At 63.4% G+C, this 49,696-nt stretch carries 51 protein-coding genes; 24 read left to right on the top strand and 27 right to left on the bottom strand.

Annotated elements, in window-relative coordinates; all coding sequences use genetic code 11:
* Positions 1 to 1,120 (top strand): hypothetical protein (locus BLX42_RS18965; protein ID WP_161872383.1); only part of this gene is annotated, 1,120 nt, incomplete at its 5' end.
* Positions 1,121 to 1,282: 162 nt separating this feature from the next.
* On the top strand, positions 1,283 to 1,753 hold the full coding sequence (locus BLX42_RS18960; protein ID WP_046788035.1) for a DUF4265 domain-containing protein: 471 nt from the start codon (positions 1,283 to 1,285) through the stop codon (positions 1,751 to 1,753).
* 4 nt (positions 1,754 to 1,757) lie between these two features.
* Here BLX42_RS18960 and BLX42_RS18955 read toward each other — a convergent pair whose 3' ends face one another.
* The 4 genes from BLX42_RS18955 to cysK form a co-directional block, all read right to left on the bottom strand.
* Positions 1,758 to 2,639 (bottom strand): DMT family transporter, encoded by an 882-nt coding sequence (locus tag BLX42_RS18955; RefSeq protein ID WP_161872382.1) that lies wholly within the window; start codon positions 2,637 to 2,639, stop codon positions 1,758 to 1,760.
* A 114-nt stretch (positions 2,640 to 2,753) separates the two neighbouring features.
* Positions 2,754 to 2,915, bottom strand: a complete 162-nt coding sequence (locus BLX42_RS26705) for a hypothetical protein (RefSeq protein ID WP_174142309.1) — start codon at positions 2,913 to 2,915, stop codon at positions 2,754 to 2,756.
* Between the two features lie 126 nt (positions 2,916 to 3,041).
* On the bottom strand, positions 3,042 to 3,977 hold the full coding sequence (locus tag BLX42_RS18950) for an aspartyl/asparaginyl beta-hydroxylase domain-containing protein (protein ID WP_161872381.1): 936 nt from the start codon (positions 3,975 to 3,977) through the stop codon (positions 3,042 to 3,044).
* A 157-nt stretch (positions 3,978 to 4,134) separates the two neighbouring features.
* Positions 4,135 to 5,109: a cysteine synthase A gene (gene cysK / locus BLX42_RS18945; protein ID WP_125924545.1), complete on the bottom strand. Its 975-nt coding sequence runs from the start codon at positions 5,107 to 5,109 to the stop codon at positions 4,135 to 4,137.
* 131 nt (positions 5,110 to 5,240) lie between these two features.
* On the opposite strand from cysK, the gene BLX42_RS18940 reads away from it, so the two are divergent.
* The 3 genes from BLX42_RS18940 (at position 5,241) to BLX42_RS18930 (ending at position 8,482) form a co-directional block, all read left to right on the top strand.
* Complete coding sequence (locus BLX42_RS18940) at positions 5,241 to 6,314, top strand: DUF748 domain-containing protein (RefSeq protein WP_161872380.1); 1,074 nt, start codon at positions 5,241 to 5,243, stop codon at positions 6,312 to 6,314.
* A 131-nt stretch (positions 6,315 to 6,445) separates the two neighbouring features.
* The gene (locus BLX42_RS18935) at positions 6,446 to 7,291 is read left to right on the top strand and encodes a MoxR family ATPase (protein ID WP_012315697.1); all 846 of its coding nucleotides are present in this window, start codon (positions 6,446 to 6,448) and stop codon (positions 7,289 to 7,291) included.
* 12 nt (positions 7,292 to 7,303) lie between these two features.
* Positions 7,304 to 8,482, top strand: a complete 1,179-nt coding sequence (locus tag BLX42_RS18930) for a VWA domain-containing protein (RefSeq protein WP_012315698.1) — start codon at positions 7,304 to 7,306, stop codon at positions 8,480 to 8,482.
* A 109-nt stretch (positions 8,483 to 8,591) separates the two neighbouring features.
* Here BLX42_RS18930 and BLX42_RS18925 read toward each other — a convergent pair whose 3' ends face one another.
* Genes BLX42_RS18925 through BLX42_RS18910 form a run of 4 tightly spaced genes read right to left on the bottom strand, consistent with a single transcriptional unit; the run spans position 8,592 to position 12,273 of the window.
* Positions 8,592 to 9,509, bottom strand: a complete 918-nt coding sequence (locus tag BLX42_RS18925; RefSeq protein ID WP_161872379.1) for a biotin-dependent carboxyltransferase family protein — start codon at positions 9,507 to 9,509, stop codon at positions 8,592 to 8,594.
* The gene (pxpB, locus tag BLX42_RS18920; protein ID WP_161872378.1) at positions 9,506 to 10,201 is read right to left on the bottom strand and encodes a 5-oxoprolinase subunit PxpB; all 696 of its coding nucleotides are present in this window, start codon (positions 10,199 to 10,201) and stop codon (positions 9,506 to 9,508) included. Before pxpB ends, BLX42_RS18925 begins: the two co-directional genes overlap by 4 nt.
* Positions 10,198 to 10,977, bottom strand: coding sequence for a 5-oxoprolinase subunit PxpA (locus BLX42_RS18915; protein ID WP_161872377.1), 780 nt, complete (start codon positions 10,975 to 10,977; stop codon positions 10,198 to 10,200). Before BLX42_RS18915 ends, pxpB begins: the two co-directional genes overlap by 4 nt.
* Before the next feature lie 9 nt (positions 10,978 to 10,986).
* Positions 10,987 to 12,273, bottom strand: coding sequence for an MFS transporter (locus BLX42_RS18910; RefSeq protein ID WP_046788028.1), 1,287 nt, complete (start codon positions 12,271 to 12,273; stop codon positions 10,987 to 10,989).
* Positions 12,274 to 12,402: 129 nt separating this feature from the next.
* On the opposite strand from BLX42_RS18910, the gene BLX42_RS18905 reads away from it, so the two are divergent.
* Positions 12,403 to 13,314, top strand: coding sequence for a LysR family transcriptional regulator (locus tag BLX42_RS18905; RefSeq protein WP_046788027.1), 912 nt, complete (start codon positions 12,403 to 12,405; stop codon positions 13,312 to 13,314).
* Between the two features lie 102 nt (positions 13,315 to 13,416).
* On the opposite strand, the gene BLX42_RS18900 is transcribed toward BLX42_RS18905, so the two are convergent.
* From BLX42_RS18900 to BLX42_RS18890, 3 genes are read right to left on the bottom strand one after another with little or no spacing between them, the layout of a single operon-like run.
* Positions 13,417 to 13,938 carry a DUF2937 family protein gene (locus tag BLX42_RS18900; protein ID WP_012315710.1) on the bottom strand — a complete coding sequence of 174 codons (522 nt, stop codon included), beginning with the start codon at positions 13,936 to 13,938 and terminating at the stop codon, positions 13,417 to 13,419.
* Positions 13,939 to 13,947: 9 nt separating this feature from the next.
* On the bottom strand, positions 13,948 to 14,721 hold the full coding sequence (locus tag BLX42_RS18895; RefSeq protein ID WP_012315711.1) for a class II glutamine amidotransferase: 774 nt from the start codon (positions 14,719 to 14,721) through the stop codon (positions 13,948 to 13,950).
* 14 nt (positions 14,722 to 14,735) lie between these two features.
* A complete protein-coding gene (locus BLX42_RS18890; protein ID WP_012315712.1) occupies positions 14,736 to 15,230 on the bottom strand; it encodes a hypothetical protein in 495 nt (164 codons plus the stop codon).
* Positions 15,231 to 15,312: 82 nt separating this feature from the next.
* Here BLX42_RS18890 and BLX42_RS18885 point away from each other — a divergent pair, with 82 nt between their 5' ends.
* Positions 15,313 to 17,355, top strand: a complete 2,043-nt coding sequence (locus BLX42_RS18885; RefSeq protein WP_161872376.1) for a S9 family peptidase — start codon at positions 15,313 to 15,315, stop codon at positions 17,353 to 17,355.
* Between the two features lie 113 nt (positions 17,356 to 17,468).
* On the top strand, positions 17,469 to 17,936 hold the full coding sequence (locus tag BLX42_RS18880) for a Crp/Fnr family transcriptional regulator (protein ID WP_115275498.1): 468 nt from the start codon (positions 17,469 to 17,471) through the stop codon (positions 17,934 to 17,936).
* On the opposite strand, the gene BLX42_RS18875 is transcribed toward BLX42_RS18880, so the two are convergent.
* Entirely contained in the window at positions 17,933 to 18,211 is a 279-nt protein-coding gene (locus BLX42_RS18875; RefSeq protein ID WP_125925087.1) for a hypothetical protein, read from the bottom strand. The genes BLX42_RS18880 and BLX42_RS18875 overlap by 4 nt on opposite strands.
* Before the next feature lie 131 nt (positions 18,212 to 18,342).
* Between BLX42_RS18875 and BLX42_RS18870 the strand changes: the two genes are divergently transcribed.
* The 3 genes from BLX42_RS18870 to BLX42_RS18860 all read left to right on the top strand — a co-directional run bounded on the left by BLX42_RS18870 (position 18,343) and on the right by BLX42_RS18860 (position 19,714).
* Positions 18,343 to 18,714 (top strand): YajD family HNH nuclease, encoded by a 372-nt coding sequence (locus BLX42_RS18870; protein ID WP_012315716.1) that lies wholly within the window; start codon positions 18,343 to 18,345, stop codon positions 18,712 to 18,714.
* A gap of 72 nt (positions 18,715 to 18,786) precedes the next feature.
* Positions 18,787 to 19,257 (top strand): RNA methyltransferase, encoded by a 471-nt coding sequence (locus tag BLX42_RS18865; protein ID WP_033699757.1) that lies wholly within the window; start codon positions 18,787 to 18,789, stop codon positions 19,255 to 19,257.
* Between the two features lie 115 nt (positions 19,258 to 19,372).
* A complete protein-coding gene (locus tag BLX42_RS18860; protein ID WP_046788018.1) occupies positions 19,373 to 19,714 on the top strand; it encodes a DUF2892 domain-containing protein in 342 nt (113 codons plus the stop codon).
* Positions 19,715 to 19,760: 46 nt separating this feature from the next.
* Here BLX42_RS18860 and BLX42_RS18855 read toward each other — a convergent pair whose 3' ends face one another.
* From BLX42_RS18855 to BLX42_RS18830, 6 genes are all read right to left on the bottom strand, one after another.
* Positions 19,761 to 20,969: a hypothetical protein gene (locus tag BLX42_RS18855; protein ID WP_161872375.1), complete on the bottom strand. Its 1,209-nt coding sequence runs from the start codon at positions 20,967 to 20,969 to the stop codon at positions 19,761 to 19,763.
* Between the two features lie 41 nt (positions 20,970 to 21,010).
* Entirely contained in the window at positions 21,011 to 21,460 is a 450-nt protein-coding gene (locus tag BLX42_RS18850) for a YcgN family cysteine cluster protein (protein ID WP_161872384.1), read from the bottom strand.
* 187 nt (positions 21,461 to 21,647) lie between these two features.
* Positions 21,648 to 22,580: a D-2-hydroxyacid dehydrogenase gene (locus BLX42_RS18845; protein WP_161872374.1), complete on the bottom strand. Its 933-nt coding sequence runs from the start codon at positions 22,578 to 22,580 to the stop codon at positions 21,648 to 21,650.
* A gap of 78 nt (positions 22,581 to 22,658) precedes the next feature.
* Complete coding sequence (locus tag BLX42_RS18840) at positions 22,659 to 22,952, bottom strand: YcgL domain-containing protein (protein WP_012315722.1); 294 nt, start codon at positions 22,950 to 22,952, stop codon at positions 22,659 to 22,661.
* Positions 22,949 to 24,082, bottom strand: a complete 1,134-nt coding sequence (gene rnd / locus BLX42_RS18835) for a ribonuclease D (RefSeq protein WP_115274087.1) — start codon at positions 24,080 to 24,082, stop codon at positions 22,949 to 22,951. Before rnd ends, BLX42_RS18840 begins: the two co-directional genes overlap by 4 nt.
* Positions 24,083 to 24,167: 85 nt before the next feature.
* On the bottom strand, positions 24,168 to 24,533 hold the full coding sequence (locus tag BLX42_RS18830) for a 5-carboxymethyl-2-hydroxymuconate Delta-isomerase (protein ID WP_161872373.1): 366 nt from the start codon (positions 24,531 to 24,533) through the stop codon (positions 24,168 to 24,170).
* 115 nt (positions 24,534 to 24,648) lie between these two features.
* Here BLX42_RS18830 and BLX42_RS18825 point away from each other — a divergent pair, with 115 nt between their 5' ends.
* Positions 24,649 to 24,885 carry a YdcH family protein gene (locus BLX42_RS18825; RefSeq protein ID WP_012315725.1) on the top strand — a complete coding sequence of 79 codons (237 nt, stop codon included), beginning with the start codon at positions 24,649 to 24,651 and terminating at the stop codon, positions 24,883 to 24,885.
* A 68-nt stretch (positions 24,886 to 24,953) separates the two neighbouring features.
* Here BLX42_RS18825 and BLX42_RS18820 read toward each other — a convergent pair whose 3' ends face one another.
* Positions 24,954 to 26,138: a PLP-dependent aspartate aminotransferase family protein gene (locus tag BLX42_RS18820; RefSeq protein ID WP_115274086.1), complete on the bottom strand. Its 1,185-nt coding sequence runs from the start codon at positions 26,136 to 26,138 to the stop codon at positions 24,954 to 24,956.
* A gap of 122 nt (positions 26,139 to 26,260) precedes the next feature.
* Between BLX42_RS18820 and BLX42_RS18815 the strand changes: the two genes are divergently transcribed.
* Positions 26,261 to 26,722, top strand: a complete 462-nt coding sequence (locus tag BLX42_RS18815) for an Lrp/AsnC family transcriptional regulator (protein WP_012315727.1) — start codon at positions 26,261 to 26,263, stop codon at positions 26,720 to 26,722.
* A 23-nt stretch (positions 26,723 to 26,745) separates the two neighbouring features.
* Here BLX42_RS18815 and BLX42_RS18810 read toward each other — a convergent pair whose 3' ends face one another.
* Complete coding sequence (locus BLX42_RS18810) at positions 26,746 to 29,073, bottom strand: FdhF/YdeP family oxidoreductase (RefSeq protein WP_161872372.1); 2,328 nt, start codon at positions 29,071 to 29,073, stop codon at positions 26,746 to 26,748.
* 320 nt (positions 29,074 to 29,393) lie between these two features.
* Here BLX42_RS18810 and moaA point away from each other — a divergent pair, with 320 nt between their 5' ends.
* Both moaA and BLX42_RS18800 read left to right on the top strand, forming a co-directional pair.
* Positions 29,394 to 30,398, top strand: coding sequence for a GTP 3',8-cyclase MoaA (gene moaA / locus BLX42_RS18805; RefSeq protein ID WP_161872371.1), 1,005 nt, complete (start codon positions 29,394 to 29,396; stop codon positions 30,396 to 30,398).
* A gap of 20 nt (positions 30,399 to 30,418) precedes the next feature.
* The gene (locus tag BLX42_RS18800) at positions 30,419 to 31,318 is read left to right on the top strand and encodes a bestrophin family protein (RefSeq protein WP_161872370.1); all 900 of its coding nucleotides are present in this window, start codon (positions 30,419 to 30,421) and stop codon (positions 31,316 to 31,318) included.
* 42 nt (positions 31,319 to 31,360) lie between these two features.
* Here the strand turns inward: BLX42_RS18800 and moaB are convergent, their stop codons facing one another.
* A complete protein-coding gene (moaB, locus tag BLX42_RS18795) occupies positions 31,361 to 31,900 on the bottom strand; it encodes a molybdenum cofactor biosynthesis protein B (protein ID WP_115274082.1) in 540 nt (179 codons plus the stop codon).
* Between the two features lie 139 nt (positions 31,901 to 32,039).
* Here moaB and BLX42_RS18790 point away from each other — a divergent pair, with 139 nt between their 5' ends.
* On the top strand, positions 32,040 to 32,927 hold the full coding sequence (locus BLX42_RS18790; protein WP_115274081.1) for a LysR family transcriptional regulator: 888 nt from the start codon (positions 32,040 to 32,042) through the stop codon (positions 32,925 to 32,927).
* Here the strand turns inward: BLX42_RS18790 and BLX42_RS18785 are convergent.
* Entirely contained in the window at positions 32,915 to 33,697 is a 783-nt protein-coding gene (locus tag BLX42_RS18785; RefSeq protein WP_046788008.1) for an AraC family transcriptional regulator, read from the bottom strand. The genes BLX42_RS18790 and BLX42_RS18785 overlap by 13 nt on opposite strands.
* A gap of 285 nt (positions 33,698 to 33,982) precedes the next feature.
* Here BLX42_RS18785 and BLX42_RS18780 point away from each other — a divergent pair, with 285 nt between their 5' ends.
* The 5 genes from BLX42_RS18780 (at position 33,983) to BLX42_RS18760 (ending at position 40,481) form a co-directional block, all read left to right on the top strand.
* On the top strand, positions 33,983 to 35,599 hold the full coding sequence (locus BLX42_RS18780) for an APC family permease (RefSeq protein ID WP_125925095.1): 1,617 nt from the start codon (positions 33,983 to 33,985) through the stop codon (positions 35,597 to 35,599).
* Positions 35,600 to 35,665: 66 nt separating this feature from the next.
* Entirely contained in the window at positions 35,666 to 36,592 is a 927-nt protein-coding gene (locus tag BLX42_RS18775; protein ID WP_046788006.1) for a 4-hydroxyproline epimerase, read from the top strand.
* 55 nt (positions 36,593 to 36,647) lie between these two features.
* On the top strand, positions 36,648 to 37,595 hold the full coding sequence (locus BLX42_RS18770; protein WP_119687627.1) for a dihydrodipicolinate synthase family protein: 948 nt from the start codon (positions 36,648 to 36,650) through the stop codon (positions 37,593 to 37,595).
* 54 nt (positions 37,596 to 37,649) lie between these two features.
* Entirely contained in the window at positions 37,650 to 39,227 is a 1,578-nt protein-coding gene (locus BLX42_RS18765) for an aldehyde dehydrogenase (NADP(+)) (RefSeq protein WP_161872369.1), read from the top strand.
* Positions 39,228 to 39,230: 3 nt separating this feature from the next.
* Positions 39,231 to 40,481 carry an FAD-binding oxidoreductase gene (locus BLX42_RS18760; protein ID WP_161872368.1) on the top strand — a complete coding sequence of 417 codons (1,251 nt, stop codon included), beginning with the start codon at positions 39,231 to 39,233 and terminating at the stop codon, positions 40,479 to 40,481.
* Positions 40,482 to 40,511: 30 nt separating this feature from the next.
* On the opposite strand, the gene xenA is transcribed toward BLX42_RS18760, so the two are convergent.
* Positions 40,512 to 41,603 carry a xenobiotic reductase XenA gene (xenA, locus tag BLX42_RS18755; RefSeq protein WP_046788002.1) on the bottom strand — a complete coding sequence of 364 codons (1,092 nt, stop codon included), beginning with the start codon at positions 41,601 to 41,603 and terminating at the stop codon, positions 40,512 to 40,514.
* Between the two features lie 49 nt (positions 41,604 to 41,652).
* Between xenA and BLX42_RS18750 the strand changes: the two genes are divergently transcribed.
* On the top strand, positions 41,653 to 41,988 hold the full coding sequence (locus BLX42_RS18750) for a helix-turn-helix transcriptional regulator (RefSeq protein WP_161872367.1): 336 nt from the start codon (positions 41,653 to 41,655) through the stop codon (positions 41,986 to 41,988).
* A gap of 82 nt (positions 41,989 to 42,070) precedes the next feature.
* Here the strand turns inward: BLX42_RS18750 and mqo are convergent, their stop codons facing one another.
* The 4 genes from mqo to BLX42_RS18730 form a co-directional block, all read right to left on the bottom strand.
* Complete coding sequence (mqo, locus tag BLX42_RS18745) at positions 42,071 to 43,708, bottom strand: malate dehydrogenase (quinone) (RefSeq protein ID WP_046788001.1); 1,638 nt, start codon at positions 43,706 to 43,708, stop codon at positions 42,071 to 42,073.
* A gap of 328 nt (positions 43,709 to 44,036) precedes the next feature.
* Positions 44,037 to 44,228, bottom strand: a complete 192-nt coding sequence (locus tag BLX42_RS18740) for a DUF4223 family protein (protein ID WP_008097338.1) — start codon at positions 44,226 to 44,228, stop codon at positions 44,037 to 44,039.
* Between the two features lie 219 nt (positions 44,229 to 44,447).
* Positions 44,448 to 45,176, bottom strand: coding sequence for an SDR family oxidoreductase (locus tag BLX42_RS18735; RefSeq protein ID WP_046788000.1), 729 nt, complete (start codon positions 45,174 to 45,176; stop codon positions 44,448 to 44,450).
* A gap of 166 nt (positions 45,177 to 45,342) precedes the next feature.
* Entirely contained in the window at positions 45,343 to 46,341 is a 999-nt protein-coding gene (locus BLX42_RS18730) for a LacI family DNA-binding transcriptional regulator (protein ID WP_046787999.1), read from the bottom strand.
* Between the two features lie 236 nt (positions 46,342 to 46,577).
* On the opposite strand from BLX42_RS18730, the gene BLX42_RS18725 reads away from it, so the two are divergent.
* Positions 46,578 to 48,161, top strand: coding sequence for an FGGY-family carbohydrate kinase (locus BLX42_RS18725; RefSeq protein WP_161872366.1), 1,584 nt, complete (start codon positions 46,578 to 46,580; stop codon positions 48,159 to 48,161).
* Between the two features lie 24 nt (positions 48,162 to 48,185).
* Positions 48,186 to 49,145, top strand: coding sequence for a transaldolase (gene tal, locus BLX42_RS18720; protein WP_161872365.1), 960 nt, complete (start codon positions 48,186 to 48,188; stop codon positions 49,143 to 49,145).
* The last annotated feature ends 551 nt before the right edge of the window (positions 49,146 to 49,696 follow it).

Here is a 49,696-nt window from a genome sequence, read left to right as displayed (position 1 = left end):
CCCGCATATTGCCTGGCGCAGCGACGACGGCCAGAGCAGCCTGGATATCGGCGGCGCCCTGCGCGTCAATTACCGCGACGAACACTGGGACACCACCGAAAACAACGGCCGCTTCCTCTTCGATACCTTCCGCCTCGATGTGCAGGCCAGCCATCGCCAGCTGTTCAGCGATGTCGGCTACTGGTTCCAGGACGACGGCAAGCGCTCGATCGACCGTGGCTACATTGGCTACCGCTTCAGCCCCCAAGCCAACCTGCAAGCCGGGGCGCCGTTCAAACCGTTCGGCCTGGAGCCGTATCCACAGTTTGGCTGGAGCTATCACATACCGTTCTTCATGGGCTACGGCGTCAGCGCAGGCAAAGGCCTCAAATACAGCTACAAGGATGCGCAGTGGGACCTGCAATTGGGTTACTTCCCGCGCATGCTGCCTTCAAGCCTGCGCTACTCACCGGAAGTCGGGCGTTATGCCGACCTCGACGACAACGCCGTGCCGTTTACCCAATCGCGCCAAGACAACGAGAAACACAACCAGGTCAACGCCCGTGTCGCCCGTACCTTCAGCGGCGATGGCTGGAAGACCGAGCTGGGTGCCTCGCTGGCGGCTGCCGAGCTGTACAACGCCACCACCCATGACGACGGCGATTACTGGGCAGGCGGAGTCCACGCGCTGCTCAACAGTGGCCCCTGGACGGTGACGGGCCAGGCGATCCGCTATGAGTACGATCCGAAGAACCCGGCGGGCGTCAGCAACGACGCAGTGCTGATGGGCGGCAACGGCCTGACCCCTGCATACCTGATCGCCTCCAAGGCCACCATCGCAGCGGTCAACGTCGGCTATGACGTGCTGACCCCGAAGCTTGGGCAACTGAAAAAGATCAAGCTCTATACCGACTACAGCCGGATGATGAAAGATGAACAGGACTGGGACGATTCGCAGATGTTCACCGTTGGCGCGCAGTTCCTGGCCATGCCGATCATGGCCTGGGTCGACCTGACCTGGGCGCGCAATGCCAACCCGTTTGGGGGGGCGGAAAATGGCACAGGCTGGACCAGCACCAGCTCGGTGGGCAGCAATGACTGGTATTACCGGACCAATATAAACATTGGGTATTACTTCTAGCAGCCTGGGTGGCCTGCACCGGCCCTATCGCCGGCAAGCCGGCTCCTACAGGAGCTGCGCAGCGCACTACCGATGGGAGCCGGCTTGCCGGCGATAGGGCCAGTACAGACAACAACGCCAAAGGGCATTACGATAAGCAGCCCTCACGACACGTAACGCCCCATGCCCCCCGAGCAAACCCCAGCCTACAAGATCGTGCTCTGGCGCCTGGAGCAGGATGCCCAAGGCTACCCACCCGCATCGGTCGAAGGCCTCTGGGCAAAACGCACCGCGGCTGGCTACCAGGTCGACAGCATCCCCTTCTATGCCTACGGCATCGCACCTGGCGACACCATCAGCATCAGCGAAGAGGGCGAGCAATCCTGGTTCGAAGGCTTGCTGCACAGTGGCGGCGCTTCGGTATTTCGCGTTCTTGTGAAGGCAGGCGGTGATCTGGAACAGGTTCGTGCGGCACTCGAAGATTTCGGCTGCCCCAGCGAAGTCGAAAAAGCGGTCAGGATGCTGGCCGTCGAAGTCCCGCCTTCGCGCTCACTCGACACCCTGCTCTACTACCTGCTGACGCAGCGCGAAGCCGGCACCCTGGACTTCGAGGAAGGCGTGCTGCGCCACGCCATCCCCGAAGAGTTTCGCTGACGGCCTATGCTTGGGCCATGCGACTGGCAGGCTTGCTGAACACGAACAGCAAACCGACCACAATCAGCCCCATTCCCAGCAGGCTGAGCGGTGCCAGGCGATTACCGAAGATCAGGAAGTCAATCACCGCAGTCACCGCTGGCACCAGGTAGAACAGGCTGGTGACGTTGACCAGATTACCTTTGGCGATCAGGCGGTACAGCAGCATGGTCGCCAGCAGCGAAACCACCAGCCCCATCCACAGCAGCGCACCAATGAAACTGCTGCCCCATGCAACGTGCAGTGGCTGCAGCGGCGCGAACACAGCGCACATGGCAAACCCCGCCAGATACTGCAGGCCCAGCGTGCCCATGGGGTTGTCGGTGATGCGTTTTTGCAGGATCGAGCCAAAGGTCATGCTGCCCAGCGCCAGCAAGGCAAACAGCATCCCGGCCAGCGACACTCCGCCGAGGTTGATACCCTGATAGACCACCATCACCAGCCCGCCGAGCCCCAGGCCCAGACCGAACAGCCGACGCCAGGAGCGCTGGCGCTCCATCAGCACCACAGTGAGGATCGGTTGTACTCCCATCACTGTGGCCATCACGCCGGGGGTCACGTGGGTATTGAGCGCCAGCAGGTAGAAGATCTGGTAGGCACCGAGCAACACGCAGCCGGTGCCAAGGGCTCGCAACATCGCCCCACGTGTGCGCGGCCAGCGCAGGCCCAGCAACGGGCCGATCAGCAGCAACCCGGCGAGTGCCAGCGCTGAGCGCAGCAGCAGGAAAGCAAACGGGCTGGCATGGGCCAGGCCAAGTTTGGATACGATGGCGCCACTGCTCCACAGCAGGACGAACAGGCTGGTAGTGGCCGCCGAGGCCACGGATGCTTTGGAAAAGACAGACATGCATGCACCTGTATTCGGGCAGATAAGCCGAACGGTGGGCGTGAACTTCAGTTAGGGAAGCCGCCGACCGTGTTCAGTAGGTTGCGCGTGTGACGGGATGCGGCCAAAGGCCGGTCAGCCCGGCACAACCACGCAGCGAGGCGGAGCTACGCCGCCTACAACGCCACTGACAGGTGGTGGGTAATGACTGATCATGGCCGGCTGCTGGCTGCCACGCACGGCCCCGCCCGCGACTGGCGCGATGGCAAAGCTTGCGGTGGACAGGATGGCAGGCATGAGCAGGTCTTCGGGGAGGTGAATGCGCTGGAATATAGCGGTGAATCAGGGCCAGGACAATAGCTGGCTTCTGTGATGCCTGTTGGGCCCTGTCGCCGGCGATAGGGCCCTGCAGGCACCGAAACTTCAGAACAACCAGCGATACAGCAGGTACGCCACAGCCACCGCCAGCACCGGCCGCAGGATGCGGTAGGCCTTGGGGTTGGCACGCTTGAACTGCTTCACGCGGGTGCTGATCCTGTTGCTGAAGCGCTTGCTCCAGGCATACGCCTGGTTGATCCCGCCCACCCGCTCGTCATCGGTGTTCTGCGGTGCAGTGGCGCGGCCCAGGAAGGCGCTGACCTTGCGGTTGATGCGGGCCATCAGCGGGTTGCTGAGCGGGCGTTCGATGTCGCAGAACAGGATCACACGGGTGACGTCGGTTTCGTTCTTGACCCAGTGCACGTAGGTCTCGTCGAACATCACGTCCTCGCCATCACGCCAGGCGTAGGCCTGGCCGTCGACGTAGATGCGGCAATGGTCGGAGTTCGGCGTGGACAAGCCCAAGTGATAGCGCAGCGAGCCGGCGAAGGGGTCGCGGTGCGGGTTGAGGTGGCTGCCGCCGGGCAGCAGGGCAAACATCGCGCCCTTGACGTTGGGGATGGCGCTGACCAGCTCGACGGTCTTCGGGCACAGCGCCTCGGCCGACGGCAGCGGTTTGTCGTACCACTTCAGGTAGAAACGCTTCCAGCCCTTCTTGAAGAACGACCCGAAGCCTGCGTCATTGTCTTTTTCGGCGGCGCGGATGTAGCCCTCATCGAACAGGCGCATGGCCTCCTCACGGATCTGCTGCCAGTTGTCCTTGAGCACGTCCAGCTCAGGGAAACGCTGGCGGTCCAGGTACGGCTTGGACGGCACCCCGGAGAAAAAGTACATCAGGCTGTTATAGGGTGCGAACAGCGCAGAATGGTTGACGAACTGGCGCAGGACTGGCAATCGCGCCTTGCCGCGCAGGTGGACGAACAGCACGCTGCCAAAAAAAACCAGCAGGACACCTGCCTTGGCGACGAAGGAAAAGGTCATGCAACACTCCTTGGAAAGGGAGCAGGCCAGCGCTGCCTGCCCCCATCAAAAATCATCCTGCCATCATAAACCCATCACGCCCAGGTAAAAACAACCCGGGCGGGAACTCACTCATGAAGATTTTGCAATAAACCCGAGCGCAGGGGCAGCTTGCCGCTTACTGCTGGTTCTCCTGCTCGCTGAACATGTCGGCGAACAGCATGCTCGACAGGTAGCGCTCGCCGGAGTCGGGCAGGATTACGACGATGGTCTTACCCTGCATCTCTGGCTTTTCCGCCAGCCGCACCGCAGCAGCCATCGCCGCGCCGCAGGAAATGCCGCAAAGGATGCCCTCCTCCTGCATCAGGCGGATGGCCATCGCCTTGGCCTCGTCATCGGTCACGGTCTCGACCTGGTCGACGATCGACAGGTCAAGGTTCTTCGGCACAAAGCCGGCGCCGATGCCCTGGATCTTGTGCGGGCTGGGCTTGAGCTCCTCACCGGCCAGGGTCTGGCTGATCAGCGGCGAGGCCACAGGCTCGACCGCCACCGAGAGGATCGACTTGCCCTGGGTGTGCTTGATATAGCGCGACACGCCGGTAATGGTGCCACCGGTGCCGACACCGGCCACCAGCACGTCGACCGCACCGTCGGTGTCGTTCCAGATCTCCGGGCCGGTGGTCTTTTCATGAATGGCCGGGTTGGCCGGATTGTCGAACTGGCCTGGCAGGAAGTACTGCGCCGGGTCCGAGGCAACGATCTCGTTGGCCTTCTCGATCGCGCCTTTCATGCCCTTGGCCGGCTCGGTCAACACCAGCTCGGCGCCCAGGGCCTTCAGCACCTTGCGACGCTCCAGGCTCATCGAGGCCGGCATGGTCAGGACCAGTTTGTAGCCACGGGCGGCGGCGACGAAGGCCAGGCCAATGCCGGTGTTGCCCGAGGTGGGCTCGACGATGGTCATGCCGGGCTTGAGCTTGCCGCTGCCCTCGGCGTCCCAGACCATGCTCGCGCCGATACGGCACTTGACCGAGTACCCAGGGTTGCGCCCTTCGATCTTGGCCAGGATGGTCACACCGCGCGGGGCGATGCGGTTGATCTGCACCAGCGGCGTATTGCCGATGGAATGGGCGTTGTCTGCGTAGATACGGCTCATGGCAGGGTCCTTGGCATGAAGTGGCGGGGAAGGCTTAAAGGGTAAGCCTGCCCCGTTGGCCCGTAAAGCCCGTTCGAACTCGCCCGGGCGGCCTGCGGTCAACCGCACAACCCGCCTTGGAGATCACTGCGATGAAAGCCCGTTATCGCTGGCCACTGGTCGGCCTGGCCAGCCTGGTCGTGCTGTTGGTGGCCCTGCACCTGGCGCTGCCTTACCTGGTGCGCGACTACCTCAACGACAAGCTGGCGGACATGGGTGAGTACCGTGGCCAGGTCACGGACGTGGAGCTGGCCTGGTGGCGCGGGGCCTACCAGATCAACGGGCTGAAGATCGTCAAGACCAGCGGCAAAGTCCCGGTGCCGCTGCTCGATGCGCCACTGATCGACCTGTCGGTGAGCTGGCACGCGCTGTGGTACGACCATGCCGTGGTGGCTGAAGTCACCTTTGTGCGCCCGGTGCTCAACTTCGTCGACGGCGGCAACAAACAGGCCTCGCAGACCGGTCAGGGCACAGACTGGCGCCAGCAACTGGAAAAACTGCTGCCGATCACCCTCAACGATGTGCGCATCGATGACGGCACGCTGACCTTCCACAACTTCAACTCCAAGCCGCCGGTCGACCTCAAGGCCACCCGGCTCGACGCCAATATTCGCAACCTGACCAACGTACGGGACGACAAAGGCCGGCGCGACGCCAGCTTCGAGGCTAAAGCCCTGCTGTTGGGCGATGCCAGGGTGCAGAGCCGCGCGACCTTCGACCCGTTCAGCGACTTCGATGATTTCGAGTTCCGGCTGCGCGCAACCGGCATGGAGCTGCGCAGGCTGAACGACTTCGCCAGTGCCTATGGCAAGTTCGATTTCAATGCCGGGCACGGCGATGTGGTGATCGAGGCCCAGGCGGAAAACGGCCGGCTCAATGGCTACATCAAGCCGTTGCTGCGCGACGTGGACGTGTTCAACTGGCAGCAGGACATCGAGGACAAGAACAAGGGCTTTTTCCGCTCGGTGTGGGAAGCGCTGGTCGGGGCCAGCGAAACGGTGCTGAAGAACCAGCCGAAAAACCAGTTCGCCACCCGTGTGGAACTCAGCGGCAGCGTGCACCAACAGAACATCAGCGCCTTCGAGGCGTTTTTGCAGATTTTGCGCAACGGGTTTGTCCAGGCGTTCAATGCACGCTATGAGCAACCTGCGCCCGATTCCGACTGAACAGGCGTGACGAGCCATTCAGGGACTGAATACCCGGTCTGCGTTTGCAGCCGCCTGGGGCCGGGGTATAGTCGCTGACAACCAATGAAGACATGCCGTACCTGTACTGGCCCCCGCAGAGGACACTCCCGATGAAGTTCGAAGGCACCCGCGACTACGTCGCCACAGACGACCTGAAACTGGCGGTCAACGCGGCCATCACCCTCGAACGCCCACTGCTGGTCAAGGGCGAGCCAGGCACCGGCAAGACCATGCTTGCCGAACAGCTGGCCGCCTCCTTCGGCGCCCGCCTGATCACCTGGCACATCAAATCCACCACCAAGGCCCATCAGGGCCTCTACGAGTACGATGCGGTCAGCCGCCTGCGCGACTCCCAGCTGGGCACTGAAAAAGTCCACGATGTGCGCAACTACCTGAAAAAGGGCAAGCTCTGGGAAGCCTTCGAGGCCGAGGAGCGGGTGATCCTGCTGATCGACGAAATCGACAAGGCTGACATCGAGTTCCCCAACGACCTGTTGCAGGAACTCGACAAGATGGAGTTCTACGTCTACGAAATCGACGAGACCATCAAGGCCAAGCAACGCCCGATCATCATCATCACCTCGAACAATGAAAAAGAACTGCCCGACGCGTTCCTGCGCCGCTGCTTCTTCCACTACATCGCCTTCCCGGACCGCGACACCCTGCAGCAGATCGTCGATGTGCACTACCCCAACATCAAGCAATCGCTGGTCAGCGAAGCGCTTGACGTGTTCTTCGACGTGCGCAAGGTGCCGGGCCTGAAGAAAAAGCCCTCCACCAGCGAGCTGGTCGACTGGCTCAAGCTTTTGATGGCCGACAACATCGGCGAAGCGGTATTGCGCGAACGCGACCCGACCAAGGCGATTCCGCCGCTGGCCGGCGCCCTGGTGAAGAATGAGCAGGACGTTCAACTGCTCGAACGCCTGGCCTTCATGAGCCGGCGCGGCAACCGCTGACAGGAGCCGGCCATGCTGCTCAACCTGTTCAACGAAATGCGTGCGGCCAAGGTGCCGGTATCGGTTCGCGAACTGCTCGACCTGCTCAACGCCTTGCAACAGCGCGTGGTGTTCGCCGACATGGACGAGTTCTACTACCTGGCACGGGCCATCCTGGTGAAGGACGAGCGCCATTTCGATAAGTTCGACCGGGCTTTCTCGGCCTACTTCAAAGGCCTGGAAAACCTCGACCGGCACCTCGAAGCACTGATCCCTGAAGACTGGCTGCGCAAGGAGTTCGAGCGCTCGCTGACGGATGAGGAACGTGCACAGATCCAGTCACTGGGCGGCCTGGACAAACTGATCGAGGAGTTCAAGAAACGCCTGGAAGAGCAGAAGGAACGCCACGCCGGTGGCAACAAGTGGATCGGCACCGGCGGCACCAGCCCGTTCGGCTCTGGCGGTTTCAACCCTGAAGGCATCCGCGTGGGCGACGCCGGCAAACGTCAGGGCAAGGCGGTGAAGGTCTGGGACCAGCGCGAGTACAAGAACCTCGACGACCAGGTCGAACTGGGCACGCGCAACATCAAGCTGGCCCTGCGCCGGCTGCGCAAGTTCGCCCGCGAAGGCGCCGCCGAGGAGCTGGACATCGACGGCACCATCGACCATACCGCACGTGACGCCGGGCTGCTGAACATCCAGATGCGCCCCGAACGGCGCAACACGGTCAAGCTGCTGTTGCTGTTCGACATCGGCGGCTCGATGGATGCCCACGTCAAAGTCTGCGAAGAGCTGTTCTCGGCCTGCAAGACCGAGTTCAAGCACCTGGAGTACTACTACTTCCACAACTTCGTTTATGAATCAGTGTGGAAGAACAACCTGCGGCGTACTTCGGAGCGCTTCTCCACCTTCGATCTGCTGCACAAATACGGCGATGACTACAAGGTGGTGTTCGTCGGCGACGCGGCCATGGCGCCCTACGAGATCACCCAGCCCGGTGGCAGTGTGGAGCACTGGAACGAAGAGGCCGGGTATGTGTGGATGCAGCGCTTCATGGAGAAATTCAAGAAGATCATCTGGATCAACCCGTATCCGAAACAGGCCTGGGATTACACGGCATCGACACACCTGGTGCGTGACCTGATCGAGGACAAGATGTATCCGCTGACCTTGCAAGGGTTGGAGGATGGCATGCGGTATCTGTCCAAGTAGTTTGGCCTGTACCGACCCTATCGCCGGCAAGCCCCACAGTTACAACTAAGCATTTGAGCCTTGTGGGGTACCCGCGGGAGCCGGCTTGCCGGCGGTAGCGCCGGTAGCGTCACCGCCAACCGTTCAGGCAAGCCTGCTGCTCCCGCCAGGCCTCTTCCTGCACCACCGCCCTGAACCGCACCGCCGCCCCCGGCATGCACTGGGCCAACTGCGCCAACGCCAACGGCGTCAACGCCCCCAGCCGCGGATAGCCACCGATGGTCTGCCGGTCATTGAGCAGCACGATCGGCTGCCCGTCCGGGGGCACCTGCACCGCCCCTAACGCAATACCCTCCGAAATCATCGGCGCGCCCTGATAAACAAGCTGCGGCCCGAGCAAACGAATGCCCATGCGGTCGCCACGGCTGTCCAGCGTCCAGTCACGGTTGAACGCCTCGAACAGGCTCATACCGCTGAAATCACCGATCTGCGCGCCCATGACCAGATTGAGCACGGGCTTTTGCCGATAATGGGGGCGCAGCACCTCTGGCACTTCGCGCTGGGCCGGCTGCGTGCCGGCAAACGCCAACAATTGCCCTTTGCCTAGCGCGGCCCCTCGCCCATCGGTGCCACCCAGTGCTTCACGCACAACAGTGGCGCAGCTACCCAGCACGGCTTCACCTTCAAACCCGCCCGGCGCCGCAAGATAAGCACGCACGCCCTGCTTCGGTTGCTTCAAGGTCAGCCGCTGGCCCTTGGCCAAGGCAAAGCTGCGCCAGGGTGCCAGCGGCTGGTCATCGACACGAGCATCCAGGTCGGCACCGGCCAGGGCGAGTACGCAATCCTGCTCGGCCACTACCGTGAAGCCGCCCAGCGCCACCTCGACCACCGGCGCACCCAACGGGTTGCCCAGCAGCCAGTTGGCCCAATTCATCGCCACCCAATCCAGCGCACCGCCCTGGGTCACCCCCAGGTGCCGCACACCAAAGCGCCCGGCATCCTGCAACTGGCACAAGGCGGTGCTGGCTTCGATTTTCAATTGCGTCATGCCTGTGCCTCCAACGGGCTGTCGTCACCACCCAATGCCAGGAACTCGGCATGGGACACCGCCACGAAGCGCACCCGATCGCCCGGCTGCAGCAGGCTGTAGCCTTCACGCTCGTGGTCGAACAGGCGAACCGGAGTGCGCCCTATGAGGTTCCAGCCGCCAGGCGACACGGCGGGATAGGCCGCAGTCTGGCGCTCGGCAATGCCGACACTGCCGGCCGCCACGCGCTTGCGCGGAGTGCTCAGCCGCGGGGATGCCAGGCGTTCGTCCACCAGCCCCATGAAACCGAACCCCGGAGCGAAGCCAAGGGCGAACACCGGGTACTCACGCTCACTGTGCAGGCGGATCACCTCTTGCTCGCTCAAGCCGCTGCGTGCGGCCAGCAGCGGCAGCTCAGGGCCGACACTGGCGTCGTACCACACGGCAATCTCTTGCCGGCGACCGCTGGCGCCCGCGTCTGGCTGCAGCCCCTCCAGCGCCTGGTCGATCAACGCCCTCGCCTGCCCTGGCGGCATATCGAACTGCACCATCAGCGTGGTGTAGGACGGCACCAGGTCCACCAGGTGCTCACCGAAGGCGGCACTCAAGCGGTGGCTCGCGGCGAGCAGCCACGGCATGTTGGCCTCGTCGATCCGGTCGAACAGGCGCACCATCAGGCTGTCGATCGCAACCACTTCGATACGTAGCTTCATGCCGGCCCCAGCGCATCGAGGGCCTGGCGGATCTGCCGCACCGCCGCCACCGAGCTGTCATTGTCGCCGTGCACGCACAGGGTACTGGCGTGCAGGCGCAAGGCGCTGCCATCGTCGGCCAACAGCGTTTCACCACGGGCCAGGCGCAAGGCCTGCTCGACCACCAGGGCCGAATCGTGATGAACCGCACCCGGCAGGCGCCGCGACAGCAAATGGCCGCTGGCGGTATAGGCGCGGTCGGCGAACGCTTCGAACCACAGCGGCACGCCAACCTCGTCACCCAAGGTTTGTGCTGCGCTGTCGTCGGCAGTGGCCATGAGCATCAAGGGCAAGCCAGCGTCATACGCCGCCACGGCTTCGAGCACGGCTCGCAGCTTGAGCGGGTCGGCCATCATGTCGTTGTACAGCGCGCCGTGGGGCTTGATGTAGGCCACTCGGCCACCCTGGACCTTGCAGATACCGTCAAGAGCGCCGATCTGGTAGTGCAGCAGATCGCGAATTTCCTCGGCACTGCAGGCCATGGAGCGGCGACCGAAGCCGACCAGGTCCGGGTAGGCCGGGTGGGCGCCGATGGTCACGCCATGCTGCAGGGCCAGGGCCACGGTACGGCGCATGGTGCCGGGGTCGCCGGCATGGTAGCCGCAGGCGATGTTGGCGCAGTCGATGTAGGGCATTACCTCGGCGTCCAGGCCCATGCGCCAGCTGCCGAAGCTTTCACCCATGTCGCAATTGAGTCGCAGGCGTTTCACCTGGCGTGCTCCCGTGTCGATGTTCATGTGCCTACCTTAACGCGCCTGGAGGTGTTTGCCGCGGGTTTCCGGCAGGCTCAAGGCCGCCAGAATCACCACACCGTACGACACCGCAGCGAACCCGCCAATGCCCAGCCCCAGCGGCACCTTCTGGCCAAGCAGGCCGATCAGCAAGGGGAACATCGCGGCGATGACCTTGCCGATGTTGTAGCAGAAGCCCTGCCCCGAGCCACGGATGCGGGTGGGGAACAGCTCGGTGAGGAAGGCCCCCATGCCGCTGAAGATGCCCGAGGCAAAAAAGCCCAGCGGGAAACCCAGCCACAGCATCACGCCATCGCTGACCGGCATCTGGGTGTACAGCAGCACGATGATGAACGAGCCCACGGCGAACAGGATGAAGTTCTTCTTGCGCCCCAGAATGTCAGACAGGTAAGCGCTGACCACATAGCCGATGTAGGAGCCGACGATCACCATCGCCAGGTAGCCACCGGTACCCAGCACGCTCAAGCCGCGCTCGTTCTTGAGGAAGGTCGGCAGCCACGAGGTGATGGCGTAGTACCCCCCCAGCGCACCGGTGGTCAGCAGCGACGCACGTATTGTGGTCCAGAGCATGCCGGGGGCGAAGATCTCGTAGAACTGCGAGGGCGCCTCGGCGCTCTGCACCGCCTTGGCCTGGCGATACACCTCAGGGTCTTTGACCAGGCGCCGGACGAAAATCACGAAAATGGCCGGCACCAGCCCCAGCAGGAACAGCGCGCGCCACGCCTGCTCCGCCGGTAGCCAGGAGAACAGCAGCGCATAGAGGATCGCCGTCAGGCCCCAGCCGATGGCCCAGCCGGACTGCACCATGCCCACCGCCTTGCCACGATCCTGAGCGCGGATCACCTCACCGATCAGCACCGCGCCGGCGGTCCATTCGCCGCCAAAGCCAAAGCCCATAAGAGTCCGGGCGATCAGCAACTGTTCGTAGTTCTGGGCGAAGCCGCAGAGGAAGGTGAAAAAGGCGAACCACAGCACCGTCAGTTGCAAGGTGCGCACGCGGCCGATGCGGTCGGAGAGGATGCCGGCGACCCAGCCGCCGATAGCCGAGGCAATCAGGGTGCTGGTGTGGATCAGCCCGGCTTCGGTCGTGGTGATGCCCCACAGCATGATCAGCGTAGGGATGACGAAGCTGAGCATTTGGGTGTCCATGCCATCCAGGCCATAGCCGATCTTGCAGCTCCAGAACGTGCGCCGTTGCTGGGAGTCGATGTCGCGGTACCAGGCGAACGGCCCGGTCGAAGGTGGGGATTGCACCTGTTGCTGCACGCCGCTTGGGTTCATGCTTGCCTCGGCTTGTTGGTATTGTTTTATGGGCGACGTCTGGCGTCGCGGCCTGTGCGTCATGTTCAGAGCCCGCAGCGCCCGAGTCCAACGAGAAAAACCGCCGGTCTGGAACAAGAAAAACTGATCATGAACCTACGCTTCCTCGAAACTTTCGTCTGGGTCGCCCGGCTCAAGAGCTTCCGCCTCACCGCCGAGAAACTTTTCACCACCCAGGCGTCGGTCTCCAGCCGCATCGCGGCACTGGAAGCCGACCTGGGCGTCAAGCTGCTGCTGCGCGATTCACGCGGCGTCAGCCTGACCCCGGAGGGCAGCAAGGTGCTGGAGTATGCCGAGCGCATGCTCGACACCGCCAAGGCCATGAAACAGTCGCTGGACAGCGACCGGGCCAAGGTCGGGCGCATCCGGCTTGGCGTGATGGACACCGTGATCCACACCTGGATGAGCGCGCTGGTGGCCGAGTTGAGCGAACGCTACCCGCAGGTGGAAATCGAGCTGGTGGCCGATACTGCACTGAACTTGCGCGAACAGCTGCAAAAAGGCTTTCTCGACGTGATCCTGCAAACCGACCTGCTGCGCGAACAGTCGATCCGCAGCCTGGACCTGGCGCGCTACCCGATGGGCTGGGTGGTGGCGGCCGGCTCAGCCCAACACCGCGACTACGCCTCGCTGGCCGAGCTTGGGCGTGAGCGGATCGTCACGTTCTCGAAGAACTCACGACCGCACCAGGAAGTGCTCAGCCTGTTGCAGGCCGCAGGGGCCGAAACCCCACGGCTCAACTGCGTGAACTCGGTGGCGGCGATCACACGGCTGTTGCGCGACGGCTTCGGCATTGGTGCGCTGCCGCCCGCGCTGGTGGACGCCGAACTGAGCCGGGGCGAACTGGTGCTGCTCGAAGGCTTGCAGCCGCCGCCGAGCCTGGAACTGGTGGTGGCCTGGCAGACCGGGGTGGCGCTAGTGGATGAGGTAGTCGGGGTGTGCCGGCAGGTGCTGGAGCGCTATGCGCGGGATGTGGGAGGGCAGCGGATTGTGTTGGTTTGACAAACGCTAGTATCTGTACCGGCTCTCACAGCTCTCACGGACAGTGATTTATTTGTGGCAGCCGGCTTGCCGGCGGTAGAGCCGGGCCTGACCCAGCAGGGATCAACGCCAGCTCTCTTTCACCGCCTTGCGCCGCCCACCGAGAATGACCCAGGCAATTCCCAGCAACAGGCTTTCGACGACAAACGCCAGCACAAACCCCGCACCGACGCCCCAGCCAATCGCCTCCGGCACCAGCAGAATCTGATAGCTGTACCCCTTGAGCGTCTCTTCACGCATTTGCGGGTCGGGCTGCACCAGCACATGCCAGGTGCGGCTGACCCACGAGCCTTGCAGCGCCTGCCACTCGTTCTCGAGCAGCTGGTTGCGGATCAGCAGGCTTTCTATGCTGTTGGCATCGCTGTTGAACACCACATCGTCACTGCTGCGGTAATGCCGCACCAGCGCCTGCAAATCGCCCTTGAAGAAGCGTTCGGCGGTCTGTTTGAAGCCATCGAGTGCCTGGCGCGATTCGAACAGGTGCGCCTCGACCCGCTGGCTGTAGTCCTTGACCAGCCCAGGCACCTGGATACCGGCCAGCAGGCCGAAGGTGAACAGCAGCAACCGCAGGTAACTTCTGAACATGCAGCGTCCTTAGCTCTGGCCTTGCGAAACGCACTCTCCGTGCCGCCACAGGCCCCATTGGCCGGGTTCGTAGCGCCGCCAGGTCTCGTTCTCGGTCAAGGCCTCGGTGGCAATCACCGTGACCACGTCATTGGGGGTGGTTTGGGTGTGAAAGTCGACGATCAGGTCGACATCCTTCAAACGCGCCGCGCCAAAGGGGGCGCGACGGGTAATGTGTACCAGCTTGGTCGAACAGAAGCAGAACAGCCAGTCACCATTGCTGAGCAGGCAGTTGAACACGCCCTTGCCGCGATACTCGGCACAGGCTTCGACCAGCACCGGCAGCAGCTGTTCCACTGCGACCGGCTCAGGGAAAGCCGCGCGGATGCGGTTGAGCAAGTCGCAGAAAGCGGCTTCGCTGTCGGTGTCCCCCACCGGCCGGTAAAAGGTCGCCTCGCCCTTGAACGCACCCAGCTGGCCGTTGTGGGCGAAGCACCAGTTACGGCCCCACATCTCGCGCACGAACGGGTGCGTATTGGACAGGCACACCTGGCCGACATTGGCCTGGCGAATGTGGCCAATGACCACTTCGCTCTTGATCGGATAACGCTGCACCAGGTTGGCGACTTCCGACTCGCTGCTCGCTGCCGGGTCCTGGAACAGCCGCAGGCCGCGGCCTTCGTAGAAACCGATACCCCAGCCGTCACGGTGCGGGCCGGTACGGCCGCCGCGCTGCATCAGGCCGGTGAAGCTGAAGACGATGTCGGTGGGGACGTTGGCGCTCATGCCCAGCAGTTCGCACATGGTGATGCCTCCGCTTACAGACGTGGCTCGACCCGGCCACCAGAAGGTGCGGCAGGCGGTGGGTCATTGCGGTAACGGTCACCGCGTTCGGCGGCCAGCGGCGCCCCGACACCCACTTGATCATCCTCGGCAGCCAGGCGTTTGGCGGCGGCCTCCTGCTGCTCGCGACGCTCGCGGGCACGCTTTTCCAGCGGCCAGCGCAGCAGCACGAAGGCCAGGTACAGGCCAAAGGCGATAAGGCCGTACATGGCAAAGTCCGATACCGCGCGCCAGGCGTTGTTGCCCACCTTGAAGGCAACGTCCAGGGCAGTGATGGCGATGGCCGGGGCCATGGCATCCTTGCCCGGGTCGACGACGGTCGGCGTCAACAACAGGACCGCGAGGATCACCCGCAGCGGCTCACGTAGCCAGCGCCACATCCAGCCAGTGAGTTTGAAACCCACCCAGAGACAACCCAGGGCAGCAACAGCGTAAAGGCCCCAGGCGAGGGTATAGTCGTTCTCGGTCATGGTGATCGTGCAAGCCAGGCAAAGAGTTGCCTATGATAAACACTTTTCCGGGCGCAGGCGCCCCCCAGCCAAGAGATCCCCGATGCCCAACGCGCTCCAGCCCCCCATCGCCCGCCAAGACCAGGCCACCGACCCTTACGCCTGGTTGCAACAGCGCGACACCCCTGAGGTGCTCGAGTACCTGCAGGCCGAAAACGCCTACCAGCAAGCCTGCCTGGCCGACCAGGCGCCCCTGCGCGAACAGCTGTTCGAAGAGATCAAGGGCCGTATCCTGGAAACCGACCTGTCGCTGCCCTCCCCCTGGGGCCCGTACCTCTATTACACCCGCACCACGGCAGGCGATGAATACCCGCGCCACTATCGCTGCCCACGGCCTGCGGATGACGCCAACACGGTGGACGAAAGCCAGGAACAGCTGCTGCTCGACCCCAACGCCTTGGCCAACGGCGGCTTTCTGGCCCTTGGCGGCTTCAGCGTCAGCCCCGATCACCGCCTGCTGGCCTACAGCCTCGACACCAGCGGCGACGAGGTCTACACCCTGTACGTCAAGGACCTGGCCAGCGGCAACCTGACCGCCCTGCCCTTCGACGACTGCGACGGCAGCCTGACCTGGGCCAATGACAGCCAGACGCTGTTCTTTGCCGAACTGGACGACACCCACCGCCCGTGGCGGCTGCGCCGTCACACGTTGGGCGAAACCGGCGCGCAGACCGTATTCGAAGAGCCGGACGGGCGTTTTTTCCTGCATTGCTACCGCGCCAGCTCCGAGCGCCAGCTGGTCCTGCTGCTCAACAGCAAGACCACCAGCGAAGCCTGGGTGCTGGACGCTGAAACGCCACGGGCGGCATTTACCTGCCTGGCACCGCGCGCCGAGGGCCACGAGTATTTCCCCGACCACGGCCAGCTCGATGGCCAGTGGCGCTGGTTCATCCGCAGCAACCAGGACGGCATCAATTTCGCCCTGTACCAGGCAGCGGCAGACCAGGTGCCCACCCGCGAGCAATGGCAGGTGCTGGTGCCGCACCGCGACGACATCATGCTCGAAGGCCTTAGCCTCAACGCCAGCGCCCTCACCTTGAGCCTGCGTGAAGGCGGCCTGCCGATCATCGAAGTGCGCCCGCAAGGCACGCCGGCCTACCGCGTCGAGTTGCCTGACGCGGCCTATAGCCTGTACGTACAGGACAGCCTGGAGTTCGCCAGCACGCGCATCCGCCTGCGCTACGAGGCACTCAACCGCCCGGCCCAGGTGCGTCAGCTGGACCTGGCCACGGGCGCGCAGACAGTGCTCAAGCAAACCCCGGTGCTGGGCGAGTTCGATGCTGACGACTACGTCAGCGAACGCCTGTGGGCCACCGCCGCCGACGGCACCCAGGTGCCGATCAGCCTGGTGCGCCGCAAACAAGACCAGGGCAAGACGGTCCCCCTCTACCTGTACGGTTACGGTGCCTACGGCGAGAGCCTCGACCCGTGGTTCTCGCACGCCCGCCTGAGCCTGCTGCAACGCGGTGTGGCCTTTGCCATCGCCCATGTGCGCGGTGGCGGCGAGCTGGGTGAAGCCTGGTACCGCGCCGGCAAGCAGGAGCACAAGCACAACAGCTTCAGCGACTTCATCGCCTGCGCCGAACACCTGATTGCCCAAGGCGTGACAGCCTCCGACCGCTTGGCCATCAGTGGCGGCAGCGCCGGAGGCCTGCTGATGGGCGCAGTGCTCAACCTGCGCCCGGATCTGTTCCGCTGCGCCATCGCCGAAGTGCCGTTCGTCGATGTGCTCAACACCATGCTCGACCCCGAGCTGCCATTGACCGTCACCGAGTACGACGAATGGGGCAACCCGCAAGAGCCGCAGGTGTATGAGCGGATCAAGGCCTACGCCCCCTACGAGAACGTCAGCGCCCAGGCCTACCCGGCCATGCTGGTGGTCGCTGGCTACAACGACAGCCGCGTGCAGTACTGGGAGGCGGCCAAGTGGGTGGCGCGCCTGCGTACGCGCAAGACCGACAGCAACCTGCTGCTGCTCAAGACCGAAATGGGGGCCGGCCACGGCGGTATGAGTGGGCGCTACCAGGGGTTGCGAGACGTGGCACTTGAATATGCGTTCGTCTTCAATGAGCTGGGCGTGGTGTAAAACGCGCTTTTCGTTGTCATAGGGTCGCAGGGCCAATGGCCCTGATTGCCGGCAAGCCGACGATCGGGGCCGCCCAGAAACTTTCGGACAACACCCGCCAAGAAGAACGACACATGCCCGACCAGACCCATCTCAGCGCCGAAATCCGCGACATGCTCATGGACTGCGACCTGTTCGATACCTTGCAGCCCGCTGACTTCCATACCGCCGCAGGCTACTTCAGCCTCGCCACCCTGGTCGAAGGCGAAACCATCTTCAACGAAGGCGACGCCGGCACCTTCATGTGCATCCTGCACCATGGTGTGGTTTCAGTGCGCAAGACCGACGCCCACGGCGCCCAGGTAGAAATCGCCACGCTGCGCAGTGGCCGCGCCTTCGGCGAAATGGCCGTGCTCGACGGCGAGCGCCGCTCGGCCAGCTGCCTGGCCGCCAGCGACTGCCTACTGCTGACCTTGGGCAAGGATTCGCTGGAAAAGATGCTCAACGAAGCCCCACGCATCGCCGCGCGGATCATCCGCGCACTGGCCGTAGCCTTGTCGAAACGCCTGCGGATGCAGGACGGGCAGCGCCTGGCGCTTTAGTCATCATTCGCCGGCGGCTTGGGCGGTTCCGTACGCAAACCAGGCAATGGCTGATCCTTCGGCGGCCCGGGCACCGGCATGGGCGGCAGCAGCGGCGCGCCGGGCTGGCTGTCGTAGGCCTTGGGTACAGTGCTCGGGGTAATCTGAGGGTACGGCGTGGGCGTTGCCGTGCCAGGTGCCCCGGGCACCGGTGTAGTGATACGCGGCGGCGTGCCGGCGGCATGCGCCAAGGGCAGGCCGGCTAACAGCAGCGCGGCGAGGATCGCATGAAACATCAGCAACCTCCTGTCTGAACATTCCTACAGGCTACGCCTTAATACACGTTTCCGCCTGTCCGCTTGCCCTGCAAGCGCGCTAGACTCGTTGGCATAACCGTTACCTGCCTGATCAGAACAAAGGAAACACCATGAGTTCGGCATCCACGTCCGCCGCCACCGCCCGCCTCGACCGCATCCTCGCCGACGCCAAGCGCGACAAAGAGATGGGCTACCGCGACAAAGCCTTGAGAATGTACCCGCACGTGTGCGGCCGTTGCGCCCGTGAGTTCGCCGGCAAGCGCCTGAGCGAGCTGACCGTGCATCACCGTGACCACAACCACGACAACAACCCCCAGGACGGCTCCAACTGGGAGCTGCTGTGCCTGTACTGCCACGACAACGAGCACTCGCGCTATACCGACCAGCAGTACTTCAGCGAAGGCTCCACCAGCACCCCGAGCATCGCCAAGGCCACGCACAACCCGTTCGCCGGGCTGGCTGGCTTGCTGAAGAAAGACTGACTGTCGACACAGCCCCCCGCTGCCGCCGGCGAGCCCGTATAATCGCGCTTTTTTTGCGAAGGGCCCCGGCACGTGGCAAACAAACGGTACAGCTGCATCGGCCTGTTCAACCCAAAATCTGCAGAGAACGTAGGTTCGGTGATGCGCGCAGCGGGTTGCTACGGCGTCAACTCGGTGTTCTACACCGGCAAGCGCTACGAGCGCGCCCGCGACTTCGTCACTGACACCAAGCGCGTGCACTACGATATTCCGCTGATCGGCATCGACGACCTGCAGCGCATCATCCCGCTGGGTTGCACACCCGTTGCAGTGGAGTTGGTGGAAGGTGCACGGCCCCTGCCTGAATACACCCACCCTGATCGCGCCATCTATATCTTCGGGCCGGAAGACGGCAGTCTCGATGCCAGCGTGCGCGCATGGTGTGAAGAAACCATCTACATCCCTACCGAAGGCTGCATGAACCTCGCCGCGACGGTGAATGTGGTGCTATACGACCGTTTGGCCAAGGGGCTCAATACCCGCTCGGGCCCCAAGTTCAAGTAGCCGGGCAACGCGCAGCGCCCTCCCAACACTGGCAATTGCGACCACTTGGCAACCCGACTGAACGTGTGCAGCGGGCAGCTGGTCAGCTGCTTACACTTCAGATGGAGGGCTTGCCATGCTCGATATTCATTCCACTACGGCGTCACAGGACCATAACGTACAGGGCCTGGAACGGGTCGGTTCACTGGCCGGGGGTGCGCTGATGTTCACCAAGGGTATGCGCCACGGCGGGCTGGTCGGGCTGCTGCAGATGGCGGTCGGTGGCCTTGCGGTGGCTCGCGGAATCAGCGGCCATTGCTCGACCAAGGCCTGGTGGCAGAAACATCGCCAGGAATACCACCGTTTGCGCTCGGACATCGAACGCAGTGCGACGGAGCTGGAGGCGCTCAAACGCAGTGCCGAGGCGGCGACGCGCGGGGTGACGGTAACGGGGAAAGACCCGCTCACGGGTAGTTGATCAGTTGTTTTTAATGGCCCTGTCGCCAGCAGGGCCAGCCTGCAAGCTAACGCAACGCCTTGCTCTGCAAGACCTCGGATCGCCGCCCCAGCACGTTCTCACTGATCTGCACGAACTCCTCGGTGCTCACCTTCGGCAAGCGCATCAGCGCCTGGGTCACATCATCCAGTGAGCGCTTGGCCTGGGTGTGGATGCGGATCTCCTTGTCCAGCGCCTGCAACAGCAAAACACCACGGGCAACCTGGGCCGGGCTTGCCCGCTCGCCGCGCAACTGGGTGACCTTGGCCCCCTGCTTCTGCAAACGCGCCTGCCACACCTGGTAGCGGTCATCGCTCACACCCCCGGCCCGGCGCAGCAACTCGTTGGCGTAATAATCGGTGAGGCTCTGGCCAAGCCAGTCGCTGTCAGCACTCACATGAACCTGCGCAAACAGCTGCACCAGTTCACGCAGCACAGGGCTGTTACCGCTCTCGCTGACCATGGGCCGGGCACTGTGCAGGTATATCGAGCCCCGCGCTGCCATTGCTCCGCGCCACATGCCATCACGGGCCCCCACCAACAGCAGCTTTGCCGGGTTGCGTGGGAATACCGCCTGCAGGTGCGGCCAGACGAAGGTCAGCAGGGTGAGATTGTCCATGCGGCGCATGCCCTGCCCCACCGGGGCCGCCACCGTCACGTCGGTCTCGCCCAGACGCGCACGTCGGCTGCCAAGGTCGCCGGCCAGCATCCAGCCAGTCGGGCGATCGAACAGGCGCGATACATTGTCGATACGGAACTTGTCCTTGCCGATGCGCGGCCAGGAGGTTTCGATGCTTTTCCAGCCCTCAGGCAGGTCGACCGACAAGCGCGCCACCAGTTCGGTGCCGTCTTGCTGGTCAAGGCGTGCCGGTGGCACCAGCTGGTCACCCAGGAACAACGCCCAGTGAGGGGTAATGCGCGAGGAATAGGCACCGCTGCGTACTTTCTCGTCCAGCTTGACCCGGTAGCTGAGGCTGGTCTTGCCCGCCGCCGGGTGCCACACGCCGCGCTCCCCCTGCACCTGCCACTGGCCGTCAGCCTGGAAACCGCTATAAGCGCCCTGCTTGCCCAGGTCAAAATCGAGGCTACGCACGGCATTGCCGTCTGCCAGGGTCAGGCGCACTTCGGCCTGGCCATTGGCAGACAACAGCCGCACCTGGTAGTCGAGGTCGACTTTCTTCGCCCAGGCAGGCGAGCTGGCCACAAGGCCCAGCAGGAGCAACAGCTGGCAACGCATACAGAAACTCCTTGTTCCCCAGAGGCGACGGAGGATGCCGCTCAGCTGGCGCGAAAAATCAGGTGGTCTTCCCAGTCGTCTTCGTCCACATCCTGCTCCCTGAGCATACGCCCCGACTGGGAAATGCGCTGTTCATGCACCTGGCTGCGGTCGCCGCAGACCAGGTGGTGCCAAGCCGGCAGGTCCTTGCCCTCGCTGACCAGACGATACCCGCAGGTGCTCGGCAGCCACTTGAACTGGTCCGCCTTGCCAGGGGTGAGCTGGATGCAATCGGGCACCTGGGCGAAACGGTTGGGGTAGTCGCTGCACTGGCAGGTGTTAATGTCCAGCAGCTTGCAGGCAATACGGGTGTAATAGACGCTGTTGTCGTCCTCGTCCTCGAGCTTTTGCAGGCAGCACAGGCCACAGCCGTCACACAGCGATTCCCACTCTTGCGGGTCGAGTTGTTCGAGGGTCTTGCGCCGCCAGAACGGCGCGCTTTCAGCGATCATCACACGGGTTTCCTGCATTGGGCCTGCGCCAGGCTTCATGCTGGAAGCTCCAGGCAATTGCGGCGCGTATGGCTTTTTTCTGGTGGCTTGCAGCTTGAGTGTTTGTAGCTGGGCGCCATGGCGGCGCCAGTCTAGAGCCTGGCCTTCGGCAATGCCAGACCGCTTGTCAGTAGCGACCGGCTGCAGCTCAATAGCCCCGCGCGAAATCCACTTCGCCACGCAACCCTTGCCCTGCCTGGTATTGCCGCACGTTCTCGACAAACAGCCGTACCATCGCCGCCGGCGAAGTCGGTGCCGAGCTGTGCCCGGTCAGCAACAACCCCCACGCCGTCCAGAACGGGTGACGCTGCGGCAACGGCTCCTGCCGGCACACATCGATCACCGCGCCCGCCAGATCCCCCTGCTTCAGCGCCTCGACCAGGTCAGCATCGACCACCGCCACCCCACGCCCGGCATTGATGAACAGTGCACTGCGCTGGAAGCACTTGAACAGCGCGGCATCATAAAGGTCATGGGTTGCCGGGGTATCCGGCAACAGGTTGAGCACGTAATCGGCCTGCCCGACCATCCGTGGCAAATCAGCCAACCCGGCGACCTCGACGAACGGCGCCTGCTCGCGGGGCGTGCTGGCGATGCCATAGAGGGTCACGCCAAACGGCAAGAGAAATTCGGCCACGCGTTGGCCGATATCGCCGGTACCCACGATCAACACCTTGCGCCCTTCAAGCGTGCGCCCCGGGCGGTCGTCCCAACGGCGCTCCACCTGGCTCACCAGCCGAGACAGCACTTCGCGCTCGTGCCCCAGCATATAGGTGAGCATGTACTCGGCCATCACCTGGCCAAAGATGCCGACCGCACGGGTCAGGCGGTAATCACGCGGCAAGCCATCGGCCAGCAAGGGCGTGATGCCGGCCCAGGTCGATTGCATCCAGGCCGGCTTGTGGCCCTGGCGCAGCAGACTGGCAAGCAGGTCTGGCTGGCCCAGCCAGACCGAGCACTGGGGTGCCTGCAAGGCCAGTTCGGCGGAATCGCCGCTGGTCAGGATTTCCAGGTCCGGGGCCGCTTCAGCCAGCAGGCGGGCGTAGTTGGCATGATCCTGCTCAGCGATCAGAACGCGCATCAAAGTGACAACCTTGGCAGACAACGCAGGCGGCCCGGCATGCGGGCCACCTTGGGGTGTGAAGGGAGAGTGGCCGGGTCAGACCGGGTCGTTTCGGCGCAGAAGTTCTTCCGGCAAATGCTCGATGTACTCGTCCTCGGCCGGCGGCATCTGCAGGTGGTAACCCTGGTTTTCGAGGTTGTCCAGCACCTTGACGATGTCCTCGCGGGCCAGCTTGCGCTCGGGGCTCAGCACCAGGTCGAAGGCATGCACGGGCGTGCCGAAGAACGGCAGCAGCGCCTCGGGCACGCGCTCAAGGCCCTCGGCCTTGAGTACGTAGAGGTACATTTCGTTCTTGCGGGGGCTCTTGTAGATCGAGCAGATACGTTTCATCGGGTTTCTCCGGCGCCCGCCAGGTCGTCCAGCAGGGCCTGGCCCATCCGCTCACGGCGCCAGCCGCGCAGCGAATCGGGCAGTTGATAAGGGCCATTGGGGTAGCCGCTCTTGAGCAGGGCTTCCAGGGCTTTTTTGCGCAGCATCAGCTCCGGGGCAATGCCCAAGCGCTCGCCTTCGGCCTGGCCGATGGCGCGCAGGCGCTTGAGGATGCCGGCCGCTTCGATCGGCAGCGGTTCGGGCAACGTGGCCGGCCATTGCTCAGGCGGCAGGCTGGCGGCGCGCTTGATCAGCTCGATCAGGAAGGCGCCATCCTGGCGGATGGTGCGTGGGTGCATTTCATCGATCTTGGCCAGGGCCGACAGGTTGTCCGGCTGGTTCTTGGCCATTGGCCACAGCGAGTGTTCCTTGAGGATACGGTTGCGCGGCACATCGCGGCTGCGTGCTTCACGCTCGCGCCAGGCGCACAGCTCGCGGAGCACCGCCAGTTGCTGGCGGCCCAGCTTCCAGGCCAGCTTGACATCGCGGTACAGGGTCTCGGGCTCGACCTCACGGCGCAACGCCGCCACCAGTTCGGCACCGTCTTCCAGCACCCACGCGTACTTGTCGTCGGACAGCCGGGGGCGCAAGGCCGCAAACAGTTCGGCCAGGTGCACGGCATCTTCGGCGGCGTAGCTGACCTGGGTGTCCGACAGCGGGCGCTGCAGCCAGTCCGAGCGGGTTTCACCCTTGGGCAGCTCAAGGCCCAGCACTTCCTGGACCAGGCGCGAATAGCCCATGGAGAAGCCCAGGTTCAGGTAGCCCGCGGCCAACTGCGTGTCGAACAGCGGCTGCGGCAGCTTGCCGGTCAGGCGCAGCAGCACTTCGAGGTCTTCGCTGCAGGCATGCAGCACCTTGACCACGCCGGCATCCTCTAGCAGTTCGCCCAGCGGCTGCCAGTCGCCGATCAGCAACGGGTCGATGAGATAAGCCCGCTCGCCGTCACCGATCTGGATCAGGCCGGCTTTCGGGTAAAAGGTGTCGACCCGCATGAATTCGGTGTCGAGCGCCACAAAGGGCAATGTGCGCCACCTCTGGCAGAGTTCGGCCAGGGTCTGGTCGTCACGGATCCAGTGTATTTCGATGGCCACGAGGCTCTCCCACAAACATTGGCGCGCAGTATATACGGCGCGGGCACTGCGGGTGAAACCTGACGAACATCTGCGCCGACGGCGGTCAGCCTGGCAAGCGAAGCTTGGCGTAAGGCTCGCGGTCGATATCCAGCACTTCCACGCACAATTGCAGGTCTGCGCCCGCCTGCTCAGGTATGGCCTCACGCAGTACCTCCAGCAAGCTGGCGGACAATTGCTTCTTTACCTCCGCCGGGCGCCCGCTGAGGATGGCCAGGCGCACATGGGCAAACGCCCGCTCGGCCGGTGCTGTGCCCACCCGGTAATGGGCGAACGCCTGGGCGCGGCTTTTGATGTCCGCCTCATCGGCAAACTGGCCGCTGCCGACCAGGGCGTGATTCAGGCGCAACAGCAGTACCTCGACATTCAGCTCGCGCATGTTGTCGCTGTATTCCAGGTTCAGGTGAGGCATGGCACAGGTTCCAGGCGTTGGGGGAAGCGACAGCCTACCCCAGTCCCCTACCCGCGCAAAGGCGGCTATCCTCAAAGGTCAGGACCTTACTGACAACCCTGACAGAGGTGAAGAAATGCCAGTTCCGCATGATCTGCTCGCTGACTTGCACGTTACCGCCGATGCATTCCAGGCACTGATAGACAAGGACCAGACGCTGCATGCCCTGCACAAGGAATACAACGCCAAAGACAAGGAGGTGGTGGCCGCCGAAGGCAATGGGACCAACGACGATACCGTCAACCGCCTGCGCAAGGAGCGCCTGCTGATCAAGGACAAGATCGAGCGAATCATTCATCCGCCGAAATCCTGATGGCTCTCTGCTGAATCAATCGGCCTGTCGCCGGCAAGCCCGCTTGCCGGCGACAGGCCCAACACCCGTTACACAGCAGCCGATGCGTTCAAAGCCCCGTCCAGGTCTTCGATCAGGTCCCGGTAATCCTCGATCCCGATCGACAGCCGCAACAGGCTTTCACTGATCCCCATCACCCCCTTCTGCTCGGGGCTCAGTGAGTTGTGCGACATGCTCCAGGAGTGGTTGATCATGCTCTCCACGCCGCCCAGCGAATCGGCCAGAACAAAGATCTGCAATGCCTCCACCAGGCGATTGAGCGCCGCCCGGTCACCGTTCTTGACCTTCATTGCCACCACCGCCCCGCCAGCGCGCATCTGGCGTTTGCACAGCGCGTGCTGCGGGTGGCTCTCCAGGCCCGGGTAATACACCTGCTCGATCTGCGGATGGCTTTCCAGAAAGCGTGCCACCTGCAGGGCATTGGCACACTGGCGCTCCATGCGCACGTCAAGGGTCTTCAGGCCACGCAGGGCCAGGTAACAGTCGAACGGGCCCTGGATTGCCCCCACGGCCATGCTGATCTTGCGCAGGCGCCCCAGCAAGGCGTCATTGGCAGCCACCACCACGCCGCCGGTCAGGTCGGAGTGGCCGCCAATGTATTTGCTGGCCGAATGCATCACCAGGTCCACACCGAGGGTGATCGGCCGCTGGTTCCACGGCGAGCAGAAGGTGTTGTCGATGCAGGTGAGGATGCCACGCGCCCGTGCCAGGTCGCAGACCGCCTTGATGTCGACCAGGTGCAGCAACGGGTTGGTCGGCGACTCGATCCAGATCAACTGGGTTTCGGGTTTGATCGCCGCCGCTACGGCCGCGACATCGTTGAGGTCGACATAGGTGGTGGTAAGGCCCGACGTGCGTGCGCGGTAGTCTTCAAGAATGCGGAAGGTACCGCCGTAGACACCGTTCATCACCACCACATGAGCGTCCTTGGGGAGCAGCTCCAGCACCGTGGCGGTGGCGTTTACACCGGAGGCACAGGCCACCGCGCCAACACCCTCTTCAAGCGCCGCGACACAGCTTTCATAGGCATGCCGGGTCGGGTTGCCGACGCGGCTGTAGGCGTACTCGGGGTTGTCATCGAGGCTGCGCTTGATATACGAGCTGGCGGTGTAGATAGGCGGGAAGATCGCGTTGTCGGCGACACTGAACTGCTCACCGGCGTGGATGGTACGGGTGGCGAAATTGCGCGGCTTGTCGGACATGGTCGGGCCCATTGGCAGATGTAAGTGCGCAACTATCGCACAATCACCTGCCGCCACAACGCCGGCGGTTGCGGGAATTTTTTCTATCGTTGGGGTAATCTGGGGAATATTTTCCTGACCGCCAGCGGATCCTCATGGACAGTTTCGACCAGCACATCCTCACCCTGCTCCAGCGCGACGCCTCGCTCTCGCTCAAGGACCTGGCCGAAGCCGTCAACCTGTCCACCACCCCCTGCTGGAAGCGGGTCAAACGCTTGGAAGAGGATGGCTACATCCTCGGCCGCGTCGCCCTGCTCGACCCCGAACGCCTGGGCCTGGGCCTGACGGTATTCGTCCAGCTCAAGACCCAGCGCCACGACAGCGCCTGGCTTGAGCAGTTTGCCGAGACGGTGAAAGGCTTCGAGGAGGTGATGGAGTTCTATCGCATGTCAGGGGACTGGGATTACATGCTGCGGGTGGTGGTGGGGGATATCGCCGCCTACGACCGGTTCTACAAAAAACTGATTACCAGCACCGATGGGCTCTCCAACATCACGTCCAGCTTTGCCATGGAGCAGATGAAATACACCACGGCTTTCCCGGTACACCGGCCCTGATCGGTGCCTGCCTTAGCGTCACATCACTGCGCCGCCACCGCTTTGATCCGGTTCCCCGCCTTGGCCTTCTCAAGCCGAATCGCCACGAATTTGGACGTCGGCGTATAGGTGCCCTCGCCGTAACTTTCCAACGGCACCAGCGGGTTGGTTTCCGGGTAGTAGGCCGCTGCCTGCCCATCGGGAATGTCGTAGGGCACCAGGCGGAAGCCCGATACCCGGCGCTCCACACCGTCCTCCCACAGTGACACCAGGTCTACGTGCTCACCCGGCTCAAAGCCCAGGCGATGGATGTCCGCCTCGCTGACGAACACCACTTCTCGCAGGCCAAACACGCCCCGATAACGATCATCTAGCCCATAAAGCGTGGTGTTGTACTGGTCATGCGAGCGCATCGTCTGCAGGATCAGGTCAGGCTTGTCGCCACGGGCGAGCACCTGGGCATTGACCAGATGCTCTGGCAACGGGCTGGCACTGAAACGCGCCTTGCCGGTCGCCGTGCGCCAGCTGCGCTGGGCGGCACTGTTGCCCAGGTGGAAACCGCCTGGTTGCTGCAGGCGCTGGTTGAAGTTGGCAAAGCCGGGGATGACATCGGCGATCATGCTGCGAATACGGCCATAGTCGGCAACGGCGTATTCCCAATCGATGGGCTTGTTGCCCAGCGTGGCCTTGGCCATGCCGGCAATGATCCAGGGTTCGGACCGCATGTGCGGGGAACGCGGGCGCAGTTGGCCATGGGAGATATGCACCATGCTGAAGGTGTCTTCCACGGTCACGCCCTGCGGCCCGCCGGCTTGCAGGTCGATCTCGGTGCGCCCCAGGCAGGGTAGGATCAGCGCATCGCGGCCAGTGACCAGGTGCGAACGGTTGAGCTTGGTGGAGATTTGCACCGTCAGCGCACAGTTGCGCAGGGCCGCGTGGGTGCGGGGGGTGTCCGGCGTCGCCTGGGCGAAGTTGCCACCCAGCGCGATGAACACCTTGGCACGCTGTTGCTCCATGGCCTGGATCGCCAGCACCGCGTTGTGCCCATGGGCGCGAGGTACGCGGAACTGGAAGCGTTTTTCCAAGGCATCGAGCAACGCCGTCCTGGGTTTCTCGTCGATGCCCATGGTGCGGTCGCCTTGCACATTGCTGTGGCCACGCACCGGCGACAGGCCCGCCCCGGGCTTGCCGACGTTGCCGCGCAACAGTTGCAGGTTGACGATCTCCTGCACGGTCGGCACCGAGTGGCGGTGCTGGGTGACGCCCATCGCCCAGCACATGATCACCCGCTCGGCCTTGCGGTACATGCGCGCGGCCAGCTCGATCTCGGCCAGGGTCAGGCCGGACTGCTCGACGATATGGTCCCACGAGGTGGCATCCACTGCCGCCAGGTAGGCGTCCACACCGCTGGTGTGCGCGGCGATGAAGTCATGGTCCAATACCGCTGGTTCACCCTTGGCCTGGGCTTCGCGCTCCCACTGCAGCAGGTACTTGGCAATGCCGCGCATGGCCGCCATGTCGCCGCCCAGGGCTGGGCGGAAGTAGGCGGTGTTGGTCGGCTCGGAGCCGTTGCTGAGCATTTCGAACGGGTGCTGCGGGTGCTGGAAGCGCTCCAGGCCACGCTCTTTGAGCGGGTTGAAGCACACCACCTGGGCGCCGCGCTTGACCGCTTCACGCAGCGGCTCGAGCATGCGCGGGTGATTGGTGCCGGGGTTCTGGCCGATGACAAAGATCGCATCGGCCAGTTCCAGGTCGTGGAACACCACGGTGCCCTTGCCTACGCCGAGGGTTTCCGACATGCCCACGCCACTGGCCTCGTGGCACATGTTCGAGCAGTCAGGGAAGTTGTTGGTGCCATAGGCGCGGACGAACAGCTGGTAGAGGAATGCCGCCTCGTTGCTGGCCCGGCCGGAGGTGTAGAACTCGGCCTCATCGGGCGAATCCAGCGCCTGCAAGTGCCGGGCGACCAGGGCAAAGGCCTCTTCCCAAGTGGTTTCGACGTAATGGTCGGTAGCCGCATCGTAGCGCATCGGGTGGGTCAGGCGGCCCTGGTATTCGAGCCAGTAGTCGGTCTGCTCGGCCAGCGCGCTGACGCTGTACCTGGCAAAAAACGCGGGGTCGACCGAACGGCCGGTGGCCTCCCAGTTGACCGCCTTGGCGCCGTTCTCGCAGAACTTGACCATGTCGCTTTCCGGCGACTCGCCCCAGGCGCAGCCGGGGCAGTCGAAACCGCCGTTCTGGTTGGTCTTGAGCATGGCCCGCAGGTTCTTGAAGGCGTTGTCACTGCCCAGCCAGCTCTTGGTCACGCTCTTGAGCGCGCCCCAGCCGGCGGCCGGCCCCTTGTAGTCCCTGATATGGTCGTCCTGGCTCATGCGGTCAATCCTCACGCGGGCATCGAAAAGTGCAGCGGATCGTGTCGTCCGGTGCTTGTTTTCCAGCCTATGGAGGCCGACAGGGGGCCGTCCAATCGAAATGTCTTACGGGGTGATAGGCCGTTTCGATGATGGGCTGGTGTTGGCAGCGTTCCCTTCGCGGGTAATCACGCAAACGCGACAATCCGATCAAGGCCTTGGAGTACTGGCCCTGCAGCCGTGATAGATGAGATTGATCAAGCAGTCGGGCAAAGCAATTTGACGGCGAACACCGCAGGTTATAGCGTGGAACCAGTACTCCTCCCCTGCCGAGCGCGAACGTGGAACAGAACAGCCGGGCCCTGATCGACGGCTTCAACCGGAAAATCGACTACCTGCGGATGTCGGTCACGGACCGCTGCGACTTCCGTTGCGTCTACTGCATGGCTGAAGACATGCAGTTCCTGCCGCGCCAGCAGATCCTCAGCCTTGAGGAATTGTTCCAGGTGGCCGAACGCTTCGTCGCCTTAGGCACCCGCAAGATTCGCCTTACCGGCGGCGAGCCGCTGGTCCGCCAGGGCATCGTCGACCTGTGCGGGCGCATTGCCGCCCTGCCCGGCCTGCGTGAACTGTGCATGACCAGCAACGGCTCGCAGCTCCCCCGCCTGGCTCAGCCGCTGTTCGACGCCGGCCTGTCGCGCCTGAACATCAGCCTCGACAGCCTCGATGCAGAACGTTTCAAGCAACTGACCCGCACCGGCGACCTGGCCCAGGTGATCGCCGGCATCGACGCGGCCCGCCGCGCGGGTTTTCAGCGCATCAAACTCAACTGCGTGGTGCTCAAGGGGCGCAACGACGATGAGCTGGTCGACCTGGTGCGCTTTGCCATCGACCGCGAACTGGACATCACTTTCATTGAAGAAATGCCGCTGGGCGTGATCAACGAGCATGAACGCGGCGAGTCGTTCTGCTCCAGCGACGAAGTGCGCGCGCGGGTGGCCGAGCAATTCACCCTGATCGAATCGACCGAGTCGTCCCAGGGCCCGGCGCGCTACTGGCGCCTGGCAGAAGCGGCGAGCACCCGTGTCGGGTTCATCTCGCCGCACAGCCACAACTTCTGCGCCACCTGCAACCGTGTGCGCCTGACTGTCGAAGGCCGGCTGCTGCTGTGCCTGGGCAATGAACATTCGATGGACCTCAAACAGGTGCTGCGTGCCCACCCGGGTGATGCCGAGCGGCTGGAAAAAGCCATCCGCGATTCACTGCACCTCAAGCCCTACCGCCATCATTTCGAGGTCGGTGGCGATGTGCAGATCCTGCGCTTCATGAACATGACCGGCGGCTGACCGGCCGTCTCTGGACTTTCATGATCGTTCACTCTCGCCCCGATGTGTTGCGCGTGCTGTTCACCCTCAAGGGTTCGATCGTCAAGCGCATTGCCTTGCGCTGCCTGATGGTGACCTTGCTCGCCGCCCTGATCGTGCTGGTCGAACGCCACTTCCCGGCGTTTTTCTACCCCGTCAGCGCTACCCCCTTCACGCTGCTTGGCCTGTCGCTGTCGATCTTCATGAGTTTTCGCAACAATGCCTGTTACGACCGTTGGTGGGAGGGGCGCAAGGCCTGGGGGAAGATGATCATCGAGACCCGCTCGTTCATACGTGAGAGCGTGGTGATCGCCGATGAAAAGCTGCGCGCCGAGGTGCTGCACAGCCTGTGCGGCTTTGCCCATGCGCTCAATGCCCGGTTGCGCAACGAGGATGAGGTGGCCGCCGCCCGGCCGTGGCTGGCCAACCCCGCCGCGATCCGCCCGCACAATGTCTGCGACGGTATCTTGCAGGAGGTTGGCGCCCGCTGCTCACGCCTGGCCGAGCAGCAGCAAATCAGCGACTGGCGCTACAGCCTGTTGGAACAACGCCTGGTCGGGCTGTCAGAGGTACAGGCCACCTGCGAGCGGATCAAGGGCACACCGCTGCCCTTCCCCTATACCCTGCTGCTGCACCGGACCATCTACATCTTCTGCCTGTTGCTGCCGTTCGCGCTGGCCGAGCCGCTGGGCTGGCTGGCACCGCTGTTTACCACCATTGTGGGGTACACCTTCTTTGGGCTGGATGCGATCGGCAATGAACTGGAAGACCCGTTCGGGCGAGACGAGAACGACCTGCCGACCGATGCCATGGTGCGCACGGTCGAGCGGGATGTGCTGGGGGCCTTGGGCGTGGAGCCGCTGCCACCGGCGCTGCAGCCGGTGGAGCATGTGTTGAGCTGACTGGCCCTATCGCCGGCAAGCTGGCGATAGGGCCGGAACTGATCAACCGCGTGTGTCGCAGGGCGCGATGGGCTTAAGGTGCTTCACAAAATTACAAGGCTGGTGCCGCGCATCCAGCTGCTCCACCAGGATGCCTTCCCACGCCGTGCGGCAGGCACCGGTAGAACCTGGCAGGCAGCACACCAAAGTGCCATTGGCCATGCCGGCCAACGCCCGGCTCTGCACGGTCGAGGTACCGACATCAAGAATGGACAACGCCCGGAACAGCTCGCCGAAACCGTCGATACGCCGATCGAACAGGCACTCCACCGCTTCCGGTGTGCTGTCCCGCCCGGTGAAACCGGTGCCGCCGGTGATCAGCACCACCTGCACCTGCTCATCGGCAATCCAGGTGGCCACCTGGGCGCGGATCTTGTACAGGTCGTCCTTGAGCAGCGCACGCGAGACCAGGCGATGGCCAATCTGCACCGGGCGGCTGGCGAGCAGCTCACCCGAAGTGTCGTTGTCGTAGGTGCGGGTGTCGCTGACCGTCAGTACGGCGATATTGAGCGGTACGAAGACCGCGTCGGATTGAACGCGCACAGTGAAGCTCCTTGTATGGCATGGTCGTTACGCTAGAGACATGACCAGAGCGCGTCCAATAGATATGCCGTACCGCCCGATCAATGACATCTATCGCTGACTTGGTTAAGGTCAGCACAACCAGACCCCAGGCACTCCCATGGACATCAAGCAGCTCAAGTTCCTCATCGCCCTCGACCAGACCCGCCACTTCGGCCAGGCTGCGGCGCTGTGCCATATCACCCAGCCGACCCTGTCCATGCGCCTGCGCAACCTGGAAGACGAACTGGAACTGGTGCTGGTCAAGCGCGGCCAGCGCTTCGAGGGCTTCACCGAAGCCGGCGAGCGCATCCTGGCCTGGGCCCGCACCCTGCTCGCCGCCCATGATGGCCTGCAGGCCGAGGCAGCCAGCTGCCGCGGCCAAGTGGTTGGTAGCTTGCGCCTGGGCACCGTGCCGCTGGCCAGCTTCAACCCCATGCAGCTGCTGCTGCCGCTGCGCGAAAAATACCCCGAGCTGCAGTTTCAGCTCAGCTCGCACAGCACCGAGCAGATCATGGATGGCCTGAGCCGCAACCAGCTCGACCTGGGGATCTGCTATCTGGACCAGGTCAACGCCAACTTCTTCGAGGTGATCGAACTGGGCACCACCACCATGGGCCTGCTGCACGATACCCGGCACTTCCAGTTCGAAGCCGACACCCTGCGTTGGGAGGAACTGGGCGAAATCCCTCTGGGCTTGCTGAGCAAGGGGATGCACTACCGTCAGTCGCTCGACCTGAGCTTTCGCAGCCGCAGCCTGGAACCCAATGCCGTGCTGGAAAGCGACTCGAGCTTCCAGTTGGTTCAAGCCATCAACACCGGCGTGTGCTGCGCAATCATGCCGCTCGATTGCGGGTTGGAAGACCTGAGCGAGCACATGCGCATCATCCCGATCACCGACGCCAGCATCCACAGCCCCGTCGGCCTGCTGCTGCGCCGCAGCGAGCCGCGCTCGGCGATTGCCGAACAGTGTTTTGACGAGGCCCGCACACTGTTTCAGCCCTCCTGAGCGGCAGTCGCCTGACGGTACTGGCGCGGTGTAAAACCCGTAAGTTGCTTGAACTGCCGGCTGAAAGCACTGTGGTCGGTGTAACCGCACTGCAACGCCACTTCGGTGATCGGCAAGTCGCTGTGCAGCAGCCGATGGGCATGTTCCAGCCGCGCCTTGTGAATCATTTGCCGAGGTGTGAGGTGGAATACCCGCTTGCAGTAGCGCTCCAGTTGCGCGACGGAAATGCCGGCAATGCGGGTCAGTTCACCCAGGCTGATCGGTTGATGAAAGTGCCGCCGAATATGCTCGTCCACCGCGGCCAGGCGCTGGTAGGCGGGGTGCGTGTCTGCCGCTGACTGCAGGTCGACCGAAATGCCTACCAGCCCGATGATCTGGCCGGCACTGTCATGCAGCGGGCGCTTGTGCGTCAGGCACCAGCCCGGTTCACGGCTGCCGTACAGGTGCAGCTCGAGCTGGTCTTCCAGCACCAGGCCATCCTTGAGCACACGACGGTCCTGCTCGGTATAACCGGGGCCCAGTTGCGCCGGGAAGACTTCGGCGCTGGTCTTGCCCAACAGTGGTTGCAGGCGCTTGAGGCCGCAGCGCTGAACCAGGGTGTTGTTGGCCAGCACATAGCGGGCATCCGGATCCTTGATGAAGATCGCGGCGTTGGGGATGGCATCGAGGATCGGCAACAGCAGGGATACCCCGGCGAGCAGTGCCTGAAGGCTGGCGGGGCGGTGCTGGTCCAAGTTCTGGTACAGGGCTGCCAAGGTGGCGTCGGCCATCAGTCAATTCTCTAGTGTCTGCACCGGCGCCATCGCCGGCAAAACTCCCAAACCCTTGCACAGCAAGGCCTCCAGCCTATCCATCCTGGCGACCGGCGCGCCAGCCTTTTCTGCAATTGTGCCGATTTCGTCATCCGCCCTGCAGAAAACCATCAAGAACCGTGGCCCCGTTCGGTCCACTCTAGTTCCCACGCAAGCCGCCCAAGACCTACAAGAGCGCGGCCCCAAAAGCCGCACCTGGTGACATCAGACCTGCCTATCCAAAACCTACAAAAAGGCGACCCCATGTCAGGCAAATTCAAGAAACAGCTGTCATTGCTGGACCTCACCTTCATCGGCCTCGGCGCCATCTTCGGCTCCGGCTGGCTGTTCGCCGCCAGCCACGTTTCGGCCATTGCCGGGCCGGCCGGCATCCTCTCCTGGTTTCTCGGCGGCTTCGCCGTACTGCTACTGGGCATCGTTTACTGCGAACTCGGCGCCGCGCTGCCACGCGCCGGGGGTGTGGTGCGCTACCCGGTGTACTCGCACGGCCCACTGCTCGGCTACCTGATGGGCTTCATCACCCTGATCGCCTTCTCCAGCCTGATCGCCATCGAAGTGGTCGCATCACGCCAGTACGCCGCGGCCTGGTTCCCCGGCCTGACCAAGGCCGGCTCCAGCGACCCCACCGTGCTCGGCTGGTTGGTGCAGTTTGCGCTGCTGGGGCTGTTCTTCCTGCTCAACTACCGCAGCGTCAAGACCTTCGCCAAGGCCAACAACCTGGTCAGCGTGTTCAAGTTCATCGTGCCGCTGCTGGTGATCGGTGTGCTGTTCACCTTCTTCAAGCCAGAGAACTTCGAGGTCCAGGGCTTCGCCCCCTTCGGCATGTCCGGTGTGGAAATGGCCGTCTCGGCTGGCGGCATCATCTTCGCTTACCTGGGCCTGACACCAATCATCTCGGTGGCAAGCGAGGTCAAGAACCCACAGCGCACCATACCCATCGCGCTGATCCTCTCCGTGCTGCTGTCCACCGCGATCTATGCCCTGCTGCAACTGGCCTTCCTTGGCAGCGTGCCAACCGAAATGCTGACCAACGGCTGGGCTTCGGTGACAAAGGAACTGGCCCTGCCCTACCGTGACATCGCCTTGGCCCTGGGCGTAGGCTGGCTGGCCTACCTGGTGGTGGCCGATGCGGTGATCTCCCCCAGCGGCTGCGGCAACATCTACATGAACGCCACCCCGCGGGTGATCTATGGCTGGGCCCAGACCGGCACCTTCTTCAAGTATTTCACCCGCATCGACGAGCAATCGGGCATCCCACGCCCGGCGCTGTGGCTGACCTTCGGCCTGTCAGTGTTCTGGACCCTGCCCTTTCCGTCCTGGGAAGCGCTGATCAACGTGGTGTCTGCAGCCCTGGTGCTGAGCTATGCCGTAGCGCCGGTCACCGTCGCTGCCCTGCGCCGCAATGCGCCAGACATGCCACGCCCGTTCCGGGTCAAGGGCATGGGCGTGCTGGGCCCGCTGTCGTTCATCATCGCCGCGCTGATCGTCTACTGGTCCGGCTGGAACACCGTGTCGTGGCTACTGGCCCTGCAGATCGTGATGTTCGTGCTGTACCTGCTGTGCGGCCGCTTCGTGCCGACCCAGCACCTGTCGCTGGCCCAGCAAGTGCGCTCCAGCGCCTGGCTGATCGGCTTTTACGCGGTGACCATCCTGCTTTCCTGGCTGGGCAGTTTCGGCGGCCTGGGCGTGATCGGCCACCCGTTCGATACCGTGGTCGTCGCGGCCTGCGCGCTGGGCATCTACTACTGGGGTGCTGCCACCGGCGTGCCGGCCCACCTGGTGCGCCTGGAAGGCGAAGACGAAAGCGAAACAAGCCACGAGGCCCAGGCCGCCACTCGCCCGGCTGCACTGGCCTCCTGAAGGCTACTGGCCCTGTCGCCGGCACAACCAGCACAAAAGCAGGCTCACTAGAGAATGGACATGCCCATGAAACACGTTCACGTCATCGACTCGCACACCGGCGGCGAACCGACCCGCCTGGTAATGAATGGCTTCCCGCAACTCAATGGCCGCAGCATGGCCGAGCAGCGCGATGAGTTGCGCGAGCTGCACGACCACTGGCGCCGCGCCTGCCTGCTGGAGCCACGCGGCAACGATGTGCTGGTCGGTGCGCTGTACTGCGCCCCGGTGTCGGAAGACGCCACTTGTGGGGTGATCTTTTTCAACAATGCCGGGTACCTGAACATGTGTGGCCACGGCACCATCGGGCTGGTCGCCTCGCTACGGCACCTGGGGCTGATCCAGCCGGGCGTGCACAAAATCGACACGCCGGTCGGCCAGGTCAGCGCCACCCTGCACGAGGACGGCGCGGTCACCGTCGGCAACGTGCCGTCCTATCGCTACCGCCGGCAGGTGTCGGTGGACGTGCCAGGCCATGGCGTGGTGCACGGCGACATCGCCTGGGGCGGCAACTGGTTCTTCCTGGTTTCAGAGCACGGCCAGCGCATCGAGCTGGACAACCGCGAAGCTCTCACCGCGTTCACCTGGGCGATGCTCAAGGCCCTGGAGGCCCAAGGCATCACCGGCGAGCACGGCGCCCCCATCGACCATATCGAGCTGTTTGCCGCCGACCCTGATGCCGACAGCCGCAACTTCGTCATGTGCCCCGGCAAGGCCTATGACCGCTCGCCCTGCGGCACCGGCACCAGCGCCAAGCTGGCCTGCCTGGCCGCCGACGGCAAGCTCGCCGAAGGCCAGACCTGGGTCCAGGCCAGCATTACCGGCAGCCAGTTCCACGGCCGCTACGAGCGCGAAGGTGAGCATATTCGGCCGTTCATCACCGGCCGCGCCTACATGACCGCCGACAGTACCCTGCTGATCGACGAACAAGACCCTTTCGCCTGGGGCATCTGACTGCCCAGGCCATTTTCTTCGCAACCCAGACTGAATACTGCAAGGAGTGATACCCATGAGCGACAATATTTTCACCGGCTGCATGCCTGCCCTGATGACACCCTGCACCGCCGAGCGCAAGCCAGACTTCGACGCCCTTGTGCGCAAAGGGCGCGAGCTGATCGAGGCCGGCATGAGCGCCGTGGTCTACTGCGGCTCGATGGGCGACTGGCCGCTGCTGACCGAAGCCGAGCGCCAGGAGGGCGTGGCGCGCCTGGTTGCCGCCGGCATCCCGACCATCGTCGGCACCGGCGCGGTGAACACCCGTGAAGCCGTGGCCCATGCAGCCCATGCCGCCAAGGTCGGCGCCGCCGGCCTGATGGTCATCCCCCGCGTGCTGTCGCGTGGCGCCTCTCTGATCGCCCAGAAGCACCACTTCGCCGCGATCCTGCAAGCGGCGCCGAAGCTGCCTGCAGTGATCTACAACAGCCCCTACTACGGCTTTGCCACCCGTGCCGACCTGTTCTTCGAACTGCGCCGCGACTACCCGAACCTGATCGGTTTCAAGGAGTTCGGTGGTGGTGCCGACCTGCGCTACGCCGCCGAGCACATCACCTCCAAAGACGACGATGTGACCCTGATGGTCGGCGTGGATACCCAGGTAGTCCATGGTTTCGTCAACTGCAACGCCACCGGCGCCATTACCGGCATCGGCAATGCCCTGCCGCGTGAAGTGCTGCAACTGGTGAGCCTGAGCAAGCAAGCGGCCAAGGGTGACGCCAGGGCCCGCCGCCTGGCACGCGAGCTGGAGTCGGCATTGGCGGTGCTGTCGTCGTTCGATGAGGGCTGCGACCTGGTGCTGTATTACAAGCACCTGATGGTGCTCAACGGCGACCGCGAATACAGCCTGCACTTCAACGAAACCGATGCGCTCACCGACGCCCAGCGCAACTACGCCGAACAGCAGTACGCGCTGTTCCGCACGTGGTATGCCAGCTGGTCGGCCGAGCAGAACCTGGCCTGAACCCTGGGGCTGCTTGGCAGCCCCGACCCAGAATCCGACTATGAAGGAGGCTCCATGCCCCTGACAGGCAAACTGCTGATCGGCCAACGCGCCGTACCCGGCAGCCGCGAAGCGATCCGCGCCATCGACCCGGCTACCAACCAGCCCCTGGAACCCGCCTATGCCGGCGGTACCGGGGAACACGTGGCCCACGCCTGCGAACTGGCCTGGGCTGCGTTCGACGCCTACCGCGAAACCTCACTGGAGCAACGCGCAATCTTTCTCGAAACCATCGCCCAGCAGATAGAAGCGCTGGGCGATGCCTTGATCGGCCGTGCCGTGGCCGAAAGTGGCCTGCCCAAGGCACGTATCCTGGGCGAACGGGGCCGTACCTGTGGCCAACTGCGCACCTTCGCCCGCGTGGTGCGCAGTGGTGAATGGCTGGATGTGCGCGTCGATGCCGCCCAACCACAGCGCCAGCCCCTGCCGCGCGCCGACCTGCGCCAGCGCCAGGTGGCCTTGGGGCCGGTAGCGGTGTTTGGCGCCAGCAACTTCCCCCTGGCCTTCTCGGTGGCCGGTGGCGACACCGCCTCGGCCCTGGCCGCCGGCTGCCCGGTGGTGGTCAAGGCACACGGCGCGCACCCGGGCACCAGTGAGCTGGTCGGCCAGGCCGTCGCTCGCGCCGTGCAGCTGTGCGGCCTGCCAGAGGGCGTCTTCTCGCTGTTGTATGGTGCTGGGCGTGAAGTGGGCATCGCCCTGGTCAGCGACCCGCGGATCAAGGCCGTTGGCTTCACCGGTTCGCGCAGCGGCGGTTTGGCCCTGTGCCACGCGGCTCAGGCGCGCCCGGAACCGATCCCGGTGTATGCCGAGATGAGCTCGATCAACCCGGTGTTCCTGTTCGACGCAGCCTTGCAGGCGCGTGGTGAGGTACTGGCCCAAGGTTTCGTTGCCTCGTTGACCCAGGGCGCCGGGCAGTTCTGCACCAACCCCGGCCTGATAGTCGCCCGCCAAGGCCCGGCACTGCAGCGTTTTATCGCCGCCGCCAGCGAGCAAGTACGCCATGCAGCGGCGCAGACCATGCTGACCCCGGGCATTTTCAATGCCTACGCAGCGGGTGTGGGCGCCCTGACCGAAAACAGCAATGCCAAGGTCGCGGCCTGCGGCCAACCCCCGCAAGGCCCGAACCAGTGCCAGGCTCAGCTGTTCGTCACCCAGGCCAGCGCGTTTCTCGCCGACCCGGGCTTGCAGGCCGAGGTGTTTGGCGCCGCTTCGTTGGTGGTGGCCTGCGACAGCGATGAACAAGTGCGCCAGGTGGCCGAGCACCTGGAGGGCCAACTGACCGCGACCCTGCACCTGGACGATGCCGACCTCGACAGCGCCCGCAGCCTGCTGCCGACCCTCGAACGCAAGGCCGGGCGCCTGCTGGTCAATGGCTGGCCGACCGGGGTTGAGGTGTGCGATGCGATGGTCCACGGCGGGCCGTTCCCGGCAACGTCCGATGCACGCAGCACCTCGGTGGGCACGGCTGCGATCCTGCGTTTTCTGCGGCCGGTGTGCTATCAGGACTTCCCCGATGCCTTGCTGCCGCAGGCGCTGAAGAACGCAAACCCGCTGCAGGTGCGGCGCTTGCTCGACGGCAAGCGGGAACACTGAATCATGGCCCACGCCCCCTCCCAGACCGATATCGCTGTGGTCGGCGCCGGCATTGTCGGTGTCGCCTGCGCCCTGCAACTGGCCCGCCAGGGCCGTCGCGTGCTGCTGATCGACCGCCAACCGCCGGGCCACGGCGCCTCCTACGGCAATGCCGGACACCTGGCTACCGAGCAGGTGTTCCCGATTGCCGACCTGTCGATCCTCAAGCGCCTGCCGCGCATGCTGCTGGACCCGATGGGGCCCCTGCGGCTGGACTGGAAGTACCTGCCCAAGGCGTTGCCCTGGTTCACCCGGCTGCTGCTCAACCTGCGCCCGGAGCCGTTCCAGCGCAGCGTGGCCGGCATCCGTGCACTGAACGAAGGCAGCCTGGGCGCCTGGCAGCGTTTGCTCGGCTCCATCGGGCGCAGCGCGCTGTTCAAGGAGGACGGCTCGTTGCTGGTGTTCGAGCGCGCCGAGTCGCGCCCGGCACTGGAAGCGTTGCAGGCACGCATGCAACAGCAGGCGGTGCCGGCTGAATTCTGGTCGGCCGACACGGTGCGCGCCGCTGCGCCAGAGTTGACCTCGTCTATCTTGGGCGGCTTGTTTTTCCCCCGTACCGGGCATTTCATCGACCCTTACCGCGTGGTAATCGAGTTGTTCGAAGCCGCCAAGGCCTGTGGCGTGCGCTTCGTCCAGGCGCAGGTCGATGGCGGACAACTGAATGACAATGGCGTGCAGCTCAACACCGGCCAGGGTACGTTCCATGCGCGCCAGGTGCTAATCAGTTGCGGCGCGCACTCAGCGCAACTGACCACGGCTCTGACCGGCAAACGAGTCCCTCTGGACACCGAGCGTGGCTATCACCTGATGCTGCCTGGCGAGCAGCAGCGCTTGCCATTCGCCGTCACCTCGCTGGAGCGCAAGTTCATCATGACGCCAATGGCCGAGGGCTTGCGCCTGGCTGGCACGGTGGAGTTCGCCGGTCTCGATGCACCGCCGAGCATGCAGCGGGCGTGGCAGTTGCACCGGTTGAGCAAGGGTTTGTTCCAACGTGAACTGAATGCCGAAGGGGCGACGCCGTGGATGGGCTTGCGGCCTTCGCTGCCGGACTCGCTGCCGGTGATCGACCGGGTGTGTGACGGGCGCGTGCTGCTAGCGTTTGGGCATCAGCACCTGGGGTTGACCCAGGCGGCGGTGACAGCGGAATGGGTGGCTGGGTTGGCTGAACGGGAGCTTCGTGCCGAGTTGAAGGGTTACCGGTTGGATCGGTTTTGAGCCGGGGCCGCTGTGCGGCCCCTCCAAGAATCAGCGATAACGCTCAAGCCAGTGCGCGTAAGGCGCAGGCAAAGTCCACGAGGCTTTATCGACGCCCAGTTCCTTGGCCGCAAAATACGCCCAGTGCGGGTCGGCCAGGTGCGCACGCCCCACCGACACCAGGTCGAGCTGATTGGCCTTCAACGCCCCTTCCGCCAACTGCGGGGTACCGAAGCCCCACGCCGAAGTCACTGGCAAACCTGCCTCACGACGCACACGCTCAGCGATCGGCCCCATGAAGGCAGGGCCCCATGGAATGTTGGTGTCCGGGATGGTGAAGCCGACGCTGACACTGAGCAGGTCCAGGCCACCCGCCTTGAACAGGCGGGCCAACTCGATGGACTCTTCCAGCGTCTGCTCATCACGGCCGTCGTATTCCAGCACGCCAAAGCGGGCGGTCAGCGGCAGGTTTTCCGGCCACACCTCGCGCACGGCTGCCAGGGTTTCCAGCAGGAAGCGGCTGCGGTTCTCGAAGCTGCCACCGTAGGCATCGGTGCGCTGGTTGGAATGCTCGGAGAAGAAGCTCTGCCCCAGGTAGCCGTGAGCGAAGTGCAGTTCGATCCATTCAAAGCCCGCATCACGCGCCCGACGTGCGGCATCGACGAAGTCCTGCTTGACCCGGGCAATGTCGTCCAGGGTCATTTCACGGGGCACTTTCGGCAAGTGGGCGCCGAAGGCGATGGCCGACGGGGCGATGGTGTCCCAGCCTCGCGCGTCATCCGCGGCGATATGGTCGTCACCTTCCCACGGGCGGTTGGCACTGGCCTTGCGCCCCGCGTGGGCGATCTGGATGCCCGGCACCGAGCCTGCAGCCTTGATCGCCTGCACCACCGGCACAAAGGCCTGGGCATGGGCGTCGCTCCAGATACCGGCGCAACCGGGGGTGATACGCCCTTGCGGCGCCACCGCAGTGGCTTCGACCACCAGCAGGCCGGCGCCACCACGGGCCAGGCCGGCGTAATGCACCTGGTGCCAATCGTTGATCATGCCGTCCTCGGCCATGTACTGGCACATCGGCGGAATGGCGATGCGGTTGCGCAAGGTGACGTCTTTGAGGGTATAGGGTTCGAACAGTGCGGACATGGAGAACTCCGGGTTCATCTGAATACGATAGTTCGATCATAATCGAACTATGGCAATTAATGAAACCCCCGTTATCATGACGCCCATGCGAGCCTACAAACATCCCACCCCTGAAGACCTGATCCTCGAGCGCCTGCTGTATGCGCTGAGCGACCCTGTACGCATGGAAATCGTGCGCCACCTGGCGGGCGTGACAGAAGCCAGCTGCGGCGAGCTGGACGGCGGCCGGCCGAAGTCCAGCATGTCCCATCATTTTCGCGTGTTGCGCGATGCGGGGCTGGTGCAAACGCGCAATGTGGGCACTACGCATATGAACTCACTGCGCAGCGAAATGCTCGATGCACGCTTCCCCGGTTTGCTGGAGTGCATTTTGCGTCAGCGGTGAGCCAGGGTTGGCTGTGGGGGCCGGAACAGGCAAAAAAAAACCACGAGGTCACCCCCGTGGCTTTCGATCACAACGCTGACGCTTACAGCGCCATGTCGTTCTCTGGCTTGCTTTCAACCGGCTGGCTAGCACCCGTGCTGGTACCGACGCTCTGGTCGATGACCGGCGGCTTCTCCAGCTGCAGGACTTCAGCGGTGTAGTTCCACTCTTTCTGCGTGGCCGCTGCCGAATCGTTGAGCTTGGTGCCGTAGCTAGGCACGATCTCTTTGATCTTGGCTTGCCATTGCGGGGTGGCGACCTTGTCTTTGAACACGGTTTCCAGCACGTTCAGCATGATCGGTGCGGCGGTCGAGGCGCCTGGCGATGCGCCCAGCAGGCCGGCGATGGTGCGGTCTTGCGAGGCCACCACTTCGGTACCCAGCTTCAGCACGCCGCCCTTGTCTGCGTCACGCTTGATGATCTGCACGCGCTGACCGGCCTGCCACAGCTTCCAGTCTTCCTTCTTGGCGTTCGGGAAGTAGGTGCGCAGCGCTTCGAAGCGGTCGTCGTCCGACAGCATCAGCTGGCCAGCAAGGTACTCGACCAGCGGGTACTGCTCGATGCCGACCTTGGTCATTGGCCACACGTTGTGCATGGTGGTGCTGCTGAGCAGGTCCAGGTACGAACCGTTCTTCAGGAACTTGGTCGAGAAGGTGGCGAATGGCCCGAACAGGATCACGCGCTTGCCGTCCAGCACACGGGTGTCCAGGTGCGGTACCGACATGGGTGGCGCGCCGGTCGAGGCGATGCCATAGGCCTTGGCCATGTGCTGCATGGCGATGGTCGGGTTCTCTGTCACCAGGAACGAACCGCCGACCGGGAAGCCTGCGTATTCCTTGGCTTCAGGAATGCCCGACTTCTGCAGCAGCTTCAGCGCGCCGCCGCCGGCACCGATGAACAGGAACTTGGCGTCGGTGGCCGACTCGGTCCCGTCCTTCAGGTTCTTGTACTCGACGTGCCAGGAGCCGTCCTCGTTGCGGGTGATGTCCTGGACTTCGCTGGACAGCTTCAGGGTGAAGTTGTCCTGGGTCTTCAGGTGGCCGACGAACTGGCGGGTGATTTCACCGAAGTTCACGTCGGTGCCCAGTGGCGTCCAGGTCACCGCCAGCTTCTGGTTCGGGTCGCGGCCTTCCATCATCAGCGGGACCCACTTGGCGATCTGCGCGTGGTCCTCGGAGTACTGCATCGAGCGGAACAGCGGGCTTGCCTGCAGCGCGTCATAACGCTTCTTGAGGAACTTGATGTTGTCATCGCCCCACACGAAGCTCATGTGCGGGGTGGTGTTGATGAACGAATGCGGGTTCTTCAGCACGCCCTGACGGACCTGCCACGACCAGAACTGGCGGGAGATCTGGAAGGCTTCGTTGATTTCGATGGCCTTGGTGATGTTGACGTTGCCGTCTTTATCTTCCGGGGTGTAGTTCAGCTCAGCCAGCGCGGAGTGGCCGGTGCCGGCGTTGTTCCAGCCGTTGGAGCTTTCTTCGGCGACGCCATCCAGGCGCTCGACCATTTCCATCGACCAGCTTGGCTCCAGCTCGTGCAGCCACACGGCCAGGGTGGAGCTCATGATGCCGCCGCCGACCAGCAGCACATCGACTTTCTTGGTTTCTGCGGCGTGCGCTTGCATGAAGCTCGCAGCGACAGCCAGACCCAGCAAGGTCTTGCCAGCTTTCTTGAACATTGATCAATTCCAGTCTGTAGAACGGAGGACGGGCCTGTGGCTGGCCCAGGTGCTTCGTGTTCTTGTGCGCAGGCTTTTTGTGATCATTGTTCAGCGGCTTAAAGAACCAGAAAACGACCCAGGCTTTTGTCGTATTGACCGACAGGGCTGAATCGTTTCGCTGATTGTATCTGAAATGCCAGCACAAACAAATTGCGGGCGTACAAGCAAGGCGGCAGGTTGTCCCAGCGGCAGGTTGTCACGCCAGACAAACAAAAGCCCCCAGCCATATGCATGACTGGGGGCTTTGGATCAGGTCACAGGTGACGCGATCAGGGTATCGCCAAGCTTACTGCGGCTGAGGCAGTTTATCGATCGGGCCGCAGCCACCGATGACCTTGGAGATGGAAACCGATGGGTGGAACAGGTAGTCGTACGAGCAGTTTTTCTGCTGGTTGTAAACTTGGCCAGTGCAACCGGACAGCAGGGCAACGCCCGAAACGACAGCAACGGCTACGGTGGCCTTGAACAGCTTTTTCATTACTTCAGTCCTTTAAATAATCATCGGCCATCATTCTGATGGCGGCCGGATGATACAGAACCGGAGTATTGGATCCAAGTCGCATTCGAAGATAGGCCGCCATCCAATCCAGCGGCGGTTTTCGGTAGCGCTTTGAAATAAGACATACCGCAGACCAACTTACGCTGCAGGCTGCCTCGACAAGATCACGCCTGCAGCGGTTGATGTTGAGTGCAACCGTTACATATCAAATGCCGAAGGCAGCACGATCATGTCCCGAATCGTCACGTTACGCGGGCGCGTGAGCATGTACATGACCGCATCGGCTATGTCGGAGGGTTCGATCAGGCTTCCGCTCGCCTTGGCCTTTTTCAGGTTTTCTTCCGGCCAATCGGCCAGCAGTGCACTGCTGACCGGGCCAGGCGACACGGCGCCGACACGGATACCGTGAGCCTTGACCTGGCGGCGCACCGTCTGCACGAAGCAGTTGACCGCCCACTTGGAGGCCGAGTACACCGGCTCCCAGGGAACCGGAAAATGCCCGGCCACCGAGCCTGTGACCAGAATGTCGCCCGTCCCCCTCTCGATCATGTGCGGCAACACATCATGCACATTCTTGATCACGGCATTGACGTTGAGGTTCAGCATGCGGTCGATGGCCGCCACATCCGCATCAACCAGATCACCGCCCACGTAGCAACCGGCGTTGGCATACAGAATGTCGAGCTGGCCGGCCTTCGCCAGCACACCCGGCAGCAGCGTTGCACAGCGCTCAGGCACCAGCAGGTCGATCACCAACGGCATGGCCGCCTCCCCCAGGCGTTCACACGCGCTGGCCAAGGCGGCTTCATCCCGGTCGATCATGACCACCCTGGCACCGGCTGCCACCATCGCCTCGGCCGATGCCAGGCCTATTCCCGACGCAGCGCCTGTGACCGCTGCCACTTTACCTTCGAGTTGCGTTGCCATTCGCCACCTCCCTGGCCCCCTGACGAACAAAGGGCACTTTGATTATTTTTATGTAGACGTTTACATACCACTCGAATCGCTTGCGGGCTCAATCTGACGCCAGCTCAGCGCCAAATGTCAACGTCTACATTTTTAACCAGATATGTACCCGCCATTGGCTGGCAGGTCAGAGCAGTAGCTGCCCTTCAATGACTTGGTCGCGCAGCGGTTGCGAAGGATCGTCGATCTGGCCAAGCAACAGGTTGATCGCGCCAACACCCAACTCGACGCTGCTATGGCTGATGCAAGGGATGGGTTGGCCATAGATCTCGGCATAGTGCACCTGGTCGATGCTGAACAGCGCTATGTCATTGCGGCTCAAGCCAACCTCGCGCATGGCCTGCAGCGCACCCAAGGTCATGAGCGCATTGAGGCCAAAGATGACATCGGGCCACTTGCCACTTTGCAGGTAACTACGCACCACATCACGTGCCGGCGCCTGGGTGTAGTCCCCATGCACGACCTCCAGCACGGTAGGTTCTGGCCACTGCTCCAACGCGCGGCGAATGCCTGCCAGCCGCGCCAGGGAAATCTTCGAGCGTTGCGGCCCGGCGACGACCAGCAGCCGGCGTCGCCCCTGTGCCAACAAGGCGCGCGCGCCCTGATAGCCGCTCTGCTCGTTGTCCAGGTAGACGCCGGCAAACGGCGCACCTGTGAGCTGGCGGTCGATCTGGACGACCGGGATGGCGGCCATCTCCAGCTTGGCCAGATAGCTCGGCTGGTATTGGTCGTCGTCGCTGATCACCGAGAGGATCACCCCGGCAACCTGATAGCTGAGCAGCGTATCGATCGCCCGCGCCTCCAGCTCTGGCGAGCCATCGGTATCGAACAGCATCAAGGTGTAGTCGCGCTTCTTCGCCTCGCGCGTTATCGCCTTGATGATCTCACCGTAGAACGGGTTTTCCAGGCTTGCCGTGACCAGGCCCAGCAGCCGGCTCTCGCGATTCTTGAGGTTGCGGGCAAAGGCATTGGGCACGTAGTTGAGCTCTTTGGCCACCTTGAGGATGAGCTCCAGCGTCTGTTTCTTGACCTTCTCTGGCTGGTTGAGCGCCCGCGACACCGTGACGGTAGTCATGTTCACGCGTTTGGCGATGTCGGTGATGGTGGCTTTGCCTGGTCTGGTCATGAACGCTCGATGGTGGCTGGCTGCGGGCGCCGTGATTTTCAGCGATTGTACGCCAGGCCACAACCGTGCATGCGTATTGTGGTGACAATCGTGTTGTGCTAGCGTCCCGAAATGTTGACGTTAACATTATCAACCATGGATTGATCAGCCGCGATTTGAAACTGCCGTCGGATAAAATCGCCAAAAAAATGTTCACGTCTACATAAACCACCACGCCAATAATAAAAGGGACAACAATGGACTACGTGATTGGTGTCGACATCGGCACGCAAAGTACCAAGGCTCTCTTGATGTCAACCGAGGGTGGAATGCTGGCCCAGGCCTGCGTCAGCTACCAGGTCGAGCAACCTCGACCGTTGTGGGCGCAGCAATGGCCGCAGGTGTGGCTGGACGCTGTCTACGAAACGGTCGCGACCAGCATCCGCCGCAGCCAAGTACCAGCCGCCCAGATCAAAGCCATCTGCATCAGCAGCCTCTACGGGGGCTCGGGCATCCCGGTGGACGCCGACATCAACCCCCTTCACCCCTGCCTCATCTGGATGGACCGCCGAGCCATCGCCGAGGCCGAGTGGGTGCGCGAAAATGTGGATGTGGAACAGTTGCAGCGCATAACGGGCAACGGTGTCGACAGCTACTACGGCTATACCAAGATGCTGTGGATCAAGCGCAACCAGCCAGAGGTCTGGGCCAAAGCGCGCTACCTGCTGCCGCCCAACAGCTTTGTGCAGTACCACCTGACCGGCGAGCTGGCCGTGGACCACAGTTCAGCGGGCAATATCGGCGGCATCTACGACCTCGCAACGCGTGGCTGGTCGCCTCTGATGCTCGATGCCCTGGGCATCGACGCCCACCTGATGCCGCAACGCCTGGTTGCGCCCGGGCAGGTCATTGGCAGCCTGCTACCGGCTGCGGCGCAGCGGCTCGGGCTACAGCCAGGCACCAAGGTAGTTGCCGGCGGAGTCGATGCAGCGATGGCCACACTGGCCGCAGGGGTCATTGCGCCAGGCAACCATGTCGCGATGCTGGGCACCAGCATGTGCTGGGGCTTCATCAAGCAGCGCAGCGCTGCCTGCAAAGGGCTGATCAACATGCCTTACGTCTACGACGCTGGCGCCAACACCTACAGCTTCGGCGGCGCCATTACCGCCGGTGCCGCAATCAGCTGGTTCCGTGAGCAGTTCTGTGCACAGGAAAAGCAGGCAGCTGCCCTGTCACCCGGCGCCGAGGTGCACCAACTGATGGAGCAGGACGCTGCCAAGACGCCCGCCGGTGCAGACGGCCTGTTGTTCCTGCCCTACCTTATGGGCGAGCGCAGCCCCATCTGGGATGCCAAGGCATCGGGGGCCTATATAGGGCTGTCGCTGTTCCACCACAAGGCTCACCTGTACCGCGCAGTACTGGAGGGGCTGGCGTTTGCCTTGCGTCACAACATGCAAATGGGCAACCAGGCAGGGCTGCAGCTCGATCCGCATTTGATCGTGGTAGGGGGCGGCACGGCGTCGAACCTGTGGATGCAGATCATCGCCGATATCACCGGCCACGCCGTGTTCACCATCGAGCAGCAGGTCGAAGCGCCGCTGGGTGGCGCCATGCTCGCGGCACTGGCAATCGGCGCCATCGAGGACGTCGAAGCTATCCGCAACTGGCGCACCCTGCGCCGACGGGCCGATCCCAACCCCGCGAACAAAGCCCTGTATGACCAGATGTTCGTTCATTACTGCGCGGCCTACCACGCCCTGAAACCCATCATGCATGGGCTGGCAGACCAGGCCACGCCCCTGCCCGAGCCATCGCACCCCGCACAGCCCATGGCCGTCTGACATCAACCACCAAAGGGTTCCAGCATGCCAACTTTGCTCAGCCAGTTGGAGCGGTACAGCACAGTGGTCGCCGACACCGGCGACCTTCAGGCCGTTCGCCGCTTCGCCCCTCATGATGCAACCACCAACCCCTCCCTGGTGCTCAAGGCCGTGGTGTCGGGCCACTACGACACACTGCTCGATGACCTCTGCGCCCTGGCGAAAGCTGCCGGCCTGCCGCATGCGCAGGCAATCGATCAACTGTCCGACCAACTGATCGTTGCTTTGGGCTGCAACCTATTGCAGCACGTGCCCGGCAGGGTATCGAGCGAGGTCGATGCGCGGCTGTCCTTCGATAAACAGGCAAGCCTGGCCAAGGCCAGGCGCCTGGTCGCACTGTACGAGGCGGCGGGCGTTCCACGTGAGCGGTTCCTCATCAAGCTCGCCGCCACCTGGGAGGGCATTCGCGCGGCCAGCGAACTGGAGCGTGAGGGCATCCAGTGCAACTTGACGTTGATCTTCAACCTCGCCCAGGCACTCGCCTGCGCCGAAGCCGGCGCATTCCTGATCTCGCCTTTTGTTGGCCGGGTGCTGGACTGGCATCGCCGCGCTTACCCGAACAAGGAGTACGCGCCGGCGTCGGAGCCTGGGGTTCAATTGGTGGCGGCCAGCTACCGCTTCATGCGACGCCACGGTTACGCGACTTCGGTGATGGGGGCTAGCTTTCGCAACGTCGGTGAAATCGTTGCTTTGGCAGGTTGCGATCGGCTGACGATCAGCCCCGCACTGCTGGAGGAGTTGGCAGTGACCGAGGGCAGCCTGCAGGCCGCGCTCGCCGCCCCCGCCGACCATCAGGCGCCGCCACCGCCACTGAGCGAGGCCGATTTTCGCTGGCAGATGAACGAGGACGCAATGGCAACCGCGCAGCTGGCCGAAGGGATTCGAGGGTTTGCGGCGGACCAAAGCAAACTGGAGGCGCTTATCGCACAACGTTTGTGGGCTTGAGCACGCCCCATCGGGAGGGGAAACGCATAACGATAAGGCCTCTGACAGCTCATCGCTTTCAGGGGCTTTATTGCATCCGTGCCAGGGAAGAATATTCACGCCTGGTGCGCCTAAGGTCCTACAAATTTAACTCCGATTTTTCCCATTCCCTGTAGTCCATTTCCGAATTATATTGCCGGCGCTGCCAACCCATTGCGAGTGCTCGGATTGCGGCCTAGTCTCGGTTCGTCGTTGACACCTCAGCGACCGGCTTTGACAGGCTGACCGATTCAAGGGTCCTTTGCAGCGCTTCATGGCAGCTGTACATGGGGCACCTTCGTGTGCGCCGGGTTCCTTGGGTCACCGGTCTGTCAACCCGTGTATAGCTGCCTCCATTCGTTTGACAGCGTTTAAAGGTAGCTCCACCTGACTCAAGGAGCATTCATGCGCAAGATAGTCCCCGATCCACCGTCCCCCCTCGATCCCTCGTACATGCTGCAGGACACCCTGGTCCAGACCTCGGAATACGTGATCTGCGCCTTGTCCGTAGCCCGCCAGTCCGTGCGACTGAC

The sequence above is a fragment of the Pseudomonas sp. SG-MS2 genome, assembly GCF_009933855.1.
GTDB classification, from domain to species: domain Bacteria; phylum Pseudomonadota; class Gammaproteobacteria; order Pseudomonadales; family Pseudomonadaceae; genus Aquipseudomonas; species Aquipseudomonas putida_E.
Note: the sequence above shows the minus strand (reverse complement) of the source record. Positions and strands in the feature narration are given on the sequence as shown.

Coding starts and splice junctions, on each gene's coding strand:
- BLX42_RS18840 (WP_012315722.1), bottom strand. CDS start 22,952: ATGAAACGTATCTGCTCGATCTACAAGAGCCCCCGCAAGAACGAAATG.
- BLX42_RS18910 (WP_046788028.1), bottom strand. CDS start 12,273: ATGAACCCAAGCGGCGTGCAGCAACAGGTGCAATCCCCACCTTCGACC.
- BLX42_RS18775 (WP_046788006.1), top strand. CDS start 35,666: ATGAAACACGTTCACGTCATCGACTCGCACACCGGCGGCGAACCGACC.
- BLX42_RS18825 (WP_012315725.1), top strand. CDS start 24,649: ATGCCAGTTCCGCATGATCTGCTCGCTGACTTGCACGTTACCGCCGAT.
- BLX42_RS18820 (WP_115274086.1), bottom strand. CDS start 26,138: ATGGGCCCGACCATGTCCGACAAGCCGCGCAATTTCGCCACCCGTACC.
- BLX42_RS18915 (WP_161872377.1), bottom strand. CDS start 10,977: ATGAACATCGACACGGGAGCACGCCAGGTGAAACGCCTGCGACTCAAT.
- BLX42_RS18885 (WP_161872376.1), top strand. CDS start 15,313: ATGCCCAACGCGCTCCAGCCCCCCATCGCCCGCCAAGACCAGGCCACC.
- cysK (WP_125924545.1), bottom strand. CDS start 5,109: ATGAGCCGTATCTACGCAGACAACGCCCATTCCATCGGCAATACGCCG.
- BLX42_RS18900 (WP_012315710.1), bottom strand. CDS start 13,938: ATGTTCAGAAGTTACCTGCGGTTGCTGCTGTTCACCTTCGGCCTGCTG.
- BLX42_RS18930 (WP_012315698.1), top strand. CDS start 7,304: ATGCTGCTCAACCTGTTCAACGAAATGCGTGCGGCCAAGGTGCCGGTA.
- BLX42_RS18830 (WP_161872373.1), bottom strand. CDS start 24,533: ATGCCTCACCTGAACCTGGAATACAGCGACAACATGCGCGAGCTGAAT.
- BLX42_RS18960 (WP_046788035.1), top strand. CDS start 1,283: ATGCCCCCCGAGCAAACCCCAGCCTACAAGATCGTGCTCTGGCGCCTG.
- BLX42_RS18855 (WP_161872375.1), bottom strand. CDS start 20,969: ATGCGTTGCCAGCTGTTGCTCCTGCTGGGCCTTGTGGCCAGCTCGCCT.
- BLX42_RS18750 (WP_161872367.1), top strand. CDS start 41,653: ATGGCAATTAATGAAACCCCCGTTATCATGACGCCCATGCGAGCCTAC.
- pxpB (WP_161872378.1), bottom strand. CDS start 10,201: ATGAAGCTACGTATCGAAGTGGTTGCGATCGACAGCCTGATGGTGCGC.
- BLX42_RS18890 (WP_012315712.1), bottom strand. CDS start 15,230: ATGACCGAGAACGACTATACCCTCGCCTGGGGCCTTTACGCTGTTGCT.
- BLX42_RS18765 (WP_161872369.1), top strand. CDS start 37,650: ATGCCCCTGACAGGCAAACTGCTGATCGGCCAACGCGCCGTACCCGGC.
- BLX42_RS18955 (WP_161872382.1), bottom strand. CDS start 2,639: ATGTCTGTCTTTTCCAAAGCATCCGTGGCCTCGGCGGCCACTACCAGC.
- BLX42_RS18940 (WP_161872380.1), top strand. CDS start 5,241: ATGAAAGCCCGTTATCGCTGGCCACTGGTCGGCCTGGCCAGCCTGGTC.
- BLX42_RS18875 (WP_125925087.1), bottom strand. CDS start 18,211: ATGTTTCATGCGATCCTCGCCGCGCTGCTGTTAGCCGGCCTGCCCTTG.
- tal (WP_161872365.1), top strand. CDS start 48,186: ATGCCAACTTTGCTCAGCCAGTTGGAGCGGTACAGCACAGTGGTCGCC.
- BLX42_RS26705 (WP_174142309.1), bottom strand. CDS start 2,915: ATGCCTGCCATCCTGTCCACCGCAAGCTTTGCCATCGCGCCAGTCGCG.
- mqo (WP_046788001.1), bottom strand. CDS start 43,708: ATGTTCAAGAAAGCTGGCAAGACCTTGCTGGGTCTGGCTGTCGCTGCG.
- BLX42_RS18780 (WP_125925095.1), top strand. CDS start 33,983: ATGTCAGGCAAATTCAAGAAACAGCTGTCATTGCTGGACCTCACCTTC.
- BLX42_RS18760 (WP_161872368.1), top strand. CDS start 39,231: ATGGCCCACGCCCCCTCCCAGACCGATATCGCTGTGGTCGGCGCCGGC.
- BLX42_RS18730 (WP_046787999.1), bottom strand. CDS start 46,341: ATGACCAGACCAGGCAAAGCCACCATCACCGACATCGCCAAACGCGTG.
- BLX42_RS18815 (WP_012315727.1), top strand. CDS start 26,261: ATGGACAGTTTCGACCAGCACATCCTCACCCTGCTCCAGCGCGACGCC.
- BLX42_RS18770 (WP_119687627.1), top strand. CDS start 36,648: ATGAGCGACAATATTTTCACCGGCTGCATGCCTGCCCTGATGACACCC.
- BLX42_RS18735 (WP_046788000.1), bottom strand. CDS start 45,176: ATGGCAACGCAACTCGAAGGTAAAGTGGCAGCGGTCACAGGCGCTGCG.
- BLX42_RS18870 (WP_012315716.1), top strand. CDS start 18,343: ATGAGTTCGGCATCCACGTCCGCCGCCACCGCCCGCCTCGACCGCATC.
- BLX42_RS18810 (WP_161872372.1), bottom strand. CDS start 29,073: ATGAGCCAGGACGACCATATCAGGGACTACAAGGGGCCGGCCGCCGGC.
- BLX42_RS18895 (WP_012315711.1), bottom strand. CDS start 14,721: ATGTGCGAACTGCTGGGCATGAGCGCCAACGTCCCCACCGACATCGTC.
- BLX42_RS18790 (WP_115274081.1), top strand. CDS start 32,040: ATGGACATCAAGCAGCTCAAGTTCCTCATCGCCCTCGACCAGACCCGC.
- BLX42_RS18740 (WP_008097338.1), bottom strand. CDS start 44,228: ATGAAAAAGCTGTTCAAGGCCACCGTAGCCGTTGCTGTCGTTTCGGGC.
- BLX42_RS18880 (WP_115275498.1), top strand. CDS start 17,469: ATGCCCGACCAGACCCATCTCAGCGCCGAAATCCGCGACATGCTCATG.
- BLX42_RS18925 (WP_161872379.1), bottom strand. CDS start 9,509: ATGACGCAATTGAAAATCGAAGCCAGCACCGCCTTGTGCCAGTTGCAG.
- BLX42_RS18950 (WP_161872381.1), bottom strand. CDS start 3,977: ATGACCTTTTCCTTCGTCGCCAAGGCAGGTGTCCTGCTGGTTTTTTTT.
- xenA (WP_046788002.1), bottom strand. CDS start 41,603: ATGTCCGCACTGTTCGAACCCTATACCCTCAAAGACGTCACCTTGCGC.
- BLX42_RS18725 (WP_161872366.1), top strand. CDS start 46,578: ATGGACTACGTGATTGGTGTCGACATCGGCACGCAAAGTACCAAGGCT.
- BLX42_RS18845 (WP_161872374.1), bottom strand. CDS start 22,580: ATGCGCGTTCTGATCGCTGAGCAGGATCATGCCAACTACGCCCGCCTG.
- BLX42_RS18850 (WP_161872384.1), bottom strand. CDS start 21,460: ATGATCGCTGAAAGCGCGCCGTTCTGGCGGCGCAAGACCCTCGAACAA.
- BLX42_RS18800 (WP_161872370.1), top strand. CDS start 30,419: ATGATCGTTCACTCTCGCCCCGATGTGTTGCGCGTGCTGTTCACCCTC.
- BLX42_RS18935 (WP_012315697.1), top strand. CDS start 6,446: ATGAAGTTCGAAGGCACCCGCGACTACGTCGCCACAGACGACCTGAAA.
- BLX42_RS18785 (WP_046788008.1), bottom strand. CDS start 33,697: ATGGCCGACGCCACCTTGGCAGCCCTGTACCAGAACTTGGACCAGCAC.
- BLX42_RS18860 (WP_046788018.1), top strand. CDS start 19,373: ATGCTCGATATTCATTCCACTACGGCGTCACAGGACCATAACGTACAG.
- BLX42_RS18905 (WP_046788027.1), top strand. CDS start 12,403: ATGAACCTACGCTTCCTCGAAACTTTCGTCTGGGTCGCCCGGCTCAAG.